Annotated in this window: 41 protein-coding genes and 1 CRISPR repeat array (1 of these 42 running past the window's edge); of the genes, 13 read left to right on the plus strand and 28 right to left on the minus strand. The window is 54.7% G+C overall.

Annotated elements, in window-relative coordinates; translation table 11 throughout:
- A CRISPR array of direct repeats spans positions 1-1,226; the repeat unit is 37 nt; unit sequence GTTTCAATCCTTGTTTTTCTGGAATCGGCTCTGGGAC; it begins 691 nt to the left of the window's first position.
- A gap of 175 nt (positions 1,227-1,401) precedes the next feature.
- The 10 genes from cas4 to RDV48_25390 all read right to left on the minus strand — a co-directional run bounded on the left by cas4 (position 1,402) and on the right by RDV48_25390 (position 10,803).
- On the minus strand, positions 1,402-2,004 hold the full coding sequence (cas4, locus tag RDV48_25345; GenBank protein ID MDQ7826153.1) for a CRISPR-associated protein Cas4: 603 nt from the start codon (positions 2,002-2,004) through the stop codon (positions 1,402-1,404).
- A 12-nt stretch (positions 2,005-2,016) separates the two neighbouring features.
- A complete protein-coding gene (gene cas2 / locus RDV48_25350; protein MDQ7826154.1) occupies positions 2,017-2,322 on the minus strand; it encodes a CRISPR-associated endonuclease Cas2 in 306 nt (101 codons plus the stop codon).
- Between the two features lie 13 nt (positions 2,323-2,335).
- Positions 2,336-3,304 carry a CRISPR-associated endonuclease Cas1 gene (gene cas1 / locus RDV48_25355; GenBank protein MDQ7826155.1) on the minus strand — a complete coding sequence of 323 codons (969 nt, stop codon included), beginning with the start codon at positions 3,302-3,304 and terminating at the stop codon, positions 2,336-2,338.
- 8 nt (positions 3,305-3,312) lie between these two features.
- Positions 3,313-3,693, minus strand: coding sequence for a HEPN domain-containing protein (locus RDV48_25360; protein MDQ7826156.1), 381 nt, complete (start codon positions 3,691-3,693; stop codon positions 3,313-3,315).
- Positions 3,690-4,019: a nucleotidyltransferase domain-containing protein gene (locus RDV48_25365; GenBank protein MDQ7826157.1), complete on the minus strand. Its 330-nt coding sequence runs from the start codon at positions 4,017-4,019 to the stop codon at positions 3,690-3,692. Before RDV48_25365 ends, RDV48_25360 begins: the two co-directional genes overlap by 4 nt.
- Before the next feature lie 78 nt (positions 4,020-4,097).
- Positions 4,098-4,772, minus strand: coding sequence for a CRISPR-associated endonuclease Cas6 (locus tag RDV48_25370; GenBank protein MDQ7826158.1), 675 nt, complete (start codon positions 4,770-4,772; stop codon positions 4,098-4,100).
- A complete protein-coding gene (cas3, locus tag RDV48_25375; protein MDQ7826159.1) occupies positions 4,769-7,075 on the minus strand; it encodes a CRISPR-associated helicase Cas3' in 2,307 nt (768 codons plus the stop codon). The genes RDV48_25370 and cas3 overlap by 4 nt, the downstream gene beginning before the upstream one ends.
- The gene (cas5b, locus tag RDV48_25380; GenBank protein ID MDQ7826160.1) at positions 7,072-7,833 is read right to left on the minus strand and encodes a type I-B CRISPR-associated protein Cas5b; all 762 of its coding nucleotides are present in this window, start codon (positions 7,831-7,833) and stop codon (positions 7,072-7,074) included. The genes cas3 and cas5b overlap by 4 nt, the downstream gene beginning before the upstream one ends.
- Entirely contained in the window at positions 7,834-8,817 is a 984-nt protein-coding gene (cas7b, locus tag RDV48_25385) for a type I-B CRISPR-associated protein Cas7/Csh2 (GenBank protein MDQ7826161.1), read from the minus strand.
- A 3-nt stretch (positions 8,818-8,820) separates the two neighbouring features.
- Positions 8,821-10,803 (minus strand): TM1802 family CRISPR-associated protein, encoded by a 1,983-nt coding sequence (locus RDV48_25390; GenBank protein MDQ7826162.1) that lies wholly within the window; start codon positions 10,801-10,803, stop codon positions 8,821-8,823.
- 498 nt (positions 10,804-11,301) lie between these two features.
- On the opposite strand from RDV48_25390, the gene RDV48_25395 reads away from it, so the two are divergent.
- Both RDV48_25395 and RDV48_25400 read left to right on the plus strand, forming a co-directional pair.
- Positions 11,302-12,288 carry a hypothetical protein gene (locus RDV48_25395; GenBank protein MDQ7826163.1) on the plus strand — a complete coding sequence of 329 codons (987 nt, stop codon included), beginning with the start codon at positions 11,302-11,304 and terminating at the stop codon, positions 12,286-12,288.
- An 89-nt stretch (positions 12,289-12,377) separates the two neighbouring features.
- Entirely contained in the window at positions 12,378-15,125 is a 2,748-nt protein-coding gene (locus RDV48_25400; GenBank protein ID MDQ7826164.1) for a response regulator, read from the plus strand.
- Here the strand turns inward: RDV48_25400 and RDV48_25405 are convergent.
- The 6 genes from RDV48_25405 to RDV48_25430 form a co-directional block, all read right to left on the minus strand.
- The gene (locus tag RDV48_25405) at positions 15,119-15,316 is read right to left on the minus strand and encodes a hypothetical protein (protein ID MDQ7826165.1); all 198 of its coding nucleotides are present in this window, start codon (positions 15,314-15,316) and stop codon (positions 15,119-15,121) included. The two genes, RDV48_25400 and RDV48_25405, sit on opposite strands and share 7 nt — an antisense overlap.
- The gene (locus RDV48_25410; GenBank protein MDQ7826166.1) at positions 15,306-16,901 is read right to left on the minus strand and encodes a cation acetate symporter; all 1,596 of its coding nucleotides are present in this window, start codon (positions 16,899-16,901) and stop codon (positions 15,306-15,308) included. The genes RDV48_25405 and RDV48_25410 overlap by 11 nt, the downstream gene beginning before the upstream one ends.
- A complete protein-coding gene (locus tag RDV48_25415) occupies positions 16,894-17,145 on the minus strand; it encodes a DUF485 domain-containing protein (GenBank protein ID MDQ7826167.1) in 252 nt (83 codons plus the stop codon). The genes RDV48_25410 and RDV48_25415 overlap by 8 nt, the downstream gene beginning before the upstream one ends.
- A gap of 194 nt (positions 17,146-17,339) precedes the next feature.
- A complete protein-coding gene (locus RDV48_25420) occupies positions 17,340-17,741 on the minus strand; it encodes a hypothetical protein (protein ID MDQ7826168.1) in 402 nt (133 codons plus the stop codon).
- 162 nt (positions 17,742-17,903) lie between these two features.
- Positions 17,904-18,344, minus strand: coding sequence for a hypothetical protein (locus RDV48_25425; GenBank protein ID MDQ7826169.1), 441 nt, complete (start codon positions 18,342-18,344; stop codon positions 17,904-17,906).
- A gap of 123 nt (positions 18,345-18,467) precedes the next feature.
- Positions 18,468-19,559, minus strand: a complete 1,092-nt coding sequence (locus RDV48_25430; GenBank protein ID MDQ7826170.1) for a hypothetical protein — start codon at positions 19,557-19,559, stop codon at positions 18,468-18,470.
- Positions 19,560-19,759: 200 nt separating this feature from the next.
- Here RDV48_25430 and RDV48_25435 point away from each other — a divergent pair, with 200 nt between their 5' ends.
- Complete coding sequence (locus RDV48_25435; protein ID MDQ7826171.1) at positions 19,760-21,391, plus strand: serine/threonine-protein kinase; 1,632 nt, start codon at positions 19,760-19,762, stop codon at positions 21,389-21,391.
- A gap of 28 nt (positions 21,392-21,419) precedes the next feature.
- On the opposite strand, the gene RDV48_25440 is transcribed toward RDV48_25435, so the two are convergent.
- Positions 21,420-21,614 carry a hypothetical protein gene (locus RDV48_25440; GenBank protein ID MDQ7826172.1) on the minus strand — a complete coding sequence of 65 codons (195 nt, stop codon included), beginning with the start codon at positions 21,612-21,614 and terminating at the stop codon, positions 21,420-21,422.
- Positions 21,615-21,660: 46 nt separating this feature from the next.
- Positions 21,661-22,317, minus strand: coding sequence for a hypothetical protein (locus RDV48_25445; protein ID MDQ7826173.1), 657 nt, complete (start codon positions 22,315-22,317; stop codon positions 21,661-21,663).
- A gap of 261 nt (positions 22,318-22,578) precedes the next feature.
- On the opposite strand from RDV48_25445, the gene RDV48_25450 reads away from it, so the two are divergent.
- The 3 genes from RDV48_25450 (at position 22,579) to RDV48_25460 (ending at position 27,457) form a co-directional block, all read left to right on the plus strand.
- On the plus strand, positions 22,579-23,574 hold the full coding sequence (locus RDV48_25450) for a hypothetical protein (GenBank protein ID MDQ7826174.1): 996 nt from the start codon (positions 22,579-22,581) through the stop codon (positions 23,572-23,574).
- A gap of 135 nt (positions 23,575-23,709) precedes the next feature.
- The gene (locus tag RDV48_25455) at positions 23,710-25,794 is read left to right on the plus strand and encodes a hypothetical protein (GenBank protein MDQ7826175.1); all 2,085 of its coding nucleotides are present in this window, start codon (positions 23,710-23,712) and stop codon (positions 25,792-25,794) included.
- Positions 25,795-25,930: 136 nt separating this feature from the next.
- Positions 25,931-27,457 carry a tetratricopeptide repeat protein gene (locus RDV48_25460; GenBank protein MDQ7826176.1) on the plus strand — a complete coding sequence of 509 codons (1,527 nt, stop codon included), beginning with the start codon at positions 25,931-25,933 and terminating at the stop codon, positions 27,455-27,457.
- Here RDV48_25460 and RDV48_25465 read toward each other — a convergent pair.
- A complete protein-coding gene (locus tag RDV48_25465) occupies positions 27,454-27,993 on the minus strand; it encodes a hypothetical protein (GenBank protein ID MDQ7826177.1) in 540 nt (179 codons plus the stop codon). The two genes, RDV48_25460 and RDV48_25465, sit on opposite strands and share 4 nt — an antisense overlap.
- A gap of 169 nt (positions 27,994-28,162) precedes the next feature.
- On the opposite strand from RDV48_25465, the gene RDV48_25470 reads away from it, so the two are divergent.
- Positions 28,163-29,095: a transglycosylase SLT domain-containing protein gene (locus RDV48_25470; GenBank protein ID MDQ7826178.1), complete on the plus strand. Its 933-nt coding sequence runs from the start codon at positions 28,163-28,165 to the stop codon at positions 29,093-29,095.
- A 42-nt stretch (positions 29,096-29,137) separates the two neighbouring features.
- Positions 29,138-29,536, plus strand: coding sequence for a response regulator (locus tag RDV48_25475; GenBank protein ID MDQ7826179.1), 399 nt, complete (start codon positions 29,138-29,140; stop codon positions 29,534-29,536).
- Between the two features lie 16 nt (positions 29,537-29,552).
- On the opposite strand, the gene RDV48_25480 is transcribed toward RDV48_25475, so the two are convergent.
- Both RDV48_25480 and RDV48_25485 read right to left on the minus strand, forming a co-directional pair.
- Complete coding sequence (locus tag RDV48_25480; GenBank protein ID MDQ7826180.1) at positions 29,553-33,425, minus strand: PAS domain S-box protein; 3,873 nt, start codon at positions 33,423-33,425, stop codon at positions 29,553-29,555.
- Positions 33,422-33,976, minus strand: coding sequence for a heme NO-binding domain-containing protein (locus tag RDV48_25485; protein ID MDQ7826181.1), 555 nt, complete (start codon positions 33,974-33,976; stop codon positions 33,422-33,424). Before RDV48_25485 ends, RDV48_25480 begins: the two co-directional genes overlap by 4 nt.
- Before the next feature lie 225 nt (positions 33,977-34,201).
- On the opposite strand from RDV48_25485, the gene RDV48_25490 reads away from it, so the two are divergent.
- The 4 genes from RDV48_25490 (at position 34,202) to RDV48_25505 (ending at position 38,569) form a co-directional block, all read left to right on the plus strand.
- Positions 34,202-35,362: a hypothetical protein gene (locus tag RDV48_25490; protein ID MDQ7826182.1), complete on the plus strand. Its 1,161-nt coding sequence runs from the start codon at positions 34,202-34,204 to the stop codon at positions 35,360-35,362.
- 91 nt (positions 35,363-35,453) lie between these two features.
- Complete coding sequence (pilM, locus tag RDV48_25495) at positions 35,454-36,467, plus strand: pilus assembly protein PilM (protein ID MDQ7826183.1); 1,014 nt, start codon at positions 35,454-35,456, stop codon at positions 36,465-36,467.
- Positions 36,468-36,501: 34 nt separating this feature from the next.
- Positions 36,502-38,175, plus strand: a complete 1,674-nt coding sequence (locus RDV48_25500) for a GspE/PulE family protein (protein MDQ7826184.1) — start codon at positions 36,502-36,504, stop codon at positions 38,173-38,175.
- Position 38,176: 1 nt separating this feature from the next.
- The gene (locus tag RDV48_25505; GenBank protein MDQ7826185.1) at positions 38,177-38,569 is read left to right on the plus strand and encodes a response regulator; all 393 of its coding nucleotides are present in this window, start codon (positions 38,177-38,179) and stop codon (positions 38,567-38,569) included.
- Here the strand turns inward: RDV48_25505 and RDV48_25510 are convergent.
- The 5 genes from RDV48_25510 to RDV48_25530 form a co-directional block, all read right to left on the minus strand.
- On the minus strand, positions 38,541-39,788 hold the full coding sequence (locus RDV48_25510) for a hypothetical protein (protein MDQ7826186.1): 1,248 nt from the start codon (positions 39,786-39,788) through the stop codon (positions 38,541-38,543). The two genes, RDV48_25505 and RDV48_25510, sit on opposite strands and share 29 nt — an antisense overlap.
- Before the next feature lie 10 nt (positions 39,789-39,798).
- Complete coding sequence (locus tag RDV48_25515) at positions 39,799-40,422, minus strand: hypothetical protein (protein ID MDQ7826187.1); 624 nt, start codon at positions 40,420-40,422, stop codon at positions 39,799-39,801.
- A 16-nt stretch (positions 40,423-40,438) separates the two neighbouring features.
- Entirely contained in the window at positions 40,439-40,831 is a 393-nt protein-coding gene (locus tag RDV48_25520; protein MDQ7826188.1) for a type II secretion system protein, read from the minus strand.
- Between the two features lie 30 nt (positions 40,832-40,861).
- Positions 40,862-42,061: a type II secretion system F family protein gene (locus tag RDV48_25525; protein ID MDQ7826189.1), complete on the minus strand. Its 1,200-nt coding sequence runs from the start codon at positions 42,059-42,061 to the stop codon at positions 40,862-40,864.
- Between the two features lie 122 nt (positions 42,062-42,183).
- Positions 42,184-42,813: a YSC84-related protein gene (locus RDV48_25530; GenBank protein ID MDQ7826190.1), complete on the minus strand. Its 630-nt coding sequence runs from the start codon at positions 42,811-42,813 to the stop codon at positions 42,184-42,186.
- Positions 42,814-43,005: 192 nt separating this feature from the next.
- Between RDV48_25530 and RDV48_25535 the strand changes: the two genes are divergently transcribed.
- Positions 43,006-43,437: a DUF4019 domain-containing protein gene (locus RDV48_25535; protein ID MDQ7826191.1), complete on the plus strand. Its 432-nt coding sequence runs from the start codon at positions 43,006-43,008 to the stop codon at positions 43,435-43,437.
- A 2-nt stretch (positions 43,438-43,439) separates the two neighbouring features.
- Here the strand turns inward: RDV48_25535 and RDV48_25540 are convergent, their stop codons facing one another.
- Together RDV48_25540 and RDV48_25545 are read right to left on the minus strand one after the other, a co-directional pair.
- Positions 43,440-44,987, minus strand: coding sequence for a PQQ-binding-like beta-propeller repeat protein (locus RDV48_25540; protein ID MDQ7826192.1), 1,548 nt, complete (start codon positions 44,985-44,987; stop codon positions 43,440-43,442).
- Positions 44,988-45,062: 75 nt separating this feature from the next.
- Positions 45,063-47,251: HNH endonuclease signature motif containing protein (locus tag RDV48_25545; protein ID MDQ7826193.1), on the minus strand; the 2,189-nt coding region annotated here is incomplete at its 5' end.

Below are 47,251 nucleotides of genomic sequence, written 5' to 3' on the forward strand. Positions count from 1 at the left end.
CGAGGCACTTCCACGGGGCAGATATTTACATTCACGTTTCAATCCTTGTTTTTCTGGAATCGGCTCTGGGACAAGCATTACCAGTAGGGCATCCCCGGAGAAGTGGTGTTTCAATCCTTGTTTTTCTGGAATCGGCTCTGGGACGGAAACTCACCGGCAACATCCTTGCTGACTATAGGTTTCAATCCTTGTTTTTCTGGAATCGGCTCTGGGACCAGCAGTTGCAGTCGGAAACAACTGCACAGTGTAGTTTCAATCCTTGTTTTTCTGGAATCGGCTCTGGGACCTCATCGATGCCACGAACAGCGCGAATGCCTGGAAGTTTCAATCCTTGTTTTTCTGGAATCGGCTCTGGGACCAGAAGCAGACGTAATGAGCAGAAGGTGGTATCGTGGTTTCAATCCTTGTTTTTCTGGAATCGGCTCTGGGACTGTGTCCTGCGAATCCATCACCCTGGATTATAACAAGTTTCAATCCTTGTTTTTCTGGAATCGGCTCTGGGACTGAACTGAAAAGCCAGTTGCTTCACCGGCATGAAGGTTTCAATCCTTGTTTTTCTGGAATCGGCTCTGGGACATCACGCCTCACCACGGCCATGCGCCTGCTCGCCCGGTTTCAATCCTTGTTTTTCTGGAATCGGCTCTGGGACCGCATTGCCCGCGTGGAGCTTGAGCAGCGATGGGAGTTTCAATCCTTGTTTTTCTGGAATCGGCTCTGGGACAATTCAGAGGGGTGGCAAATGACAGAAAATGAGTAGTTTCAATCCTTGTTTTTCTGGAATCGGCTCTGGGACCAGGTTCTCGATCTCGTGAGCCTGCATGGTCTGGGTTTCAATCCTTGTTTTTCTGGAATCGGCTCTGGGACTGTTGTGCTTGTTGGGATTGGCGAGCAGCCATCTCTGTTTCAATCCTTGTTTTTCTGGAATCGGCTCTGGGACGCAGAAGATACTTTTCAGAGGGGCAGACGAGCCCAGTTTCAATCCTTGTTTTTCTGGAATCGGCTCTGGGACGTGGATAGCCAACTGCGTGAGCGCGGCGATGGCTGGTTTCAATCCTTGTTTTTCTGGAATCGGCTCTGGGACGCCCTGCCCGTGGAATACAAGGCAAATCCCAAGTAGTTTCAATCCTTGTTTTTCTGGAATCGGCTCTGGGACGGGGATTCCAGCATAAAACCACAGCTTTCACCTGGAGTTTCAATCCTTGTTTTTCTGGAATCGGCTCTGGGACTGACCCATGTATCCCCGTAGCCGTAATATATGAGTTTTTCCCCCATTTTACTCGGGGGCTTTTTCCCTGTTTTTTTGTCGTTTGGAGCCTTTTTCTATATTCAAAAAGGGAGACATTGCATCCTTTTTATTATTAAAGATTCCCATCGCAACGCTATTTTTTTGTCAAAGATCATTTATACGCAAATATTTTTGTAACAACAGTCAGCGCAGCGGCTGGTCGATGATGTTCTTTTGGGGTAGTAACCGCTTGTGATTATTTCGAAAATCTCATCAAGGATCCCTTTCGTATTCCGGAAGTCTCCCTCAGAATAAACTATCTCACTTACCTTTGACCCGCCTCTCGTGTAGCATATGAATCCGTGATGGACCGGTTTCCTGTATATCTCCCTGATGAGCATCGCATAGAGCACCGACTGCACTTTGTGAGTCTTGAAGGTATAATCGTTGTACTCTGAATATTTATAATCAAGCGGGCCAGCGCTCCCGTCATCAAAAAAGAGCACTTCGTCAACCTTTCCCCTCACTCTTAAAGCTGGCGAGGCAAGATAGACCGATATTTCCCTGCCCGTGCAGTGAATCTTTTTTCTCAGGTATGAAGTGTTTTCCCGCTCACGGTGCTCATGGAGGGTTCTTCCTTTAAGCACCTTGTAACGGAGCTCCTCATGTTGGGGGATATTGAGACAGTTCATGAAATAGGTGAATCTGGGGCAGTATACGTGCTCAATTACTTCTGAGGGCGTGATCATAGGCATTGACTCGGGCCGTGCAGCTTCCATTTATTACCCCTCTCAAAAAAACATCTCAAGCACCTCGTTAGACACAAGCTTCTTGTCGAAAGCCTGGCCCAGGAGCTTCACCTTTTTGAAATCTTCTTCACACATAGGGAATATATATACGGAGTCGATTTTTTCGTCGATAATGTCATCGCAGAGGAGTGCCAGCTCATCAATCTGGTTCTTGTTGAGAGTGCCGAGAAATACGGACTTCTGTACCCTGTAAAGCCCGAAATTCTTGCATTCCCTGGCAATCCTTGTGCGCTTCTTGTTTTCAACGATATCATAGATGACCCAGACGAGCTTCTCACCCTGCTTCATAGCATTCATCTACCTATTTTATCAGGCTGTTTGCGATCTTGTGGCAGTCAAACTGGATCATATCAAGTCTCTTTATATTTCTTCCCCCATAGCGGATACTCTCGTCGAGGAACCTGCTGAGGGCATCAATAAGCACCGCTTTTCCCTCTTTGTTGAGCGTAAAGCCGTTCTGAAGCCTGTCGAAAAGCTCCACCTTGATATGCCGGCCTGCGAAAAGCTTCACCACAACCTCATCGGCCCATATCCGGTAATTTTCTATGAGGTCAAATACCATTGACTTTTTGTTGTAATGATCAGTATGGATTATTCCCACATAAGGGTCAAGCCCTGCTATGATACAGGCTTTCTCAACCTTGGAATAAAGCACTCCGTAAGCGTAATTGAGGAGAGCGTTGAACTCATCTTTTGATGGATTTCTTGATCTACCGTTGAACCGGAACCTCTCGGGCATAATAAAACTGAGGGCATCGAAATAGATACGGCTTCCGCTGCCCTCCAGTCCCATGATACTCCCCCGGGCTTCATCTATTGTGCCTTCCAGGGAATCTAGCTTCCCTCTGATTTCACGGATCTTGTCAATGTAAGAAGTAATCTCCGCTGAGACATGAGATCTGCTCTGCCTCAGAGTGAGAAGATGCTCAATCTGGTTGTCAAATTTCCGCTTCACCCAATCAAGGGCCAGGGTAAGACCTTCTTCCTTTTCTGAAATCTCAAGCTGCCTTCTGCGGATGAGCGTGGTGCTTCCGAGTTTGCTGTGCCATACGCGGCCAAAAGGATTCCCGAATTCATCAAGAAAAATCACATCGATATTATGATCCATGGCGAGCTTTATAGCATCGGTGGTAATATAAGCGGAAGTGGCAATCATAATGGATGAGATTTTTTTGCAGGAGACTTCAAAGACCTTATCCTCGTTCTTCACTTTAAAGCACTCGCCGTTTTTCTGCAGATATGAACCATAAGTGTTTATTACAAGCTGCATAAGATCTTTCAGGATACCATCAGAATTCTTTTGATTTCGTTCAAAAACGCTTTCCCGTCTTCAACTTTCAGGGTAGCCTGTGGCTCGATGATCTCTTCCTGAATGTCGTAGTCTGCCGTTTCCCTGATTTTTCTTGCATCTATGAGCATTCGATGATATTTCGCTTCTATTCTGCCGGTTTTGACCAATGAATATCCGAAGGCCGATTCTACGGCGGAATGTTTTGTTACCTCTATATGAGCACTCAGCAATATGGCTTTTGCAGCATAGAACATGGAATAATAGATTTTGCTGGCAGCGTCGGAACTGAATCCATTCTTCAGCAGACACTCAGCGGCATCAATTGCCTGTTCAGACTTGGCAATCAATCTTTGTATCTCATCCTTCATATTGCTATCCCTTCTTTTTTCACATTGCGATAAAATGAGAACTCCTTTTCCAATGCAACCTGAAATTGCGATATTGAGCAAATCTTCAGGGAAATAATAGGCTTGAAATCATTATCCCACATAAGCTGGTAGGTGCAGTCTTCCAGTGTTTTCTCATGAGCAGGCGATCTCTCATCAAGGAGCAGCAACACGTCGAGATCGGAATCTTCGTCGGCATCACCTCTCGCCCGGGAGCCAAAGGCGATAAGCTCTCTCACTGCAGCAGGAGTTTCGCTCACAAGTCTTCGCTTCAATTCCAGGAGAAGCTTTCTATCAGTTTCTCGCATGGTGTAAATGTTCTCCAGTCCTCTAAGATATAAGTAAAGTTTTTTGCAATAAAATCGATTTCATGCAAAATATTTTACTCACAATTTCTTCACCACTGTCCCGAACCCTCTGGAAACTGATTTCCCCAGTCCCCAGAGATCTGGGATGGAGAAGTTGACGCTGAAGGAACCGATGAACCCGGTCATCGGAATGCCTTTTAGTGATGTTGGCACTTCTTTGAATCTCGAGAAATCTGCATATATTTGGCCTGGTACTGTATATCCGAGGCTTTTTGAGACTGAGATTATATTGCCGATAAGTATCTTTTCTAACAGACTCTTTCTTGAACCACTCAGACTTGAATTAAAATACTTCTCAAAATTTTTCTCATTCAAGGCTAGCCATGGGGTAATAAAGGAATAATTCTGCAGCTTATCGCACATTTCAAATATTACATACCGAAAATTCAGTTCATTTGCGATAACAGTATAGCTATAGTTCCCAAAGGTAAGAATGTGGGATAATAAATCAAGCCGCGTGAGTACATCTGCTCCGTTTTGAAATCCTATTACCAGACATTCTCCTTTAAGAATTTTATACTGGATGAAAGGATAAGTATAAGTCAGGCTCCCATCTTCACGATGCTGATGTAAAAGAACTTCATCGGGATAGAGACGGGCAATGGCACCTCTTAGATCCTTCACTTGAACGCACTTCTCCAGTGGACGGTCGAATACAATTTTAAGAATAGACTGGGATATTCTGATGCTCATAGTATTTTCACCACATCATCGGGTTCTTCATAATAATTCAGGCCGTACTCCTGAGAATATAAAGAATCTTTCAGAAGCCAATTACCCAGATATTCTTCAGCAATCTCGCCAGGTTCGAATCCTGTTTTCGCATATAAGCTTATGGATATTCTTGCTATCCTTCCTGCAAGTGCCCGCCAAGCCTCTCTTCGCTTCCACCTATCCTTTTCCTCATTAGCGTGTTTCATTGCTTCTCTTAGATCGGGATCCAACTTGATGACAATGAATTCATATTTCTCATTCTCCAAACCCCGTAGAAGAGTTTTCACCGATTCACTATCCCTCATTTTTGCGAATTTCTCAAGGTAGCTATTTCCAGTATCTTTCTTTCTTGTCAACTGTTCAAAATATTGCTCAGAAAAGGTCAGGATGTCTTTCTCTTCAATATCTGTCATCCCTTCAAGCACATGCCAAGTCACCTGTAAATGCACTTCATCATAGATCATTTCCGAATAGCGTTTTCCTTTTTGATTTATCAGATCCACTATCTCCACCAATGCTTGTTCCGGAAATCTTTCATTTCTGTTACATCGCCCTGCAATCTGAATAATATTGTCTAATGGAGCAAAATCACGAATGACATGATCCATGTCAATGTCCACCCCAGCCTCTATGCATTGTGTTGATACCACGATGCAAGGTTTCCCTTGCTTAATAATCCCAATTTTTTCCAGTCTGTCCATAGGGGTCACATCAGCACTGAGAAACAATAGAGGTATATGGGAATATTCATCAGGCCAATTCTGCAAGAGACTATCACGAATAAAACGTGCGCTGCTTCTCGTATTGAGAGTGATAAGGATTCTCTTGCCCTCGCGCAGCCATGTGCATCTCTCTGAAAGAAGCTCCTTTGCAAAGTCGCAGATCCTTTGTTTCTTTTCTTGGCGGAACCGCAATCTGTAACGGTTACACTTTTCGAAATATTTCTTATAATTTTTAATAAGTGGCATGGCATCTTGTATAATTGAAGGGAGAGTCGCAGACATTAACAAAAGGCTGGTATTTCCTTGATTCATCAGTACCTTCATTATTTCTTCAAGGGGCTTCCAGAGTCTGCATGGAAGTGATTGGACTTCGTCCATTACAATCAATGCATCGCACAGATTATGAAAACGCATCTGATATCGGGCTTTAGGATCAATAAGAGTCAACAGAAACTGATCATAGGTGGTGATTACCAATTCTGATCGCCATGTATCGATAAAGAAATGCTCTGTCTCTCCTTCTAGCCCAGCGCCATATTTTCTGTCTGATAATGAATGGCTTCCAAGCAGCCACGTCCCATCTTCACTTTCGCCGGAATTCCGGAGAAGTTCCTTATATTCTCTTATCGTTTGGTCGATTATAGAGAGAAAGGGCAAGACAATAATTGCTTTGGGGATTACTCCATTTGAATTGAATTTTTCGCGAAGCCTTAAAAGCCAGGTTGCAGAGAGAAGGGTTTTGCCTGTTCCTGTTGGTGCCGTAAGACTGAAAATCCCGTTTGTCTGGATTTTATCAATTGTCGATACCATCTCATTGCGTATCGATTGTCTTATATGATCATTTTTGCATTTATCGAGTGTGCCAATCCTGTTCTCAACCCACTGAGAATTCCAAATTCTCTGAACTCGGTTAAGATAATGCCCAGGATTTTTCACAGCCAGCAATGCCTTATCGCCTTCGAGGAGAACTGAAAAAAGAAACTGCATTTTCAGTCTTAGTGAAAGTGTTTCTTCAGTTGAAAGCTTCTCAAAAGCTGGAAGGACATTATCATCTAGATAGATCAGTGCTTCTTTCCAAGGCCGTTCTTTGTTAATAATGCTTGCAATGTCGATATCTGTGTGTTGATATAAGGCATCTATTAGTAGATCAACGATTTGGCTCTTCAATAATTTTGCAATATCGCCGATTCCAATCTCACGTAGATTTTCAAGATACGGCACACCTTTATGGTGGCCAAAGACACAGGTGGAAATGATCAGTGTGTCTTGGAATTCCCATTTATCTCTTTTTGCGAGTAACAAGACAATAAGTAGTGACAATGGGGTATGGGCCTTTTTCATGCGGTCTCCTCGAAAAGCGATAGGATCCTTTATATAATCCTGAAAAGCAGAGGTTCCCTTTCCCATATCATGAAGCTTGACAATCTTTCTCAGAAGTTCTTTGTTTCGAGCAGTAATAATTCGGGGAGAGTGCTTGCCGCAAAGGCTATCAACAGCACATTGAACTTGTGCAATATGTTCTTGCAGTTGAAGATCCGGATGAGAATTCAGATCTATCATAAGAACATCAAATTCTTGTCTGCTACTCGATATGCATGCTTTGTATTAACAGGCACGGGCTTCGCATCACGCTCGATATAATAAGCGCAGTGAGAGAAGATTCGATCTTCTGTTACCGTTCTTGGCATATTAAGAGCATGGAGGGCCAATTGCTTTCCAAATACCTGTTCCATATCAAGTCTGGCCAGATTACGCTGGAAAACTGTATTAATAATATAGTCCCCTTCTGGTAGCACATTGCTCTCATGAGTGTTAATATATTCAATATCTGCGAGCATCTCTGAAAGCCCGAGGCTCGGTGAAAAATGCCATCTTCTTTCTTTTAATCTATTTTTCAAATCCTCATGATGAGGGGAGGGGAGTGAGACCCATATTGTATAATCAGGATTTAGGAGCCATTCCTGAAGAATAAGTGTAGCTTTCTCCGGTGCTGTGTTTCTCTCTACCCTTTGAGAGCATTTCACGGTGTATGGCAGAGGAACAGGCGGATCCTTTCTGAGTTTCACTCTATGCCAATGAGTTTGTGGTATTTTTCCCGAAATTGCAATCTGGGCAAATTTCTCAGATGCCTGAGGTAAGTCAAGAGTAGTCTGTTCCAAGATAATCTGTGGTTCGTCCTTTTTTATTCCACAGATCGCTCCCAGCATTCCTAAAATAGCTGTTCTTGGGGGAACAGGATAGCTCAATGCACTTGCAGAAGCCTCCGCCCTGAGGAAATGTGCAGTTCTTCCTCGCACACGGAACTCTATCAACTCCATTTATATCCCCCCAGATTTATCGATATTCTCCATATCGAATCTCTGCCATCCATCAGGTAACTCCGGAATAAATCTAATATCCGGTGAACAAGCATAGCGGATTTTTGCAGTCTTGTCTTTTCTTTCTTCTAGCCGAGAAAATAATTTTGAGAGATCCACTGTGTAATCTTCCGGACCGGCCCACTCCTTTTCATCTTTGTTATTGACTGCTTTCATTTTTATATAGTCATGAAGCCTGCCGAATTGAAACTCCTCTCCAGGTTTGTACGAAATATCCACAAGGAGATGAGGTATCTGCCCTACCTTTGTCCGGGTGTTTCCACAGGTTCTTACTCCATGCCATAAGGCTTTTAATAAAAAATTATAATCAGCATCATTCATTTTTGAAAGCTTTGCGGAATGTTCATTGGCCACACCAGAAAAGGCAATGAGCGCATAACGAAGACCAAAATAGGTGGTAAACGTGCCTGCTGACTTGTCCTGGCCGCTTGCAAATATTGATGTTCCATGGATATCAACTTCCTCTGCTTTGTGAAGCACTTCACCCATGTTGAGCTGGACCGCCCCGGTTAGAGTTTTAGGGATAGGCTTCCAATCAGCTTTTCTTGTATTCTCTGAAGTTTCTTCTTTCGCTTCCTTAAAGGCGAAAGAACTACCGAAAAGCCTCGCGTCGATAAAGGCATCTAAAAGAATGGCGACAAGCTCCTCGCCGTTCGCTTCATTTTTATTATGCTTTTGAAGATGATCGATGACCCGTCCTGTCAAATTGGTAGTCTTTCCTTCAATATTATCAACCAGGATTTCTTTTCCCTGAATTTTCATAAAATCTCTTGCGAAGCGCTTTAAACGAACGTCGGTTATATAATGAGTCCCGTCAGGCAACACGCGTGGTCTGTTTTCATCAGGATCTCCATTAGGATTTCCCATTTTTATGTCATATAGAAACAGAAACTCATGCCTTTGTGAAAGAGTCGCTTTTTCCATGGTTTACTCCTTTTTCGATAGAATTATTTTTGTAAGAGACTGCCCCAGTAAAAGATAATAATTTGTAGGCACTTCCTCAAGTATTATGGTATCTCCAAGTATCACCCCGAGCGCTCCAATCTCTTCTATAAGTGCCCTTACCTCCTGACTTTTTTCTGTTTCATATGCAAGAAGCTTTTCCCTGATTTTGATATATAATCCCGGTAGATCCCGGCCCTTCAATGTAAGATGTTTGAGCCAGGTAAGCGCATTCGCACTCACATTCACACCCCTTGCACCCTGGACTTCCAGAATTTTTCCATAGAGTATCCCCAATAGAAAAGCATATGCCTTCTGATGAGTATCAATACCGCTTTCTGATCCGAAATATGGCTTCAGTTTTTCCATTTTCGGCTGGAAGTAGCTTTCTTCCATTCTCATCACCTCCGTTTTCTTGAAATAATATAACCACCAGCACAAATGCTTTACCCATCCTGCAGCTGTAATGAAAATTTCACCGGTTTTTTTCTTCCCCTCATTGAGAAGTCCATATTCAGAACCGTTTTCGACGGCATCCGACCAATAACATCGCGCGGTTATCATAATTTCATCCCAGAAGCGAGAAAGAGGAATCTCTTTCTTATGATACAGGCTTGAAGCAATAATCCGCCTTAACTGCCTTAATTTCATGCTTGCGTTCATGCTCTTGACTTTTTTACCGCCTGGGCGGCGGAATAGATCGTATAATGCTGTAAGAGAGAGGTTCGCACGAAAATCACCCGAGAGAAAGTAATTTGGGAAAATTGGATGGGTCCACTTTTGAGATTCTTCATTGATATTTGATAACTCTCTAAGGCGTGATGGAGGTACATTTGTGATCATACCTGTTATATCTTCCAGATTCTGACCAATTGACGCCCATAGAAATGTGAAATTCATCAGGCTCTTTTCTTCCTTGAGTCTGTCCAGTATGGTTATTTCCGCTTCTTCCACATCAGAAGTGGTTGTTTTGATGTAGTCTTTTACATACCTCCAGATTTTTCTTCTCTCTGAGTAATCAATGGATGCATATGGTATTACAAGAGCATCCTCACCTGCTATCGGTGTGATAAAAGGATTTTTCTTGTCATTATCTTTCTTAAGAAAATGATATTTATAAATATAGAGCAGGTCGGCACAGGCATTGCACAAAGCATACTTTTTCCATGCGTTATGTGTGCCGATTTCCGAAAAAGCTCCTGCCCTGTCAATGTTACTGATGTTAATACCAGCTCCCTTAAGAGCATTTGGATATATTGTCACATTGTCATGACTACACAATGGACAAGTACGGTTATCACTGGCTTGAGCTTCATTGGTTACATATTTTGTCCCACATAGTTTTTCTTTCATAAGATATTCGATATATTCTCTTCTCTGACCAGGAAAGTTTCCATTTTTATCTTTCACCGTGAGGAATACTGGTTGTTTCTGAGGACCGATTCTATCTACGGAAGCTTCTAAGAGAGTTTCATATCCCTTTCCCCCCCAATTTATGATCTCATTGTCCTTGAGCTTTAGTTTGGGGCGTTCCAGAATCGATATGATTTCTTCAAAATAACCAGACCATGGCTGTTTTGCCGATGCAATCTCCTTAAATGAATTCAGTGTGGTTGAAAGAATTTTTGCAGTAGGACCAGCACCTTTTTCTTTGCTATAGCTGCGCTTTAATACCGGCCCGACTTGAGCTGCCTGGGAACCTGATGGTCTCATAAAAGGAAGCCAAGCTGCTTTTTCCGATGTCATTTCTTCTTTGAAAAGTGTCACAATATCATCTTTTTCTGAATATTCAAGCGAGAATATCTCTTTTAGATTTTCACTTCGCTCAACAAGAAACGGAAATAGAATCTCTGGCTTTGTTTCTCGTATTTCAGTGTACCAATCTTCAACGCTATATGGAGGATTATTCTTGTCACCGATCTCTTCGAAGAGATAATCCAATGCCAAAATTCTCATCGCATCGAGCATTTTTTTCTCCAATTATAAAATTGATTAATCAATGTAGCTCTCTCAAAAGACATTACCTAAAGGAAATGATTCTGTCTTGATTATTGTAAGAAGTAGGATAAGATGGATATTCGTTTTCTGATACATCTGATTTGACATAAAGTGAGTGAACTCCTTTTCGTGTTTGATTCCTATTCTATCAACCTCCACTGACACATGCATGTCAGCGCCTCAAAGACTTTTCATCTTTATTAAACCTTCCTGGTCGAAAAGTTACAGCTCGGGAGGAAAATTTTCAGGAAAACCTGAGGGGATTGATAAATCCTCAGGAGTGTTTCTAGCGGGCCTTTTCCGCCAGGAGGCCGGGAGAAGGGGTCCCAGTGATCCTGAGCGTGTGCCCATAGAAAAAGGAGGTAACCCTTCAGGCGGTGAATGCTCACAAGAGAGCCTTGTATTGATATGGCGGACGGGACGCACGGCGGGGAAATCAGCGGGAAAAAAGGAGGCATGCGGGCCGAAATGAAGGAGCGCTGTTTATTCAACCAGAGAGTGGAGATGTTATTTGCCCGTTTCAATGAGCCGGTCATTCCGATTGAGTCCCTGCAGAAATGGCTCGGCCTTTTTGAAGAGGGGGACAAGCCCGCCGCCCTTGCCCTGCTGGAAACAATAGAATTTCATTCCCAGCCCAGGCTCATCAGGGAGACCAGGCTTCTCCACGCCCAATTGCAGGAAAGGCTTGCCGCAGGAGGTTTTGATGAGAAGGAGCTCACGGATGTTGATTTCAGCCGCGAATTCACCTGCAAAAGCGGCGATGTCGTGTCATATATTTACAGAAAAGCGAACCTCATCCCGGCAGTTGACTTCAAGACTTTAGACAGACTTGCATGGCAGACTGAAAAGCATGCGCCAGACCATGATAACCGCGCTCTCGTGATACTCGATGACTATATCGGCACGGGCTCACAGTTCATTTTCCAGTTTATCGGAAAAGATGTGGAAGACATCGAGGTGCTCAACAGCTACAAAAAAATCTACCTCGCATGCTATATTGTCCATGAGAACGCCCTGGAAAAATTCAGGCTGTTGAGAGACGGAAAAATTGAAGAAGCGCTGAGGAGAGAAGAAGAGCAGTTCCCCGACATTGATTTCAGCGGGGAAGAGGAAAGCCTGCGCAGGGCCCTCCGGGAGCTAGACTGGAAGAACATTGAACTGGTGTATCTTGAAGTGGACAGGCCTTTGCTGTCGGATTCAAATAACCGGCTCAGTGCCGCTGACAAGAGAAGCATCCAGAGCCTCCTCGACAAGTTCCGGCATGAAGGCTATTCAGGGACTTCCTCCCTTATGGGCCATCACACGTTTTTTTACGGGGCTCCCAACTCGCTGCCGGAAATTCTCTGGCCCCTCTTCAGGCGCATTGAAGACTTGAGCATCTATACAGGCGGCACGGAGAAGCTTATCGCCGTGACCGGCAAAGTCACCAGATACAGTATTGAGGATATTCCATAAGCGGCTCCCCTGTGCTCCACGGCTTCCAAGAGGAATCTCGCCTTTTGTGATGAAGTCTCCAGAGAGCACTCAAGAAGCAGGCCATACCTTTGAAGCGTAAAAATACCCGCATGCTTACCGTGGTAATAAGGAGGAGCCTCCAGCTCATCATCCCCATGGCTTCCGCCGTCATTCTCTTTGGCCTCACGATCTTCTTTCTCATCATTCCCTCGTTTGAAAGCAGCCTGATGGAGGGGAAGCGCCTTCTCATCAAGGAGCTTTCCCAGTCGGTATGGAGTGTCCTCGAGCACTATGATGAAAAGGCCCGGAAAGGCGAGATCACCGTCGATGAGGCGAAAGCCCTTGCCATTGACCAGATAAAGAGCCTCCGTTACGGCGCCGAGATGAAGGATTACTTCTGGATTAACGATCTTGGGCCTCACATGATAATGCACCCTTACCGTGCGGACCTCAACGGGACCGACATCTCCACCTTCGCCGATCCCCACGGGAAGCATCTCTTTGTCGAGGCCGTCAGGGTGGCCAGGGAATCGGGGAGCGGCTATATCGACTATATGTGGCAGTGGAAGGATGATCCCGGCAAGATCGTGCCCAAGATCTCCTACGTGAGATATTTCAAGCCCTGGGGCTGGGTCATCGGGACAGGGATTTACATTGAAGACGTGAAATCCGATATCGCAAAGGTGTCGGGCCGCCTTGTCAGTGTGAGCGCCGCCATCCTGCTGGTCGTCGTCCTCCTCTCGGCATATGTGGTAATGCAGGGCATGCGCTCGGAGAGAGAGAGGAGATACGCAGAGCAGTCCCTGAGAGAGCGCGAGGGATATCTGCGCACCCTCTTTGAAGCAGCGAAGAACATCTCCTTCGTGACGCTGGGCATCGAAGGCCCCGAGCCCCTCATCACGGGCTACAGCCCCGGCGCCGCCTCCGTGCTCGGCTATACGGAGGACGAGGTGATGCATAAGCCTGCATCGCTCTTTCACAGGAAGAACGGGGCCTGCGTTTTCCAGGACTCGGTGAAAGCCGTGAAGGAAACAGGCAAATCGGTCACTGCCGAGTGCCGGCTGGTGAGAAAGACCGGCGGTGAGTTTTACGCGCTCACGTCGCTCCACCCCCTTTTTGACGAGGACAACACTATGAGGGCTCTCCTCGAGGTGTCGATGGACATCACGGAGCGCCGGCGCATGGAGGAGGAGCTCCGCCGTCTCAATGAAGACCTTGAAGAGCGCGTTGCCGCCCGCACCGAGGAGCTGCGCCGCTCAATGGCCGAGCTGGAGAGGACCACCGGGGAGGCCCATGAGGCAAAGGCCGCTGCCGAGGCGGCAAACAAGACAAAGAGCCGCTTCCTCGCCAGCATGAGCCATGAGCTCAGGACTCCCCTCAATGCCATTCTCGGCTACAGCGAGATGCTGACGGAAGAAGCTGAGGACGAGGGGAACGACTCTGCCGCCTCTGATCTCAAGAAGATCCATGCCGCGGGAAAGCACCTGCTGGCACTCATCAATGACGTGCTGGACCTCTCCAAGATTGAGGCGGGAAAGATGGACATCTACATCGAGACCTTCGACATCAGGGCGATGATCGCTGACGTGGTGAGCACCATTGAGCCCCTCGTGAGCAAGAACCGGAACCGCCTCGAGGTGCTGTGCCCTGAAGAGGCGGGCTCCATGAGGAGCGACCTCACCAAGGTGCGCCAGGGTCTCTTCAACCTTCTCTCCAACGCCTGCAAGTTCACGAAAGAGGGGACCGTGACGCTGGAAGTGAAAAGAGAGCGCCGTGACGACAGGGAATTTGTCACTTTCCAGGTGAGGGACACCGGTATCGGCATCACAGAGGAGCAGATAGGGCGCCTTTTCGAGGCTTTCACCCAGGCGGACAGCTCCACGTCGAGGCAGTACGGGGGCACGGGTCTGGGCCTCGCCATCACGCGCCAGTTTTCGAGATTGATGGGGGGCGACGTGACTGTGGAGAGTGAGTATGGAAAGGGCTCAAGATTCACCATTATCCTTCCCGCTCTTATCGAGAAGAAGGAGAAAATGCCCGAGGCGCCTGTTGAGGTCAGGGTGGCAGGAGAAGGGGAGCCTGTTATCCTGGTGATAGATGATGACGCCACTTCCAGGGAGATCATTATCCGCCACCTCTCCAGGGATGGCTACCAGGCACAGGTGGCCACCGGCGGCAAGGAGGGGCTTCTCAAGGCCCGTGAGCTGAAACCATCCCTGATTCTTCTTGATGTGATGATGCCTGAAATGGACGGGTGGGCCGTCCTCTCAGCCCTCAAGGCAGATCTTGAGCTCCGTGACATCCCGGTCATCATGCACACGATCCTGAACCAGCAGGAGATGGCCTTTTCCCTCGGGGTGAGCGACTACCTCTCCAAGCCCGTGGACCGCGACCGTCTCTCCCTGATGGCAGCCAAATACCTCAAGGACAAAGAGAAGCCTTCGATCCTTGTGGTGGACGATGACCCCGAGGCGCGCTCCATCCTGGTCCAGAGCCTTGCCCGGCAGGGCTACTCAGCCCTTCAGGCGGAGAACGGGAGGAAAGCCCTTGAGTCCCTCAGGGACAGAAGAGCCGACATGGTGTTCCTGGACCTGATGATGCCCGAAATGGACGGCTTCGAGTTCCTCGAGGAGCTGAAGAAAAATGAGGCCTGGTGCGCCATCCCCGTGGTGGTCGTCACGGCCATGGACCTGGGCCCCGAGGAGCGCGAGCGCCTCAAAGCCTCGACGGTAAAAGTCTTCCAGAAAGGGACCCTCACGCTCGACGAGCTGATGGCTGCAGTGAAGGAGCAGTCCGGGCATTTCCGGGAGGCGGTCCCCGGCCTCAGCGGTCAATAAGATCGGCAGTAACTGAAGCTGTAATCAAGCGTCCTCGAGGAATTTCTGAAGTATTCCTCCCAGGTTCCCACCGTGATTTTCACAGGATCGTCCCTGCCGGCGGCTTTCTCTTCGGCGGAGGCCCCATGGGATGCAGCGGACAGCAGCAGAGCGATGACAATGACGGCACGGGCAAAGAGCCTATACGCCATGGGCACAATCTCCCTTTGGATTATGGAGGCGGTGGAAAGCCTGCTCCAGTTCCTCCCGCGTCTTTTGATCGGTCCCCGCCCAGGTGGCCCTCGATACCAGGAAGATTGCCGCAAAGGCTGCGGGGACGCTTATCAGGGCGGGCTGCTCGAAGGCCCAGAGCCCCGCGAGTTTGCCCACCACTACCACGGCCGATATGGTGCCGCCCACCAGTATGCCGGCATATGCCCCCGCCTCGGTCATTCTGCGCCACCAGATGCCGCAGGTGAGGAGAGGGAAGAAGGTGCTCGCGGCCACCGCGAATGCGAGGCCCACCATCCACGCCACATTGGCGTCGCGGAAGCCTATGCCGATGAATATGGCGAGGGCGCCGCAGACTATCACGGCCAGCTTGGCGGCGAATATCTTCTGGGTATCGGTGGCCCGGGGACGGAGGATTGTGCCGTAGAAGTCATGGGCGAAAGCGGAGCTCAGCGCGATGAGAAGCCCTGACACCGTTGAGAGCAGTGCCGCTATGGCGCCCGCCGCGATAAGAGCCACGGCCCATTTGCCGGCCTCCCTGCTGGTGACGAGCATCAGTGAGTTGGGATTGGGGTCTCCGGCGCTGTTCTGCAGTACCGCCTCCGGGCCCAGCACCATCCGCGCGTAGGCGCCCCAGAGGGGAGTGGTGATATAGAAGACACCGATGAAGACCAGCACCCAGACGGTGGACCACCTCGCCTTGGCGGCGTTCGGGTTGGTATAGAAGCGGGCCAGGATATGGGGGAGCCCCGCTGTCCCGCAGACCAGCGCTATCAGCAGCGATACGCTGGAGAAGAGGCTGAACTTCTTGAAAGGCTCAAGCCATGCCCTCCCGTCGGGAAACTTCTTTTTCTCCTTCTCCGAGAAGACGGGCTTTCCCTCGTAGGTGGTGAAGGCGGCCTTCTCGGCAGAGACCGCCGGGGCCGCCCTGTTCTGGTACGCGCGCATCAGAAGATCGGGGTAAGGGTGGCGGGCGAGCATCACCGAAAGGGGAATCACCATCGCAACAAGCATGATCCAGAACTGGATCATCTGCGTAAGGGTTACCCCGGTCATGCCGCCGAAGGCCACATAGAGGGTGATGACGCCGCCGAGGAGCAAGACACCGAGGGCCCATGGCAGGCCCGTGACCGACTCCATGAGGGTCCCGACGCCCACCATCTGGGCGATGATATAGACCGTGGATATCACGACGGTCCAGAAGATGCCGATGCGCCTGAGCCTCACGGAATTGAAGCGCCCGGCGCAGAAGTCAGGGATGGTGTACTGGCCGAACCTCCTCAGGGGGCTCGCGATGAAGAGAAGGAGCAGGATGTAGCCAGCCGCGAAGCCTGTGGCATACCATACGCCGTCAAAGCCGTTGGCCCAGATAAAAGCGCTTACCCCGAGAAAGGACGCGGCGCTCAGGTAATTGCTTGAGATTGCCGAGGCATTGGTGAAGACACCCACGCTGCGTCCCGCTACCCAGTAATCACTGAGAGTTTTAGCCCGGCGCGCCGACAGAAGCCCGATGATTATCGTTGCCGCCAGCACGATAATTGCCGCTCCAAGAGGAAGGCTACTCATTGCCGGCCACCTCCGACTCCCACCTGTTTGATGCAATGGTGTAGACGGTGGCGATTATCCAGAACTCAATATGGAGCAGAATCCCTACCGCGAGCCATACAAAGGGTATTCCGAAGACCGGCGTGAGCATGGCTTCCGGCAGCGCATAGTTTAAAAACGGTATGGCAAATATTGAGCAAAGAAACACTGCCGCCAGCATTAAGCTCAGTCTCAGCTGCCGTTTCTGCATCTGCTCATAGGTCATGGACAGGACCTCCTTGATAAGATGGGTGCCCGCGCACTCCTGGAGCCTCTCCGGGAAGCACGGTCATCCAGGCCTTCGCCATGATCAGGATGATTCCTTGCCTGAGCGCACAGGCCATGACGCACAGAGGCCAGCACCCTTATGGGAAGCACCGGCGGCACCGTCTACGGCTCCCCCGCAGGCTAATCCTGCCCCTACGAGCCTCCCCCTTCAAAGACCGCCTTGGCCTCGTCGCAGGCCAGGAGGGCCCAGAGGTAATAAACCCCGATGGCTGTTCCCACGGGAAATCCCGGCAGGCTCAGGGCTCCGATGATGATATGGTATATCCGGGACCAGGGCTTCCCTTCCACGAGGGCGTTCCCCGCGATAATCGACAGCACGCTCAGGATGAGGATAAATCCCCCCCCGATAAGCCCGACCGTGCCGAACACGATGGCGATGATCCCTGCTGCCGCCTTGTCTTCCGGCATGGTAATCCCCAGCATGCCCAGGAGGCTCGCTCCCAGGATGCCTGCCGCCACGAGGCCCAGCCCCGATATGGCTCCCGTGATGCCGCAGATCCAGTCGATGATCCTGATAATCTGAAGATGTTGCATACTTGTCCTCCCCCTCATGATATTTCCATGGTATGTTCGGCAGCGACGGGGGAAAGTTCCTGTGGAAAAATGGGGGCAGACAGATATTTGCAAAATGGCAGTACAGCAGGAAGATGCACCCGGGGGAACGGTCGGGTGCATCTTCCTCTGCAGATTTAAGGATTACTCCGTAGGTCTCGGGGGAATCGTGTAGGTCTGGTTCACGCCGTCCCTGGTCACCGATATGGTGCCGCCCTGGCCCAGCTGGAGATTCTTCTCAACGGACCTTGAGTGGCTCTCGCCGGTGGTCTTGTTGGTCCACTGGGCGCTGTTGGCCGAGTCGAACTCACCGGTGGCGGCATTGAAGGCAAAGCCGCCTTTCGCCGATCCTGACACATAGGGATTGTCGGTAGCGCCGGCGAATCCGCCGATGGCGCCGTTGGGGCCTGCCGCTGCGAACCCTGCTCCGGCGCTCACGCCGCCGTTGGGTCCCACGTGGTAGCCCGCCCCGCCGATTGCGCCCTTTGTGCCGTCGGCGCTCACTCCTGCGGCCCCGCCGTATTCGCCGTAACCGCCGTAAGGTCCCGCGTAAGCTGTCCTGGGCTGGATGCTGATGTCTGCCATTTTATTTTCCTCCTTCTGGTATCTCGTGCTTTATGGGCTCATGATACCACCCCCCCCTTACAGGACCCTCACAGGTGCCTTACAGGGTTCTTACAGGGATGAACAGCAGGTAAAACTTTTGTGTCAGCTCCCCTCGGAGAGGAACCGCGACTTTCTCGAGGCGCAGTCATAGAGGTAATAGCGGAAAGCCCCTTCTTCCTGCAGGAATTTAACGACCCACCGCAGGTTATCGGCGCTCCTGGAGGTGATGAAAAATGAATCGGCAGCAGTGATTTTCGTGATGATCCGGTAATGGGTCGCCGCCTCGACATTGAGGGGGTGCCACACCGTATGGGCCCTGTCAAGGGTGCTCGCCGCCTCTATGAAGAGATCTTTGGGATCAACAGTCATACCGTTGATGGGCGCGCTCCTGCTCTCAAAGATCTCCACTTTTTTCCCTGTCCTCACGTCAGCGAGGAAGACTGCTGAAGCCCCGATCCCCTTTTCCTGAACAATGAAGATCTTGCTGTTGTCTGATGAAAAGGCCTTCGCACCCTCAAAAGGGTACCTGCTCTGCCATTTCATAAGGGACCGCCAGGGCCTGCTCACGTCATCCCTCACCATCAGCTCCACATTTCCGCCGGCATCACGCTTTTCGGCGCACCTCACCTGAAGCCTGTTGTCGGCAAGCCATGCCGCCACGTCACCGGGGTTTGCCGTGTCGCACAGAAACGTCTTTTTTTTCAGGCTGATGCGGTACACATCGTCACGGCCCTTGTTTTTCACAAGCACGAGAAGCTCGGCGGGATCCGCCTGGGAATAGGGGAGCACCGACATGACGGGAGCCTCGCAGGGGGTGAGGTTCTCTGTGATGCCTTTGTTGAGGTCTGTCCGGAAGAGATGATAATTGTCTTTCCCAAGGGGGTCATAGAGGTAAAGGATTGCCTCGCCGTCAGGAGTCCACTGGAGCTCCGTCACTGAGCCGCTTTTGAGGTAAACGAGAGATCTTTCCCTTATCCCGTCCCAGGAGCAGATCCGGATCTGCTTCTCGTCACCGAGGGCTGCCATATAGGCAAGTAAAGAGCTGTCAGGGGAGACGGCAAAGAGGGAATGGACTTCACCCTTTTCCCTCCCGGGCTGCTCCTGGGCATGGGCCCCTCCCCCCGCCGCCGCGGCATAGAGGGCAATGAGCCCGCAGAATAAAGCCAGGATAAGAAAAAAATGCTGCTTTTTCATGTTCTTTCCCCCGCATCGTGAAAGTAGTCACCCTATATTTACTCCAGCGGCCCCATGAGTCCTTCCCCTGAAGAAAATAGGGATGGCTCCATGGGAAATAACAGGGCCCGCCTTTTATGGATGATCCTGCCCCCGGAGGATTTCACCTGTGGAAAGCGAAAGTTTCATCTCAAGGATTCTCCCTGAATGGAGGTTCGCCCATGGGAAATCGCATTCCCGCCCCCGACGGGAAAACGGGCAGTGACGGCCGCCCCCTGCTGGTGCTTCCAAAGAATACGATCCTCAAGGGGAGCTATATTGCATCATATTTCACCACGGGGGGCATGAGCATAGGGTATCTGGCGAGAAAAGGGGGTAAAGTCTTTTTTATCAAGGAGGTGGAGGGATCCCAGTCGGACCGGGTTGTTGCCCTCTCACAGGAAAAGGCGACCCTTGAGCGCCTGAACCACTGGGGAATAGTAAAGTGCGTCGATTTCTTTGAGCAGGAGGGCTTCTATTACCTGGTGGTGGACTATATCGACGGGGTAAGCCTTGACAAGCTCATCTCTCCCACCTCCACCGAGTTTATCAGTGAAAAGGATGCCATTGACTGGGCCTTCCAGCTCTGCGACATATTTGAATACCTCCATTCTCAGACCCCCCCCATCATATACCGGGATCTCAAGCCCCACAATGTAATGAAAGACTCCATGGGACAGCTCCACCTGGTGGATTTCGGCATTGCAAGGGTGTTCAAGACCGGCAAGGAATCAGATACGTCAGTCGTCGGCTCATATCTCACCGCCTCGCCTGAGCACTATGGTGCAAAGCAGACCGATGAGCGCTCCGACATCTTCACCCTCGGGGCGACCCTCCACTGCATTCTCACCAACGGGCACGGCAGGAGCGATGATTTTTTCGGATTTGTCCCCATCAGTAAAATCAACCCCGGGGTGTCGGAGCTGCTGGAAGAGGCTCTCGCGAGGACAATCGAATTTAATCCTGATGACCGCTACCAGTCTGTCGCCGAAATGCGTGAGGCCTTTGTCAACGTCTCCCAGGGCAAAAGGATTCCACTGCCCTCCACTTCCCGGGGCACCCTGAAAGTTGCAGCCCAGCGGGCAAGAAACGAGTGGGGAGGGATGTCCTCGACCAGGAAGCTCGCCCCGGAGGAGGAGGCTGAATGGGAGGCAGTGCTCCATCCTGAAATGCCGGACTCTTCTTCCGGTTCTTTGTCGGGCTCTCTGCCTGCACGCTCTTATGTCCCCCTCATTGTGGTGCTCCTGGCGATCATTATAGGGGGAATCGCTCTCTTCAGGGTAGCCTTTCATCCCTCTTCATCGAATTCGAAGCCTCCCTCTTCAGGAGTCCCGGCATTTCTTTCACCGGGACCACCGGAGACTCCCCTTCCCTCCCAGGATACTCAAAATTCCCTGAGGCAAATGGAAAATATTTTCTGGAGCGCCTGGTTTCCCAAATCCTATCGGCAGACCAAGAATCCCTGGATCTGGATTGCCACGGAGCCTGTCCAGCGAAAGATAGAAATAATGAAGTTAACGCCGAAAGAAGAAGATCAGCAGTATACAGACGAGCGATACTGCGAATTATATGAAAAGATGCTGAAAGACCAGTCGATACAAAATGTCGATAAACAGGGCCCTTTCTATGTGAACGGTGCCCGGCACTATGTTTATTCCTATTCCGAGGGCAGCTCCCTTCAAAGAGACAGGCTCATGACCAGGGAAGACTGCAAATATGCATTTCTCCTGAGCATGAGGGCGCCGAAAGATGTCTTTGACTATTATTACTCGTCGGAATTCCAGCCCTTCATTGACTCCTTCACTCTGAAATAAAGAGGGATCCCGGGGCAATGCTGATTTTCTATGCCTGCTGCCTCCCGATGAGCCTCAGGTCACTGAAGGAGATCTTCCCCAGCCTCGCAAGCTGGCTCTCTATGGCTCCCCTTGTGCGCTTGTGCTCCCTGGCAAGCTCGACGAATGAGAGGCCCTCGTCATAGCGCCTGAGGAGCATTTCGGTCTCCTCCTCGTCCCAGGGCTTTCCCGCCCGCTCCGGCAAGCCTTCGCCTGTGGCAGAAGATGGGTAAGAAGATTCAGTGAAGCTGTCAGGGGCGCCTGCCGATGGAGCGGTATCCTTTACCGGAGGGCGAGAAGTATGCTCTGAAGGGCTCGTCACCCGGGACCATGGCCTGGCAGAAGCACCAGTCCACAAGGACAAGGCGGTGGGCAACGCAGAAATTCTCGATGACAAGACCGTCCTCCTCAAGCCCCCTGCCCCGCCCGATGATCTCCAGGCAAAGCGTGTGCAGCACGCTCCCGTCCTGGCGCCCGTACAGGAGGAGGCCCCCTTCGGTTCTCCTGGCGAATCCCCCCTGGACGATGCCCTCAAAGGCTTCATACCTGAGGGCATGATATTCAATGGCTTTACTGAAAAGTTTTCTCAGGGAATCCGCATTAAGGCGGCGTACACTCAGAGGGTCAGCGATAAGCCGGCGGACATAGATCTTCCGGAAAGCTCCCCCTGGAGATCGTTCCTTCTCGTAGATGTCGTAAATGCCGTCCAGCATTGCCTCAATCTCATCTTTGTGCTCCATGGCGATGAGCTCGACCTGCCGCCAGTCGTCCTCGTGGAGCATAAGGGCTGAGACGGAATCAAGAGTCTTTTCCGTCAGGGGAGGCATCCAGTCGCATATCGTGGGGAGGGAGTAGAGGAGGTCCCCGGGCGCGGCAAAGGAAACACCGTCATTATTTCCGTTTCCCATATTCCCCTCCACCTCTTCTTCTGATATGCCGACAGGTGACACTCCCCGTGCGGAGGCATGCCATCCAGGTCATGCCCGTAAGCTTTCACCGGGAAGCCGGCGCTCTCCTGCTCAGTGCCCGCCATCCTTTCCATGGACCTCCCTGCCTGTCTCCAAGGCCTTTCGGGCATAAAGATTCAAGAAATTGTTACGTTTTCGTAACAATTTCTTAACCCTTTGCTGGTACTATTAACATATCCCCCCTTGACAGGAGCCCCCCCCATGAGCAATGAAGGCAGCAGCTCTGAATTTGACGGCCTTCTCAGGCTTGTGCGAAGAAAAGGCGCCGTGGTGAGGCTCCCTGGCGCTCCTGAAATCATCCCCCGGAAGTCTGCCTCTTTTGTGAATGCCGTCGAGGACCGGGCCCTTTTCAGCTCCGGCGCCCGCTCATTGATCGGCAGGATGCAGACGCGCCTCATGACGGCCCTGACAATATTCCCGGAGAGAGCGGAAGCACCGGGAAGGGGGATCATGGAATGGCTCCTTCTTCTTGCCATAAAGGCCCTGCAGGACGTTTATGATTTCTTTTACACCGAAGATAAAAGCTCCCCCTCCTTTGAGAGGCTTATTGATGAAGAGAGCCTTCCTCAGCCTCAGGCTTGTGCCGCTGAGAGCCTGAGGGTATCGCAGGCCGGCGACAGGGACGCCCTCTCTGACAGGATTCTCGATGCCATTATCATCTTTTCCCCCAGTGACGAGAAAAAGGAGCAGCTCAAGGAGGAGCTGAGGTGCATGGGTCCCCGGGCCCTCACCATCATTGCCAACTTCGGCGTGAAGATTGTCATCCCCTCGAGCGGCCAGGCTTACCACCGCATCTGTGTTGACAATGTGCCCCTCGTCGAGAAAGGCTTGATACTTTTGGGGAAGTATGACGTAGAAAGCCATATCGGACTCTATGTCGGCGAGCAGAGGCTTCTTCTGGTCCAGGAGTCGTGGGTGGGCGCCGCGGGATCTGAATCAGTGGCGGTCCATGAATGCGCCCATGCCATCGATCATGCCATACAGGAGAATCACCGCCTCCCCGTGAACCTCTCCCTCAGGCTCTGGAACCGTTTCAGCGGCACCAGGAAGGCCCTTGTGTCATCGTACGCCGGTGAGGACCCCAGGGAATACTTCGCTGAGAGCGTAATGGCCTATTTCTCCCCCGCGAAGCGCCCTGTCCTCATAGAGTGCGACCCCCAGATGTTCGCTTTCCTCACAAAGCTGTTCGCCGAATAAAGAACAGGCGGCCCGCCGCAAAGCCCTTGAGCAGCTCTCAGCGGATAAGGGTGAAAAAACCATGCGTGAGTGGTATAATAGAAAAGGTGGCTTGAAAAGAACCTCCGCTCGCAGCGGCAGGAGAGAGGGGCCGGCATGACGCCACTGCACAAGAGTATTCTGTTAATTCTCATGATATGCCTCATATTCACCAAGGGCGGCCCCCGGTGCGCCGCTCAGGAACCGTCACCCGCCCCTCCGGAACCCGTGCCCGCAGCCCTTCTCAAGATGGTGAGCGCGGACATTGACTCCTTTGAAAAGATAAAGCCCTATCAGGGCTTTTCCGAGTATTACCCTTATCACAAGGCGGAGTATACAGGGATGTTCCTGGAGAGCCTTCCAGAGGAAGAGGGCATCGATGCCGCTGCCGTCATATCCCTCGCCGAGAGGGGGTTTCTCTATGCGAAGGAGATCAGGGAGCCTTATGAAAGGGAAAGGCAGATCGCCGAAGCGCAGATGAGGATTGCCCTGGCCCTCGACAAGTGGGATCATGGAAAGGCTGTGGAGCTCGCAGAGAAGATCCGCGGCCCCCAGACCAGGGAGCGGGCCCTGGTGAAGCTGGGAGTGGCACCCTACAAGGATGTTCCCGCTCAACCCGCAAAGAAGATAGCATACTTCCGTTCCGTTGCCGCCGGAAAGGCCGACCCGGTGGAGAAAGCCCGGCTCCTCCTCAAGGCCATGGAGGCAATAGGCGAGATGGGGATACAGGACGGGATCCGGTCTTACTATGCTTATGATTTCGTCGATCAGGAGAAACTGGACTTCCTTCCCGAGCTTGGGAGAACAGACAGGAGGCTTGCCTGCGAATTCATTGAAAGCCTCCGCAAGGTCCGCAAGCTTGCAGTCAACAGGGGATCAAGCGCTCTCGAGTATCGTTTCGCCGAAGTGGATATCAGGTACATTGATGATCTTGCAGCAGTGGATCTCGACGAGGCGTTCCGGCAGGCACAGGCCCTCAAGAGCGGCTCATACATCTCCAGTGATGGCCTTCGTGCCGCGGCTCTCATGTCGCTCGCAGGAATTGCCGCATCGAAGGACCGCGGCCGTGCGAAAGAGATTTATCTCAAGGCAAGGGGGGCCGCTGAAAAGGGAGGACGCGACGCGGTAGAAGCCATGGAGGCGCAGACAGGGATAAAGCTCAATGTTCCTTTTGAGATAATCTGCCTCCCTGAGAAGCCCTCAAAAAATGAAGCCCTCCGGGAGAAGACCTTTCCTTCCACCTTTCCGGCCCTCATGGAGCAGATAAAAAAGAGCATCAGGGAAAGGAGCCGTTACGCCGTCATCGCCACCCGGTGCATGCCTCTCCACGAAGTGTATCAGCAGTGGGCAGACAAGGATCAGCTCTTCAGGTTTGTAAAGGAATGGGTGGTCCCCGAGGTAGAGAAGCTGGAAATTGATAAAAACTCTCCAAAAGAGGGATATCTGCTCAAGATCACCTGGTACAGCGGCCTTGCCGTCATCTTCAAAGACCGGGGCCTTTCTGAAGCCATGGCCATCATGAAGAAGGGCATGGATCTTGTCGGGGAATATCCCTATCAGGATGATGACGCCATAACCTCGGCAGTGCTCGCCTTCATTGAGTGTGACCTCAAGGGGGCGGAGCAGTTCGTCATAGAGCGCCTGTCGCCGGTCTCTTCTCCCAATTATGACGCCGCTCAGCTCTTCATCAGGCTTTATGACCTCGATCCCCTCTTCGTGATGAATTTCCTCAACACCTATCCTGCACACTACATGACCTGGAACCGCGGGGTCCTCTACAAGCAGCAGGGCCATGAGGACATCGAGATAGGAGATGAGTTTTACAGGCATGCCGCCCTTCAGATCGCCCGCTCACAAGAGACCGCAGATGCCCTGGCCTTTATCAGCCGCTACCCCGCTCTCTCCGCCGGGACATGGAGCCCCGCCTTCAGCCATATTGCCAAGGCTGACCCCGAAGCGCTCTTTTCATTCACCGGAAGCACCGACAAGCCCCTCCTCGCGATGGGGGCGGCCCTGGCGGGCGCAGAGAAAGATGAGCCAAGGAGTCTCGAGATCCTCAAGGCCCTGAAAGATCCGTCTCTCCAGGTCCAGGCGGCGGAGAGGCTTGCCCGCATGAAGAAGCCCGGCGCCGCCCTGGAGCTGGCAAGGAGCATCGCCGACGTGAGATACAGGTTAGCGGCAGTCTACGTGATGGTTAAATGATAAGAACCAGGGAAGCGCGGAAATGGCTGAGGGTCCCGGCGGCGCCCGCAATGCACGGGGCCTCTCCGGTGCTCCTGATGATGAAGGATTCTCCTGCCGGAGAGGGAAATACCAATGGCCTTCCAGAGGATGACCTATGAAAATCATCATTGCAATACTGAAATTTTTCATCCTTACCTTCTATGGCATGCTTTGCTTCATCCCATGGTCATATTATACCTCGCGGGGAAGGCATGACAAAGTCATCAGGGACTGCACCAGGGCACTCTCCCTGGCACCCGGGAGCCACTATTTCCTCACCAGCAGGGCATCAGCCTATTTCAGGAGCAGATGCTATGACGAGGCGCTGAAGGACTTTGACAGGGCGATTGGTCAGGAGTCTATTTACACCTTTGATTATTTAAGCAGGGGAGAGGTATACGTCGAAAAAGGCCTTCTTGATGAGGGCATAAGGGACTTTGACAAGGCTCTGTCCCTTTCCCCGAAGCATTTCTTCTCTCTCTCAAACCGCGGGAGAGCTTACCTGCTGAAAGAGCGATATGACGAGGCCATAGCGGACCTGGACGGCGCCATCACACTTAATAAGAAGGAGGCCGCTCCTCTTATAAACCGCGGGCGGGCCTTCCTCGGAAAGGGCCTTCCCGACGAGGCCATCGAGGACGCCGGCAGGGCCCTCACCCTCAATCCCGGCAACACCCATGCGCTCATGCTCAGGGGGGAAGCCTGTATGATGAAGGGATCCATGAAGGATGCGATGGCCGATTTTGCGGAGATTCTTCTGAGAGAGCCCCGCAACGGCGGGGTGGACTCTTTCCTGATCTCCTCCGGGGGCAGGGGCATCTCCCTCCACGGAGCGCTCGAGGAGTGCGATGCCCTTATCTCCAGGTATGTTGATTTCAACTGGCCTCGCCGATGGCGCGCTCACTGCCACCGATCATGCGGGATGGTGGACAGGGCCCTTGATGACTACAACTGGGTTCTCGGCCTCAATCCCTGGGACTATTACGCCCTTCTGGGAAGGGGAATCATCTACCTGGTTGACAAGCTGGAAAGAGGCCCGGACCACGATATAATCAAGAGAGCCCTTGACGATCTGAGCGATGTGATCTGTTTCAATCCTGATGACGTCCTTGCCCTCAACCTGCGGGCTTTGCTTTATACCATGATGGCTTCCTATGCAAAGCATTGTGCCGATATTGCAGAAGACCCGGTCTATGATTCTTCCGATATGCTTGCCAAGGCTCTTGAGGATTATTCCCGCCTGGCAGCTCTCGAGCCCGGCATCAAGACCGGCTATTACGGCCGGGGGGTCACCCATTCTCGCATGGGATCCTATGCCGATGCCGTCGCTGATCTGTCAAAGGCTCTTGAGCTCTCTCCCGGCGATTACCGCATATACAGGGAGAGGGGCCATGCCTATGCCGCCATGGGAGAGATGGAGAAAGCCGTCGATGATTTCACGAAATCCCAGCAGGAGCCCCCGGAGTGCTCCACCTTCATTCAGGATCGGGATCTGGGAAGGTGCCTCTCAGGGATCGCTTCAGGCGACGGCTTTTCTGAGAAGGCCCTCAGGGACGCCATGGGAAAGCAAGAAGAGATGGTAAGCATAGAGCTCATGAAGATTGTGGAGCTTCATGAGGAAGACGAGGCTGAGGGCTCCTAGAAAAAATCGACGTCGAAGCAGCAGAAGTCGTACCCGCCGAAATCTCCCCCTGAATCGTATGCCTCGCAGTGCGATATCCCCGGGTCATGGGCCTCTGACCCCGAGGACGCGTGGACATCGTGGCTTTCCTGATTTTCCCGGGTGCCGTGATGTTCAACGAGGGCGCTGCTCCAGAGCAATGCATCGCCGTCGCAGCAGTCGCCGGCCTCGATGCCATCGCCACCGCGCTCCCGGGAGGAAGTCCTGCCGCAGGTACTCCCGGCGGCGGGGACCCGGTAATACTTGTCATTGTTGATGTGTTTCACGCAGAGGGCAAGTATTTTTATCGCGGCAAGAGCGGCAAGCCCGGCGGCGCCCGCGAGGCACAGGGCTTCTCCGGCGCTCCTGATCAAGAGGGAGAAAAGGAGAGGGACGCAATAGCACACTGCGGAGATGATGCCCACAATGGCAAGGGCTGCTGTCACGCAGTAAAAGCAGTCTGCAAGCTCATTTGAGCCGATCTCCCCACGGATTTCAGCTGAGCGGGCCCTGAGCATAAAAGGCACCTCCTCTCCTGCCTTCATTATAACCTGAAATCAGTCGACAGACAGTGCCCGGCAGCACAGAGGGCAGGTACTTGACTGCCGGGGCCGCCTGTTTTATACTCGAGTGGATACGGTGCATCGGTATATGATAGGAACCGGATACTGGGGAAAGGAGCTTCAGATGGAAATCAGGGACCACTCGGTGTATAATCTGGAGGCTGGAGCCACAAGGGGCTCTGCCATGGGGGCCTCTTTTCCCCGGAAGCTCATCATTGAAGATGCCGACAGGGTGTCGCTGGAGCCGCCCTCCCGTGCCGGCAGGAAGACTCTCTCTGAAGAGAAGCTCCGTGAGCTCAATGAATCAGCTGAGCCTGTCGGGGAGTCATCGCAGCCCGCCGGGACGGGAAAGCTCTGGAAGGCCGTTGCTTCGGCGGCAATGCTCTTTTCCGCGTTGGTGGCAGCAGCGACACCATCGCCTGCCGAGGCGGCTCTTCTGAACAACGAGATATCCAGGGCAATGGAAGAGCAGGCGAAGACGGCGGAAACAGCAGGCATGAAATGCGCGGAGGTATTCAACGGCGCCTACGTGGCATCGACAGGCGACTGGCATTACAAGTCAGATGAGGCTTACAGGGACTTTGAGCCGGTGCACGTCACCGTCGTGAAGAGGATCCTCCAGAAGGGCCGTGCAGGGAAAAAGGCCGTCTCCCGCACCGTCAGGACGGTGGTGGACATCGCTCCTTCCATACTCTCGGCGGCGAAAAGGCATGACGTGAGCCCCTATCTCATCAAGGCGATTATTGCGAAAGAATCGTCATTCAACCCCTCTGCCAGGTCAAATAAGGGGGCCGCCGGGCTCATGCAGGTCCTGCCGGGGACCGCGCGGATGATGGGCGTGAGGGACTACTGGAGCCACGAGGGGAACATCGAGGCCGGCACGAAATATATCAGCGGCCTCCTCGAGGAGTTCGGCGGTATCGAGAAGGCCCTCTCGGCCTATAACACGGGGCCCAATAACGTGCATAAGTCAAAGCACGGGATTCCTTCCTACACGCGGGGCTATATCAGGAAAACCCTGGAATTCCTGAGGGAGAACACGGGCCCCGGGTGGTGAAAAAGGATTTTCCCCTTCTTAAGGAGGATAACGGAGGATTTCATGACAGCAAAAGTTCTTGTGATTGATGACGATCCCGAGATCATACAGGTGGTGAAGCTCATACTGGGGAAGGCCGGCCATGAGGTCCTTGGCGCCGGAAACGGCAGAGAGGGCATTAAAATGGCCCAGGCCGAGAAGCCCGATGCCATACTCCTTGATCTTGACATGCCCGTGATGGACGGGGGAGAGGTGGCTGCGCTGCTCCTTCAGAACAGGAAAACATGCCGCATCCCGATAATCTTTATCACGGCTCTTGCCCAGGCCAGCGACCTCCAGCAGGACAGGAAGATAGGCGGGCGTTACTATATCGAGAAGCCTTTCAAGCCGGAGGTGCTGCTGGAGTCTCTCAGCGATGCCATCTCGGAGGGCCCCGCCGATGAGGGCTGCGGCGCGAAGTAAGGGGATTTCCCTGTCGCTACCGGGCCTTTAATACCTTGTCGATGCGGTCGATCTCCTGCTTCAGGCGGGCGAACAGGCTCATGATCCCTGCACTGTCTGATTCCTTGGCAGCCTTCTCAAGCTCGCTGCCAAGGACGGTCATGTTATCGAGTCCGTACATCCCCCCGCTCCCTTTCATCTTGTGCCCCAGTTTCCGGATCTCCGGGAAGTTCGCCGCTGACAGGTATTCCTCGATGGCGGCCGCATCACGGCGGCGGTTGTCCAGGTAAAGGGGGATGAGGCTCAGGATCTCGCCGTCAATATGGGAGAGCATGTCTTTCTTCACAGGGGCGGGGTGAGCCACCTCCTCCCTTTCGACTTCCCTCTCCCCGGGGATTCCCCGGGAAGACATATACTGCCTTATCACGTCCAGCAGGATTTCTCTTCTCAGGGGCTTCTGGACTATGACATCGCACCCCGCCTCGTGTATCCTGGCAATCTCCTCCTTGTCCGAATGAGCAGTCATCGCAATGACCGGTGTTTTTCTCCCGCCGGATTCCCTTATGGCCTTCACCATCTCTATGCCGTTCATGACAGGCATTTCAATGTCGGTAATCACGAGCTCCACCTTGTTGTTGAGGTAAACCGAGAGCCCATCCCTGCCGGTTGTCGCGTAGATGACCCGCCAGGCCGTCTCTTTCTTCAGGTAGCGCTCGATGAGCAGCAGGTTCTCCGAGGTGTCTTCCACGACGAGGATGGTGGGAAGATCCAGGAGCCACCGCTGGATGGACTGCAGGAGCACCTCCCTGGTGAAGGGCTTGGTAAGGTAATCGTCCATGCCGGCGAAGAAGGCCCTGTTCCTGTACTCCGCCATGGCATGGGCTGTGAGCGCGATTATGGGGACCCGCCTGCTGCCTCTCTCGCGCTCCAGGCCCCTGATTCTCCTTGTGGCCTCGAGGCCGTCCATCTCGGGCATGTGGAGGTCCATGAGCACGAGGTCGAAATCCTGGCGGCGGAAGAGCTCGACGGCCGCCGTGCCGCTCTCTGCCAGGGCAATGGCATGTCCTGCCTTTTTCAGGATGGTGCTGAGCAGGACCTGGCTCTCGCGGCTGTCCTCGGCAATGAGGATACTCACCTGCCCTCCCGGCGCCTTCCCAGCCGAGGGAGCATGCTCCGCGGGGGCGGCGGATTCCTGCTTTTCATCGAGTATCACGGTGCCGCACTGGAAGGGAATCTCCATCGAGAAGGTGGTCCCCGCCCCCTCGACACTCTCCACCTTGATGGTCCCTTTCAGGGCCTCCACGAGGTTCTGCGTGATGTAGAGTCCAAGCCCCGTGCCGCCGAATCTCCTCGAGATGGAGCTGTCGGCCTGGGTGAAGCGCCCGAAGATGGAGCCGAGCTTGTCCTTCGGGATGCCGATGCCTGTATCGGAGACCCTGAAGAGGAGGTGAACGCATTTCGCTCCGGTCTCTCTTGAGGCTACAGTGAGCTTTATCCCGCCTTTTTCAGTGAATTTCACCGCGTTTCCGCAGAGGTTGATCAGTATCTGCCTCAGCAGGGCGGGATCGCCTCTCACATATTCAGGCACACTCTCCTCCACCGAGGAGGAGAGGGCGATATTCTTCTCCTGTCCTTTGATTCTGAAAAGGCTCATGACCTGCTCCACGAGCTCCGCGGGCCTGAAGGGGATCTCGTCGATATTGAGCTGTCCCGCTTCAAGCTTTGAGAGGTCCAGTATCTGGTTCATCAGCGCGAGGAGCGCCTCGGCGGAGTTCTTGACAAGGGAGAGATAGTACTGCTGGTCGGCGGCCGTTTCGGCGTCTCTGGCGAGCTCCGTCATGCCGATAATCGCCGTCATGGGGGTTCTTATGTCGTGGCTCATGTTGGCGAGGAACTCGCTCTTGGCGAGATTGGAGCTCTCCGCCTCCTCTTTCGCCTTTTTCAGCTCCTCTTCCATCTTTCTGCGCTCAGTGATGTTCCGCACGATAGCGATGACCTGGCTCTGCGAGAGGGCCATGAAGCGTGCCTCGAACGCGGCCTCTCCTCCGGGCATCGGGAGGCTGTATTCCAGGCTCGCCATTGTGCCGCTGGCAAGCGCCCCGGTGAGTCCCTGGACGACTCTCCCCGAGACTTCCGCGGGCAGTATCTCCTGCACTTTTTTCCCGATGAAGTGAGAAGGCTCCAGATAGAGGTCCGTGGACTTCCCCGAGATGTAATCCAGGATGACGCCCGAGGCGTCCAGCCTGAAGAAGAGATCGGGGAAGGCGTTGAAGATGGCCTGGAGCTCGGAAGTCTTCTGGGTGATCTTTTCCTCGGCGCGCTTTCGCTCCGTGATGTCCCTCACTATGCCGGTAAACATGAGCTGATCTCCCTGGTACATCTCGCCTATGGCAAAATCGATAGGGAACGTGGTCCCGTCCTTGCGCAGCCCCTCGCACTCCCGGCCGATGCCTATGATTTTTGCCTTGCGGGTTCTCAGGTATTCCTCCATGGAGGAATCATGCTGCTCCCGGTATGCAGCCGGGATGACCATGGTCACGTTATTGCCGACAAGCTCGGCGGCGCGGTAGCCGAATATGCTCTCAGCGGCGCGGTTCACCGTCCTGATGACGCCTCTGTGATCGGTAGTGATTATGCCGTCTATGACGTTGTTCACTATGGATCTGAGGTGCTCTTCCCTTTCGCTGAGCGATGATTCGGCGGTCTTGCGGTCGGTGATGTCAAGTATATAGCCATGGAGATGGGTCACTGTGCCGGAGGCATTCCTGATTTCAAAAGTGTAATCGGTTACCCACCTTACCTCTCCGTTCTTGCAGATGATTCTGTAATCAAGCCTGTAATAGGCCGCCTCACTGACACGGTAAAGCGTTTCCTCGTCGGCTATCCGCTTCTGGTCGTCGGGATGGATGAGATCGGCGTAGGAGACCTTGCCTTCCAGGAATTCTTCCACGCGGTAGCCGAACTGCGTCACGTTGGGAGAGATGTACTCTATCGGCCATGGCGGCGCGGCAAGGCATTTGAAGACCACCACGGGACCGCTCATAAAGATCCTGTGCTCCTCCAGCAGGTCTGCCTCCGCTTTCCTGCGCTCGGTGATATCCCTTATGAACCCTGTGAAATGAGGCTCGTCGCCGATTTCGAAACGTGTGATTGACACTTCGGCGGGAAATTCCGTGCCGTCGGCCCTGAGGGCGGGGAGCTCGATGCGCCTGCCGAGAATTGCCGACTCCCCGGTATCCAGGTGCCGCTTCATTCCCTCCCTGTGCCGCTGCCTGTGTGATTCCGGCACCAGGGTGTCCGCAATGGTTTTCCCTATGATCTCCTCCCGGCGGTATCCGAAGATCTTCTCGGCGGCAGAGTTGAACTCCGTGATCCTTCCCGCGCGGTCAATGCTCACCAGGCTGTCCAGCGAGGTTTCCACTGTGGCCCGCAGGCGCTTCCTCTCCACGCTGAGCTTTTCTGCCGCTTTCTTCGCATCCTGGACCGCTGTTTTCTGGATTTCAAGCACCTGCAGGAGCTCATTCACCGGGTCATGGAGGGCGAAGTCATGGAGGGAGAGCCCCAGCTTCCTGAGGGAGTCAGGCTCGGTGACCCAGAGGGAGCAGAGAAAGATGATATACTCGGGGATGGCGTTGTGCATCATCTGCCCCCGGAGGATCACAGGCCTCTCGCGGTACTCCAGGATGAAGAGGAGCCCCCGGTGCTCTCTCACCGATTCAAAGGTGAAAGGGACCTCGGGGTATCTGAAGGTGAAGAAGTCGCTTATTCTCTTTCCCCTGAGATCGTCCCGGAGGAGGACTGCCAGTGACGGGCCCGCCTGCAGCACCTCGAGGGAAGGGCCGAAGACCACGTGGAAGGGAAAGGCCTCCATGAGCTGCCGGTGGTCAAGGCCCGCGGAAAAGTCTCTCATAAGCGCTCTCCTGCCGTCTTCCAGGTTATCCGGAACTCGTCATGGTCTGCGCCGCCGTCTTTCAGGGCAAGGGCGCGCAGCTCAATCTCCGTGCCGAATCTTTCCGCGAGGCCCTGGAGAAGCCCTTCCACGAAGGGGGCGAGGCCCCGGCGCCCGGAAAAGTAATGGAGGTGCAGCGACTGCTCCCGGCGGTCGCTCACGATGAACCGCGGAGGCTTCAGGTCGGGGAAAAGGAGGGAGACGCGGGCATGGAGGTCGGGAAGGTTGTCCAGGAACTCGCCGAGGGACCTTCCCGTTGACTCCATCAGATCGCGGTAGCTTTCGGCGGCGGTCCTGAGGACCCAGTGCCTGCCGAAGGCCCTGAGGACATCCCCGGGAGGCATCGAGAGCTCTGCGCTTGCCGCTCCCACCAGGTTATAGGTCATCTCGTCGGGGTAGCTCTCGGTGCTTATGAAGGCCTCCACTTCGAGGCCCGCCTTTTTCCTGACCTGCTCCCACATGGCTTCACCATGGTCCCTGGTGATCAGATCTTCTATCGCCTTGTTCGCCATCCCGTACAAGAAAAGTCACCTCCTTTCGCCACTCTTTTCAGCATGTTTCTTTTGCGCGAGGCCTCTTATTTCCTTCATAGTTCCCCGATCACCGGGGAAAAATATCGCAGCCATGAAACGCTCCCCTGGAGCTCATAAAGGGAAAAAATGGCATGCAGAGAAGTACGGAAAGAGGAATGCCGCGGCGGGGCGGGCCCCGCCCGCCGCATTCAGGGAGGTGGGTCCATGACTCCGGTGTATTATCCCCTGCTTTACGGATTGTACGCCTGCGCGCTCTATCTGCTCGCCTGTTATTACTGGTCAAGGGGCAGGTTCCCGAATCTCTTCGGCAGGGAGTGCTCTTTTCACACAGCCCCTTACCGTGACGGCCTCGACTCGGCACTTGCCCTGCCCGCGTTCATCGCATCGGTGAGCGCGGTGCTCTGGTTTCTTGTCGCCACCCATATGCCGGTGCTGAGGGAGATTATCCTGGGGGTTCTTTTCATCCCCCTCTTGATCCCCCTGTTCCTCTTCTATTCGGGCTTCAAGGAAGCACGGGCGGGCCGGACCGCCGAGATATTCCGCATCTATACGCAGAAGTGCGGTCATCCCCGGGTCATCCCCGATCACATCAAGAGAGGCTACGTGGCCCACAGGCAGGAGCAGGCGGCCCTGATGGCGGCGAAGTGGGGCTTTTTTCTGGTCCTGGCATTCATCTCTTTCATGGTATGCACGGGGAACCGCGGTGACCTCGCTCCCGTATGGTGGATGGAGCCGGTGGGAAACCTGAGGATCGGCGCCCTCACCGTGATCATGATCCTGCTTGCCTTTATTGAGGCGGGCATGGCACTGCTCTCGGCGCGCCTGGCTCACCGCTGGTGGAAATGCAGGGAGCTCGAGGGGGCCCTGCCTCACTTTGAAAAGGCAAGGCAGGGGCTTATCGATGACACCGTGGAGCGCTACCCCCTCAAGGATTTCAAGAATCCCCTGAACAGGGACTGTTTCGACGGATATGTGGCCGGTGAAAAGCTCGGCCCCCTGCTGGATCATGCCTGGGGCAGGTTCCTGGAGCACGTGAGCAGGGGGAGCATGGAGCTTGAGTACTCCATGATGCCCTTCGGTCTCCTGAGAGGCACGGCCCTTCCATGGAAGGAGATAAAGAATGAGCTCACCGGCAAGATAGCCTCCCTGGCCTCGGAGCTCCAGGAGAAAGACAGGGCAGTCCTGGAAAAAGTGAAAGAAGGGCTTGATGCCCTCGATGCCGGGACCGACATTGAACTATGGGGAAAGCATCAGAAAACTCTTATTGAGGCCGCCCAGCAGTGGTACCATTATAAAACGCTGATTTCCCGGGATTTTGTGCAGTGGGTGAACGAGAACCTTAAAGACAGAGGCACCTTCTGGTAAGAGTCCGGAAAAACCTGTCGCGGGGCAGCAAGGCGGGGAGCACCTCACAGGGGATCCCTCAGCGGCCGCCCGCGGGAAAGAGTGCGGGAAAGTGTTTGACAGGCGCGTCAGAATAGGGCTTGATGTGGGCCATTACAGCATCAAGGCGGCGATTTATGCCGCTGACAGGAGAAGGCTTCTTGAATTGCGCGAGGTGGAGCTCCTTCCCGGGAGGGAGTATATTGATGACAAGCCTTCCGATGAGCAGAAAGAGGAGGCGATAAGGGCCATCCTCGGCACCGCTGCCGAACCTTCCCCCAGAGTGAAACCTGCAGTGATAGCGGCCCTCCCCGACGAGGTGGCGATCTGCCGTTATTTTGAGCTTCCGCAGCTTGAGAAGGCAAGGGAGGATACCGCCGTCAGGACCGCCGTGATGAAATATATCCCCTATTCCCTGGAAGACGCGGAATTGACCTATGTGCCTATCGCTCCCCTCAAGGAAGACAAAGAAATGACAGGCATATTTGCCGTTTCGGTGAGGAAGAGTATGCACCAGAGCCTCCGGCAGGTGATAGAGGCCTGCGGCGCCTCGGCCCAGCACTTCGAGATAGCTTCCCTGGCTCTCCTGAAGCAGTTCCTGGCATACCGCCCCGCTCCATCAGCGGAATATAGTGCCCTCATCAACGTGGGAAGCCGCCTTACCTCCATTATCATCGTGAGGGGCAGCAGCCCTTATTACAACCGCTCCTTCCTGCTGGGGGGCAGGAATTTCACCCATGCCTTCCAGATGGGCCACCAGTCTTCCTGGAAGGATGCCGAGGCTTACAAGCGCTCCTATGATGCCATGAGAAGGGAGATCGCCCTGGAGCCGGTGCTGCAGAAATGGCTGAACCAGGTGAAAAAGACCCTGGCCGCTTTCGAGGCCTTCGACAAGAGCGGCGACGCCGCCGTCGGGGAAATATTCCTTACCGGCGGCGGGGCGTCGCTGAAAGGACTTGATGCCCGGCTTCAGGAATATGTCGAGACGAGGGTCTCCTTTGAGAGATGGGACAGGGTAGCCCCCGGCGAAAATCAGGGCGGTGCCCCTCTCGCGTCATTCGGCGTGGCCCTTGGTATCGCCCTCTGATGAGAAGGGATTATTCTTTTATAAGGGGTGTAAAATGGCCACCTGGCTCGATTCTCTGAGAGACAGGCTGGGAGAGACATTCTTCAAGCAGGCTTCTGACGAGGAAGGAAAAGGGGGCGACCCCGCGGACTTCCTTTTCCGGACGGGCCGTCTCACCAGGGAAGAGCTCCTGAGGTCCCTCTCCCTTCACTTCAATGTCCCCTCCGTGATGACCGCCGATTATGAGCCCGAAGACGGGGCACTCTCCCTGGTCCCCGAAGATGTGGCCCGCCGCTTTACCCTCATGCCCCTTTTCACCATCAGGGACAGGATTTATGTTGCCGTGACCTCGCCAGGCGACCTGGATGTCGAGGATTTCATCCATCACCAGACAGGATTCTCCATGGAAGAGCTCGTGGCCCTCAGGGGCGACATCGAGGAGGCCATCAACCGCTACTACCTGGCAGGCGGGCGGTCAGCCGAGAAGATGATGAGCATGATGCGCGCGGAAGAAGAGGAAAAGGGAAGCGAAAAGGAAGAGGAAGTCCGCCTCGAGGCCGAGGATGCCCCTTCGATCAAGCTGGTGAGCCATATCATCTCTTCGGCTATCAGGCTGGGCACCAGCGACATCCACCTGGAGCCCTACAAGGAAGGCGTCATGCTCCGCTACAGGATAGACGGCATCCTGAGGGAATATCCCCCGCCGCCCCTCCACCTGCTCAAGGCTGTCACCTCACGCATCAAGATACTCGCGAGCATGGACATCTCGGAGAAGCGCCTGGCCCAGGACGGCCGCACCACGTTCAAGGTGGATGGAAAGGATTATGACCTGAGGATCTCGATCATCCCCAACCTCTTTGGCGAGTCCATCGTGATAAGGATCCTGAACATAGGCGGCGAGAGGTCGTCACTTGAGAAGCTTGGATTCGCGCCTGCCCTCTATGAGACCTACCTCAGGCTCGTCTCGACTCCCTACGGGATGTTTCTCGTCACGGGGCCCACGGGGTCGGGGAAGAGCACCACCCTCTACGCCACCCTCGAGCATATCCTGACACCCGAGAAAAAGATCATCTCCATCGAGGATCCCGTCGAGAGCCAGGTGAGCGGTGTCACGCAGTTCCAGGTGCACCAGCACATCGGCTTCACCTTCGCCCACACCCTGAGGGCCGTCCTCAGGCATGACCCCGAGATTGTGCTCGTCGGAGAGATCCGCGATATCGAGACGGCTGAGATAGCCATCCAGGCAGCCCTGACAGGCCACCTCCTCTTCAGCACGCTCCACACCAACGATGCCCCCTCGGCGGCTACGAGGCTCATCGATATGGGCGTGGCGGGCTACCTGGTGATGACGACCCTGATAGGCGTCCTGGCCCAGAGGCTCGTGCGGCGGCTCTGCCCCCGGTGCAAGGTCCCCCTTGAGGTGGACGAGCCGCTGCTGAAGGTCCTGAAGCTCCCTTCGCTCCCCGAGGGGGCGACGCCTTTCAGACCCGTGGGCTGCGAAAGCTGCGAGCACAGCGGCTACAAGGGGAGGGTCGCCATCTACGAGCTGATGGAGATCACCTCCGAGATGAGGCGCCTCCATGAGAAGGACATGACCTCCGAAAACCTCACCGATATTGCCATGAAGCATAATTTCATGAGCCTCAGGCAGAGCGGCATAGAGAAATGGCTTGCCGGAGTCACGAGCTTCCAGGAGCTCGTGCGAACAGTAGTGATGGAGCGGCTTTAGTATGAAGAAACTGTACTGTGCCGATGACGATCCCGATGTGCTCGGCTTTGTGCGTCTCGCGGTCTCTAAAATAGAGGGAGTGGAGATCACCTGCTTCTCGAACGGCCTGGAGCTTTACCGGGCCGTCCAGGATTTCTCCCCCGACGGGGTAATCTGCGATATAATCCTCCCTCTCCTTGACGGCCTCGCGGTGGCGCGCCTGATGAAATACAGCGGCCGCTACAAGAAAATACCGTTCCTCATCATCTCCTCGGTCATCGACCCCGACGTGGAAGAGCAGGTCAGGAAGGTGAGGGCCGATGACTTCCTGAGAAAGCCCTTCACCCAGGCGGCCCTGAGGGAGCGCGTGGAGAAGCTTCTCGGCCTCACCAGCGGGGAGAACAGCGCATCGTGATCACGGGGGTGAAGGGGTCCTCTGTCGAGACCTTGGTGGGGGCCGAGTCGTAGTGAAAGTTGCTGTTGCCGCTCACGGTGAGGGTTTTGGCCACGAATGATCCGTAGAAGTCGTTTCCCCCTCCGAAGGTGAGGGCCGCCATCGGGGCATAAATCCTGAGGGACAGCATGGTCCCCGAGAGCCCCTGGAGATTGATGGACTGGGCGGCGGTACCCCCGTAGAGGCTCAGCTGCTGGGACTGCATGGTGTAGTTTGCGATGGACGCTCCCGACGAAGAGTTGAGATTGCCCTGCAGGAAGAGGTTCACGGGCCCGTTCTTGACCCGGATGACGGACCCTGACGACATGGTGATGTCCCCCGTGATGACATAGTTTCCCGCTGCGAGATCGATGATGCCTCCCTTGGCGTCCCAGCCGCTGTAGGTGCCCGGCATGATGCTCACCGTCTGCTTGCTCGCTGCAGTGACTGTCCCCTTGCTCGCTCCCATGTCGGGAAAAGGCGTGGGGGGAAGGCTCTGTGTCTCGTACAGCACTGAAAAGGCCATATAATAAGGTGAGCCTATGATGTTGAGGGTAGTCGCCTCCGAGCCCCCGGGACCCACCGAGAGGGTGCCCATAATAGAGACATTTTTCAGCGTGACCGATCCCGGCGCCGACGCGTTGGTTGCCATATCGCCGCCGCTCGCCCTCTTCGTCTGCGCGTAAGTCCCCTGGCTTGAGTCATAGCTGTCAACATAGACGGTGCCGCTCAGGAAGATCGAGTCAGACCCGAAGAGGGCCACCTTGTACTTGGTCCCCCTTGTCACCAGCACTTCTTCATAGGCCACGGCACCCCTGTACTCGCCTTTCGCGATGAAATGGACAAACTGGGGGGGGACGATCCTTCCCCCGTAGCCGGTGAGGGCCGTGCTGCCGGTGGCGTTGTTGGTCGAGTAGGGAATGGCCGCCTGGTTCTTGTCGAAGGTCACGGTGTACGTCGCCCCCGAGTGGGGGAGGACCGCCTTGTTGAATCCTGCGCTCCACCTGGTATCGGTCTTGAGCTGGATCATGGCGTCCTCAACGCCGGCGATGGCGGCCTGCTCGGCGATGAGGGTGTTCTCACCCCTTGATGACAGTGACTTGTCGGCGGCGTAGTGGCGCACCATGCTGAGGGCAAAGAAGAACATGATGCCTATGCCCAGCAGAGCCACTACCAGGATGAATCCGCGGTGCCTCTTCATTGCCCTGTGCTCACTTTCTTTTCAGATTATAGAGGAGCACCGTCAGGTCTGCCGACTGGGTGTCCCTTTTCCCATGCTGATTCACTGTCTCGGTCTGAAGATGCAGTATCGCGGCAGACATGGTGGCGTTGCTGTCAGGCGTGAGGCTGACCTTCTGTGCCGTTTTCATGACCGTGGTGCCGGTGCCGTTGCAGAGGGTTGCCAGCTCACTTGCCGTGAGGGGAATATTGGTGGCGGGGTCGGTGAAATCGCGGTACACCTCTCTTCTCAGCAGCGTGGTGGTGCCTGCAGGGATATAATAGATGACGTATTTCTGCCATACCAGTGAGCCGCCCGCAGCGGTGATGAATCGCCCATTGCTGTCCGTCGCCGCCATGAAGCTGAAGGCGCCCTTGCCTATCGCTGAGCCGTCGGTGATGAGGGCCTTGTGAGTGGACTTCACCTCCTGGGCAATCTTCATCAGCACGGTCTGCAGGTCCTGGCGGGCCGCCGAATGGGCGGCCGCTCCCTGGAAGACGGTCTTGCTTCTCACGGTCATAAGGGTCATGACCCCGACAAGAAAAAGGAGCATCACGAAGGTGATGAGCAGTTCCACGAGGGTGAGCCCCCGGGGAGCCCGCGTGCGGATCACCATGGTCTTCTCATGCCTCCTAACCTGCGCCTTTCCTCACAATGATGGTCTCCATCACCAGCTTCCTTGTTCCCGTACTGTCTTTCCAAGTTATCTCCGCCCAGAGGAGCTTCTTGTCGGCGTCAACGCTCTGCACGAAGGTGCTGTAGGAGAATGATTCAGAGTAAGGGGCCCCGTTGTTGATGCCCCGGAACACCATGGTCCCCGATGAAGGGACGATGCTGTCGAAGCCGCCGGACCGCATGGAGTCAAGAAGGCTTTTCCCGAGGTACGCGGCATGGACGCGCTGCTCCGACTTCTGGAGCCCCTTCCTGCCCGAGGAGAATGAGGTGAGTATCACCAGCGCCGCGATCAAGACCAAGGCGAACGCGACGATGGTCTCCGTCAATGTGAAGCCCTTTTCCTTCTTCATGAGACTTTCTCCCTCGTTCTTGTCAGGCGCTCAGCCGAGCACCTGCACCAGGTTGAAGAGGGGCATGCCCAGCGAAATAATCAGCAGGCCTACAAAGATCCCCACCACGACGATGACGAGCGGCTCGATAAGGGACGCCATGTTTTTCAGCATCACATCCACCTGGAGCTCGTAGAAATCGGCTATCTCGTTGAGCATGGTCTCAAGAGTCCCCGACTCCTCGCCGGTCGCTATCATGCTGACGGCCATCTTGGTGAACTCGCCGCCCTGGCGGAGGGACTCGGCCATCGACTCCCCCTCCTTGGTCCTCCTGAGGAGGTTCATGATCATCTTTTCCATCACCCTGTTGCCCACGCTGCCGCTCACCAGCTCGATGGATTTCAGCGTCGAGACGCCCCCCGAGAGGAGGGAGCTGAGAGTCCTCGCGAAGCGGGCGATGGCAAGGCGCCTGAGGAGAGGGCCTATGACGGGAAGCTTCAGCAGCATGCGGTCCTTCACAAGCTCGCCCTTGCTGGTGCGCACATAGCGGCTCAGCAGGTAAAGCGTCGCCATGACCCCCGCGGCGATGAGGTACCAGTATCTCCACATGAAGTCGGCCACGGCGAGAAAAATCTGGGTGGAGAAGGGCAGGGGAGCGTCGAGGCCCTTGTATATCTCTTCAAACTGCTTGACGCCGAACATGAAAATGAAGACGGAGATGGCAAAGGCAAGAATCATGACCGTCACGGGGTACATGAGGGCCGATTTCACCTTCTTCTTGAGGTTCTCGGCATTCTCTATGTACTCGGCGAGCTTGAAGAGGATCTCGGGGAGCTTTCCCCCCGTCTCCCCCGACTCCACCATGAAGAGGTAGAACCGCGGGAACACGTTGGGATGGCGGCTCAGCATCTCCGATATGGCCTTCCCCTCCTTGACTCCCTCGGTGATATGGACGAAGACCGACTGGAGAAAAGCGTTTTCCGAGTCGGAGGTGATTATCTCAAGGGCGCGCAGCAGCGGGACGCCGGCACGGAGCATCGTGGCAAGCTGCCTGGTGACGACCTGGAGCTCCTCGCCGCTTATGGACCCGCCGAAGAGGACTTTTCTTTCCTTGACCTCCTTGATCTCTATCACGGTCGAGTAGGAGGTGGAAAGCCTCTTCAGGGCGCTCTCGCGGTCAGGTGCCTCGATGATGCCCGTGACGGGCCGCTTGTTCTCATTGAGATAGGTGAAGATAAACTGAGGCAGCATTCCGGGAACCTCCCTGAAAATACCTTCAATCCCGGGCCGGGGAGTTCCTGCCCGGCGCTCCCGGATTTCTCGGCTCCCTGTCCTGTGTCATTGTCGCCATGGGCTTTGCCCAAAGCGGCATTTCATTCATCCTCGCCGGAGGTTCCCGTCTCCTTCTCCCCGCCGGCATCTCCCGCCTTGGCGTTCAGGTTCTTGTCCTTTGAGAACTTGGACCCCTTGACGGTCACCTCCAGCGCGAGCCCCCCCTCGGTGAGCTGGTAGAGCCAGACACCGTCAGACATAGGCACCGCTCCCTGGAGAGCGCCCCCTGTTTTCCCCGACTTTGCCGCCGCCGTGCCCTGGGCGCCGAGGGTCCAGCCCGAATCGACGAAGTTCCTGAAGGCCTTTTCATTGTCGAAGACAAAGATCAGCATGAATTTCTTGACGCCGAAGCCGAGCCCCGCCTGGAGCTCCCGCATTTTCATATACACTTTTTCACTGGTCTTGTTGGTGACGGCGACGCCGCTCCCCCTGCCGGTCCCGGCAACGAGAATCTTGATGCCGAAATCGCTGAAAGTGGCGTAACCATAAGCTTTTTCTACCGCGGCCTTCGCGCCGGGACGGGCCTTGTAGAGGGCCGAGAGTATGTCCTGGGAGCGTTTCAGAATCGCCTGGCGCTGCTCTTCGGGGGATTTTCCCTTTTTGAAGATCCCCGCCTGCGCAGGCGGGGAAAAGCAGAGCATCAGCAGAAGCATAAGGGCGGTAAGACGCATGGAGCACCTCCGGTATCTGGCATAGGGTCACTATAGCCCGTTTTCTCCGGGCCTGGGGCGGAATCCTCTCTGTCCTGCCGGGAATGACAGACAGGTTGTCGCGGGGACATTGCAGGTTTTCCTGAGAGCTTTCACCTTGCCTCTTTTTCTGCTATAATAACCTATGACACACTGTCTTGAAAAGGAGAGCCCATGAAAAAAAGTCATGTTCTGTTTATCGCGGTCGCTTTTTTCGCTGCGGGCCTTGTGTGCAGCGCTGCGGCAACCGCTGACGAAGCCAGGGAGAAGGCCGCTGTCGCGTCATCCGGGACCTGGCTCGCCCTCGTGGACAAGGGGAGCTACGATAAGGCCTGGGATCAGGCCTCTGCTTACTTCAAGGGCGCCGTCACCAAGGCAGGCCTTGAGGCCTCGCTGAAAGGCGTCAGAGACCCCCTGGGGAAAGTGCTCTCAAGAAAGCTCAAGTCCAAGACTTATTCGAAGACGCTCCCGGGAGCGCCTGACGGCGAGTATGTCATCATACAGTATGACACGTCATTTCAGAAAAAGGCCGCGGCGGTGGAAACAGTCACCCCGATGCTTGACAAGGACGGGAAGTGGAGAGTCTCGGGCTACTATATAAAATAGCCTCAGAGCTTCTGGAACCTGCCATCCTTCTTCCTGAGCTTCAGGCCGTCTATCTCGACGAGCCCGTCCTCGACGATTACGGCTTTTGCGCCATCGCCTGACGATCCTGCGGCGCCGTCCTGCTGTTTCTGGATTTCCCCCGCGGTGAGGGCCTTCCCGTCCTTCCCGACATAAAGGTCGCTGTCCTCTATGGTGAAGGCTTTCACGGTGTCGGGATAGGCGTAGGCGATGAGGCTCCCGTCCGGCGCGAAGCTGATGGAGTGGATGCCGTCCTTCTCGGAGGTGCCCGGTTTTGCGTTCACGCGGGCAAGGTGGGTGGCCATGTCCACGAGGGAGATGTCATCAATGGACTCGATTTCTTCCCATTCCTCGATGAAGTTGGTCCTTGAGTGAAGCACGGCGAGCTTCTTCCCCGCCGGGTCCAGCGTGATGCCCTCGATGCGGCCGGCGATGGGTGTCTCCCATTCAATGCTGCCGTCATCGGGCCTGAAGGCCATGATTTTCTGGCTTTCGCCCTTGTGGTCCTTCGTTATCCAGGTGGCGCCTGTGGTGCCCACGAGGACCGTGCCGTCGGGGGCAATGACGGGAGCCACCATGTTTTCGCCCGTGGGGCTCTCCCAGAGCTTTTTCCCCGATGCGCCGTCAAGGCAGGCAATGCTCCACCTCGCGTCCTTCTCTCCCCTCAGGGGGACATAGAGGCGCCCCTGATCATCGCAGAAAGGAGAAAAGGAATAGTAGATGCTCTCTCCCGCATCATAGGGCTCGAAGCCCTTCTTGAGTTTTCCCGTTTCGCCGTCCACGGCATGGATGGTACCCTTCTTGCCCACGACGAAGACCGTGCCGTCAGGCGCAAGGGCCGGCGGGTGGTTTTCCGGCTGCGGCACCGAGTTCTCCTTCGCCTTGAAGGCGAAGGCCCATTTCTTCAGGGCCCACTGCTGCTTTCCCGTGGCCCTGTCGAGGGCATAGAGGCTGCCTTCCCCGTCGCGGAGGAAGAGCCTGTTGCCCTTGCCCAGGACCGGTGAAGGCACGCCGCCGTCATTGCGGGTGTTGAACTCCCAGAGCTGCTCTCCCGTGCCGAGGTCGAAGGCATGGAGCCTCCCCGAGCGGTCCGGCACATAGGCCTTCCCGTCATCACTGAAGGCAGGAGGGCGGTTCACGGCAAGAGTGCGCATTCCCGCGTATTTTTGCGCGGGGTCCTCCATCTCCTTTGAGAGGATCTCCCTGCCGTCCTTCACGACGGTGAAGTTGCCGAAGGTCGAGGCGTTTATTTCGCCATTCGGTCCCACGTTGGGGTGGGGGGAGATGCCGGACCTTCTGGGCACGGCCCATTTCTCCTTCATCCGGAAGGCGGGCTTCAGATCGCCGTCCAGCAGCACCTGGGAGGCGACGGAGGCCATTTTCCCGGAATGGCGGGGAGTGTCCTGAGGGGGGGATGGAGTGAATTCGTCGCGGGCCTGCGGTGAATCCGCCTGCGGTGCAGGTAACGACGAGGAGTTGGTGGGTGAGGCGATGCCGGGCAGGTGGGTGCCTCCGATTTTTCCTATATCCATAGGGCTCAGCTCCTTTCCCGAAAAGAAGGGATCACAGTCCATTATACCAGAAAATGGTGACAGACTCCACTATTTTCAGAATGTCAACAAAAGCTGATAGCGTTCGCCCTTCATATGCAGACCCGCCAGGAGCCCCTTTTCATAGACCAGGAAAGGGGTGCCTTCCGAGAGGGAGCCGAAGGTGAAGATGAGATCATAAGGCGCCCTGCCCTTCACGGTGAGAGTCCGCAGGCCGTGGAGCAGGTGGAGGTGGCAGGCCTCGCAGAGCACAATGAGGTTCCAGGGGTCATCGGTGCCGCCCTGGGAGCGCCTGATGATGTGGTGCACATGGAGGTTGCGGCGGCACCGGCAGCCCGGGGTCTGGCAGCGGAACCGGTCCCGCTTGAGGATCTTATGGTGATGGGCCGCTTTTTTCAAGGTGCCCTCGGTCTTGAGATAGTCGGCAAGGAGGGCGGCAAGGAATATCTCTTCCGGTTGGCCCAGGTTGTCAGCGCCTTCCGCCTGAGCGATATGACTGAGAAAAGCCCGTGCCGCCACGTTCCAGACCTGATCAAGCTCCCGGGGGAGAAAGAATTTTATCATCATGGAGCTTCCTGCCGCCGGCGAGGGATCTCCCGCCGTGAGGATGTCCACCAGGAAGGTCTCCTCGGGATTCTCGCCCCGGGGGATGGTACAGATCTGCCGGGCTTTTTGCCCCGCACACAGCCTCGAATTTCTTTCAATTTCAAGGGAAGCCTCGGAGGCCATCATCTCATCGACATCGCTGAAGTACCTCCAGGGCGCATCAAAGCGCCTGTCGCGGCCTGCAATGAGCTTCTCGTCGTCTGACGCGAGAGGCCACGAAGAGCAAAGAGAGGGGCCCTTATACCACGAGCCATCACGTATGCAGTCCTGCACCTCCGGAGAAAGGCCCCGGAACCTCTCGTCGGTGAGATAGCGGAGGCCGGGAAGCAAAGTATAATTGTGGGAGACCAGGCAGTCATATTCAAGGATCCTGGCAACTCGCCCCGCCTCTTCCCTGAGGTCCGCCGTGGGCACGCTCGCGGCATAGGCAATCCACTGCGATTCATTCCTGGAGTCCACCAGGGGGAGAATGAGGCGCGCCTGCTCCCTGGTGATGACGCCCTTCCTGAAGGCGTCTTCGGTGAGGGAGTGGCGGCGGAATCCCTCGGCGAGCCTGATGAGCTGGCGGGTCTGCGCCATCGAGAAGCCGCAGCGCTCCCCTGCATAGTCCTCGATGAACTCATAGCCGAGAAGGCGGTGGAGCTGCCGATCATCCATCGCCCGAAGGAGCATTCCCGCGGCCACGTCAAGCCTCTGGCGGATGGAGGCGGCCCTCCGGAGGCGGCCCGCAAACGCCCTGGCGGAGACCCCGGCGTATTCTCCGCCGGACCGGGCCTCTTCCAGCCACGACGGAAAATGGATGCTCCAGGGCAGCTCCCAGGGAGCGCCGCAGGAAGGGCTTCCGAAGGCCTTCCCGACACCCTCATCGGGATCGCTCACACGCCGGTTTCCCATCCTTCTCTTCATGAGGGGCACCCGTGAGAAGAGGGGGCGATTTCCCTTGGCATCAAGGGCCGGGAGCTCCGGGGCGACCTTCCCCGAGGCCAGGAAGTTGGCAAGGAGGGCCTCGACAAATCCGGCGACAGGCCCGTCATAGTGCTCTTTGTCCCTGAAGAGGGAGAGGGCGAAGTCCCAGGTGAGGGCAAGGGAGGGCGGCACACTGAAATACAGCATCGTGCCCTCGTTTCCGTCACCGTGCGCATCATCGCACGCCCCGCCCGCCGCGCGCAGGCTTCCTTCAGAACCGGGCGCCCCATCGGCCTTTCTTTCAGCGAGGGCCCTTTTCACTTCCCTCTCGAGGCCGCACAGGGAGCGCACCTCTGCAATGGCGAGCCACCGGGACTCGTTCTCAGGCGTCGCGACCCTCGAGAGATGCCTGAGGGCGCTCTTTGCGATCCTGCCCTCAAGATAGGTCTCCCGCGTGAGGGGGAGCGCCCTGAGAAGCTCGAAGTTGCGCATCAGCTCCGACGCGGTGCGCCCCGAGAAAGAGAGATGCTCCGTGGCGAAGGTCCCCATGGAGCGGTATCCTAACTCCCCAACCCCCTTTGTTTTCAGAGTGACGAGAATGCCGCCGAGTGTAAGATCCAGTGCCATGCGGCCGCGGACTGCCTCGCAGAGCAGAAAATCAATGCGCGCTGCCCGCTCGTCCCTGTCGATGGAGCCGAAGGTGATATCCTCGGTGAGCTTTTCCGCTTCGGGGA

It is taken from the genome of Candidatus Eremiobacterota bacterium (assembly GCA_031082125.1).
Lineage (GTDB): Bacteria > Vulcanimicrobiota > CADAWZ01 > CADAWZ01 > Ess09-12 > Ess09-12.

What these genes read in the sequence shown, in the direction of transcription:
- cas1 (MDQ7826155.1), bottom strand. Translation starts at nt 3,304, where the DNA reads ATGCAGCTTGTAATAAACACTTATGGTTCATATCTGCAGAAAAACGGC.
- RDV48_25520 (MDQ7826188.1), bottom strand. Translation starts at nt 40,831, where the DNA reads ATGAAGAAGGAAAAGGGCTTCACATTGACGGAGACCATCGTCGCGTTC.
- RDV48_25500 (MDQ7826184.1), top strand. Translation starts at nt 36,502, where the DNA reads ATGGCCACCTGGCTCGATTCTCTGAGAGACAGGCTGGGAGAGACATTC.
- RDV48_25395 (MDQ7826163.1), top strand. Translation starts at nt 11,302, where the DNA reads ATGAAGGAGCGCTGTTTATTCAACCAGAGAGTGGAGATGTTATTTGCC.
- cas5b (MDQ7826160.1), bottom strand. Translation starts at nt 7,833, where the DNA reads ATGGAGTTGATAGAGTTCCGTGTGCGAGGAAGAACTGCACATTTCCTC.
- RDV48_25475 (MDQ7826179.1), top strand. Translation starts at nt 29,138, where the DNA reads ATGACAGCAAAAGTTCTTGTGATTGATGACGATCCCGAGATCATACAG.
- RDV48_25515 (MDQ7826187.1), bottom strand. Translation starts at nt 40,422, where the DNA reads ATGGTGATCCGCACGCGGGCTCCCCGGGGGCTCACCCTCGTGGAACTG.
- RDV48_25435 (MDQ7826171.1), top strand. Translation starts at nt 19,760, where the DNA reads ATGGGAAATCGCATTCCCGCCCCCGACGGGAAAACGGGCAGTGACGGC.
- RDV48_25465 (MDQ7826177.1), bottom strand. Translation starts at nt 27,993, where the DNA reads ATGCTCAGGGCCCGCTCAGCTGAAATCCGTGGGGAGATCGGCTCAAAT.
- RDV48_25480 (MDQ7826180.1), bottom strand. Translation starts at nt 33,425, where the DNA reads ATGAGAGACTTTTCCGCGGGCCTTGACCACCGGCAGCTCATGGAGGCC.
- RDV48_25460 (MDQ7826176.1), top strand. Translation starts at nt 25,931, where the DNA reads ATGAAAATCATCATTGCAATACTGAAATTTTTCATCCTTACCTTCTAT.
- RDV48_25485 (MDQ7826181.1), bottom strand. Translation starts at nt 33,976, where the DNA reads ATGGCGAACAAGGCGATAGAAGATCTGATCACCAGGGACCATGGTGAA.
- RDV48_25430 (MDQ7826170.1), bottom strand. Translation starts at nt 19,559, where the DNA reads ATGAAAAAGCAGCATTTTTTTCTTATCCTGGCTTTATTCTGCGGGCTC.
- RDV48_25410 (MDQ7826166.1), bottom strand. Translation starts at nt 16,901, where the DNA reads ATGAGTAGCCTTCCTCTTGGAGCGGCAATTATCGTGCTGGCGGCAACG.
- RDV48_25540 (MDQ7826192.1), bottom strand. Translation starts at nt 44,987, where the DNA reads ATGGATATAGGAAAAATCGGAGGCACCCACCTGCCCGGCATCGCCTCA.
- cas2 (MDQ7826154.1), bottom strand. Translation starts at nt 2,322, where the DNA reads ATGAAGCAGGGTGAGAAGCTCGTCTGGGTCATCTATGATATCGTTGAA.
- RDV48_25535 (MDQ7826191.1), top strand. Translation starts at nt 43,006, where the DNA reads ATGAAAAAAAGTCATGTTCTGTTTATCGCGGTCGCTTTTTTCGCTGCG.
- RDV48_25490 (MDQ7826182.1), top strand. Translation starts at nt 34,202, where the DNA reads ATGACTCCGGTGTATTATCCCCTGCTTTACGGATTGTACGCCTGCGCG.
- RDV48_25420 (MDQ7826168.1), bottom strand. Translation starts at nt 17,741, where the DNA reads ATGCAACATCTTCAGATTATCAGGATCATCGACTGGATCTGCGGCATC.
- RDV48_25360 (MDQ7826156.1), bottom strand. Translation starts at nt 3,693, where the DNA reads ATGAAGGATGAGATACAAAGATTGATTGCCAAGTCTGAACAGGCAATT.
- cas3 (MDQ7826159.1), bottom strand. Translation starts at nt 7,075, where the DNA reads ATGATAGATCTGAATTCTCATCCGGATCTTCAACTGCAAGAACATATT.
- RDV48_25450 (MDQ7826174.1), top strand. Translation starts at nt 22,579, where the DNA reads ATGAGCAATGAAGGCAGCAGCTCTGAATTTGACGGCCTTCTCAGGCTT.
- RDV48_25370 (MDQ7826158.1), bottom strand. Translation starts at nt 4,772, where the DNA reads ATGAGCATCAGAATATCCCAGTCTATTCTTAAAATTGTATTCGACCGT.
- RDV48_25505 (MDQ7826185.1), top strand. Translation starts at nt 38,177, where the DNA reads ATGAAGAAACTGTACTGTGCCGATGACGATCCCGATGTGCTCGGCTTT.
- cas4 (MDQ7826153.1), bottom strand. Translation starts at nt 2,004, where the DNA reads ATGGAAGCTGCACGGCCCGAGTCAATGCCTATGATCACGCCCTCAGAA.
- RDV48_25365 (MDQ7826157.1), bottom strand. Translation starts at nt 4,019, where the DNA reads ATGCGAGAAACTGATAGAAAGCTTCTCCTGGAATTGAAGCGAAGACTT.
- RDV48_25470 (MDQ7826178.1), top strand. Translation starts at nt 28,163, where the DNA reads ATGGAAATCAGGGACCACTCGGTGTATAATCTGGAGGCTGGAGCCACA.
- RDV48_25445 (MDQ7826173.1), bottom strand. Translation starts at nt 22,317, where the DNA reads ATGGGAAACGGAAATAATGACGGTGTTTCCTTTGCCGCGCCCGGGGAC.
- RDV48_25415 (MDQ7826167.1), bottom strand. Translation starts at nt 17,145, where the DNA reads ATGACCTATGAGCAGATGCAGAAACGGCAGCTGAGACTGAGCTTAATG.
- RDV48_25390 (MDQ7826162.1), bottom strand. Translation starts at nt 10,803, where the DNA reads ATGCTCGATGCGATGAGAATTTTGGCATTGGATTATCTCTTCGAAGAG.
- RDV48_25525 (MDQ7826189.1), bottom strand. Translation starts at nt 42,061, where the DNA reads ATGCTGCCTCAGTTTATCTTCACCTATCTCAATGAGAACAAGCGGCCC.
- RDV48_25530 (MDQ7826190.1), bottom strand. Translation starts at nt 42,813, where the DNA reads ATGCGTCTTACCGCCCTTATGCTTCTGCTGATGCTCTGCTTTTCCCCG.
- RDV48_25425 (MDQ7826169.1), bottom strand. Translation starts at nt 18,344, where the DNA reads ATGGCAGACATCAGCATCCAGCCCAGGACAGCTTACGCGGGACCTTAC.
- RDV48_25455 (MDQ7826175.1), top strand. Translation starts at nt 23,710, where the DNA reads ATGACGCCACTGCACAAGAGTATTCTGTTAATTCTCATGATATGCCTC.
- RDV48_25405 (MDQ7826165.1), bottom strand. Translation starts at nt 15,316, where the DNA reads ATGGCGTATAGGCTCTTTGCCCGTGCCGTCATTGTCATCGCTCTGCTG.
- RDV48_25510 (MDQ7826186.1), bottom strand. Translation starts at nt 39,788, where the DNA reads ATGAAGAGGCACCGCGGATTCATCCTGGTAGTGGCTCTGCTGGGCATA.
- cas7b (MDQ7826161.1), bottom strand. Translation starts at nt 8,817, where the DNA reads ATGGAAAAAGCGACTCTTTCACAAAGGCATGAGTTTCTGTTTCTATAT.